Raw genomic sequence first — 40772 nt, 5'->3', positions numbered from 1 at the left:
GAGCGGCTGGCGGCGGCCCGGGAGGCCGGCCGGCCGCGTACCGAGTTGGCCGCCGCCAGCCGCTCCGCGCTGCTGCTCGCGGTGCGTGGCGACCTGCGCGCGGCGGAGCAGGCCGCCCGGGACGCGCTGGGCATGCCGCCGTGCCGGGGCTGGTCCTGCCGGCTCGACTGCGCCTACGCCCACCTCGCCCTGGCGGTGGTGGCGCTGCACCGGGACCAGCCCGAGGAGGCGGGGGCCAACCTCGCCCTCGCCGCCCCGGCGACCGGGTCGGCCGGGGCGGATTCCGGGGACGACTGGTCGACGGAGCTGCCGGCCGAGCCGGTGGCGGCGGCGGTGGCCGCGCTCTGCCGGGCGTACCTGCACCGCGACGCCGGTGACCCGGCCGCCGGCCAGCGGCTGCTCGTCCGGGCCCGGGAATCGTTGACCGACCGGCCGTCCGCCGCCGAGCTGGCGAACCTGCTGCGGGCGGCCGAAGCCGACCTGCGGGCCGAGCGGGGTGACCTGGACGCCGCCCGCGACCTGCTGACCGGTGTCGCCGACGAGACGGCCGACCCCGCGCTCGCGGTGACCCTGGCCCGGTGGGAGCTGCGGTCCGGCGACCTCGGCGCTGCCGGACGGGCGCTGCCGGACTGGCAGGCGTCACCGGCCGCGACCTGGCCCCTGCCGGTCCGCCTGGACGCCGGCCTGCTGGGCGCGGTGCTGGCCGAGCGGGGCGGCGACGGGCGCCGGGCCGGCCGGATCCTGGAGCAGGTGCTCGACCTGGCCGGCCCGCAGGGCTGCCGCCGGGTCTTCACCCGCGCCGAGCCGCCGGTGCGGGACCTGCTGGCGGCGCACCTGGACGCGGGTACCGCGCACTTCTCGCTGGTCAGCGACCTGGTCCGGGGAGCCGAGCAGTCCACGGCCCGACCACCGGCCGACCTGGGCGGCGCCCTCGACGAGCCGCTCACCGAGCGGGAGCTGACCATCCTGCGGTACCTGCAGAGCATCCTGTCCAACGTGGAGATCGCCAGCGAACTGTCGCTCTCGGTCAACACGGTGAAAACCCACGTCCGCAACATCTACCGCAAGCTCGACGCGACCCGCCGGCGTGAGGCGGTCCGGCGGGCGCGCGAGCTGCGGCTGATCTGAGCGGTCGGCCGGTCGCCGGCCGCGAGGGTCAGGTGTTGGCCGCGGCGTCGACGGCGGTCAGCAGGTCCGCCAGGTCGTACCCGCCCTCGTGCCGGACGTCGTTGACGAAGAGGGTCGGGGTGCCGTTCACCCCGCTGCGGATCCCGCCGACGAAGTCCCGGCGCACGCGGTCGGCGTGCACCCCGCCCTCCACCTCCTGGTTCAGCTCGTCCGGCGGCAGCCCGAGCTGCTCGACGCCGAGCGAGAGGTGCACCGGGTCCAGTTGGTCCTGGTGCTCGTAGAGCCAGTCGTGCATCTCCCAGAACCGGCCGCGGGCACCGGCGGCCTCGGCGGTCTCGGCGGCGCGTTCGGCGTACGGGTGGATGTTGGCGATCGGGAAGTGGCGGAAGACCATCCGTACCGTGTCGGCCCGCTGCCGCAGCAGCTCGTGCAGGTTCGGGTACGCGGCGCCGCAGAACTGGCACTGGAAGTCGCCGTACTCGACGATCGTGACCGACGCGTCGGCCGGCCCCCGGATGTGGTCGTCGGTGGTCACCGGGTCCCGGAGGCGGGCGGTGACCTGGAACGGGGTGCTCATCGGGTCATCACCTCCCGGTCGGTGGCGAGCTGGTCCAGCGCGTCGAAGATGCCGTCCGCGCCGGGGTTGACCTCGGGTGGGGAGAGGTAGCTCCAGGCCACCGTCCCGGCCCGGTCGAGCACCACCAGCGCCCGGGCCGCCTCGCCCTGTGGGGTGTACGCACCGTACCGGCGGGACACCTCGCCCTTGGGCTCGAAGTCCGCCAGCAGCGGAAACGTGATGCCCCGGCTCTCGGCGAACGCCCGGTGCGACCAGATGCTGTCCACCGAGATGCCGAGCACCGCCGCGTCGTACTGCTCGAAGACCGGCGCCGCCGCCTGGTAGAGCGACATCTGGTCGCCGCAGACCGGGCTCCAGTCGGCGGGGTAGAAGGCGAGCACGACCGGCCGGCCGCGGAACTGCTCGGGCCCGGTCCGGCGCCCGTCCGGGGTGCTCGCCAGGGTGAAGCCGGGCGCGGGTCGCCCCGGTTGGATCAGCCCGTTCGGATCACTCATGCCCCCAGCCTGGCGCCGGAGCGGGTGAGACCGGCTCACCCGCCCCGGGTGGTTCCGCGCTCAGCTCAGCGCAGCACCGGAGCGACCGCGATGTGGTTCTGCACCTCCCGGATCCCCGGCGCGGACCAGGCCACCTGCTCGACCTCGGCCCGCTCGGGCATCGAGTGCACCAGCCCCGCGAGCACGGCGGTGTCGCCGTGCACCCGGACGCTGATCCGTTCGGCCTCCGTGGCCCCGGCCCGGGCCAGCGCGTCGACGATCCGCTCGGCCAGGTCCCGTCCGTCCGGTACGGCGGAGGGACGCACGGTGATCCCGTTGCTCACCCCGCGTACGCCGGTCAGCCTGCTGACCGCTCTCTCGGCGGCTCGGCGCTGGTACTCCCACTCGACCTCGCCGTGCAACGTCACCCAGCCGGCCGAGACCGTGACCTGGAGTTTCTCCACCGGGACGAACGCGTCCCATTCGAGGGTGTGGCCGGCCGCGGCGGCCAGGTCGGGGTCGGCGCGCTCGGCCTCGCCGGGCAGCCTCACCGTCAGGTCGTTGGCGAGTGCCCGGACCCGTGCGACCCGGTGCGCCGCACGCTCGGCGGCCCACTTCTTCGCGTAGCTGTCCACCCGCCCGGTCAGCGTGACGACGCCCTCGGCGACGGTCACGCCGATCTCGTGCGGCTGCACCCGCGGTTCCCAGGTCAGCTCGTCGAGTACGGCGGACTGGATGTCCTGGTCGGTGCGGCTGATCGTCGCGATGGCCATCTGTCCCTCCTCCGGTGCGTGGGCGGCGAACCGGGTGACGGCCGCGGCCGGAGTCCGCCGGGGTCCGATCCTGCCGCCAACGGGGGTGAGCCGTCCTCGCCCCGCTCGGGTGAGGTCCGGTCCGGCGGTAACCCCGTGCGGTGCCGGCGGGGTGTACGAGGATCGATGATGGGAGCGCTTCCAAACCGCCGTCCGATCGGTTACGGTGAATGCGCTCCTCGGTCGCGGCGGCCGTCGCGTCGGGAGGCGGGAGCCGGTGCGCTCCGACCCGTCCCCCGGGTCGCGGCACCCCACCTGCCTCCTTGGACGGCCACCCCCAGCGGAACCGCTGACCGGTGGTCCGGGCGCGGTCGGCAGTGCCCGGACCGCCCCCGATCACCGGTCCGCCGGGGCTGCCTGAGGGGTCCGGCGCCCCGGCGGACCGGCCCGCAGGAGCCGTGCCTCCCGCGTCGCGATCACCCGCGCGGGTGGGGAAAAGAGGAGGGCCCCGGTCGACCGGCGGGGTCGAGCGGGGCCCGGAAGTGGCGGGTCGTTCAGTCGTTCAGGCCGATCGGGGAGTTGGGGCGGTCGACGTCGACGAACTCGACGTCGTCGACCGCGCGGTCGTCCCGGCTGCCCGCGGCCCGGGCGGCGGAGCCGACGGCCCAGCCGACCGCCGCGCCGACCAGCGCGGCGCCGATCAGCAGCGTCCAGGGCAGTGCCGGCTGACGACCGGCGAGCGCGTCGAAGGCCAGCGAGGCCCGGCGCCGCGCCTCGTCGGCGGCGGAGCCCACCAGGTCGCCCGCGCCGTCAGCGAGGTCGCTGCTGCTGCGTCGGGCGGAGCGGGCGGTGCCCCGGACACTGTCCCCCGCGGAACTGACGGCGGAGACCAGGTGCTCCCACGCCTGGTCCGCGATCCGCTCCGGCTTGCTGCGGCGGTCCAGCATGTTGGTTCCGAACATCGTGGTTACCTCCTCGGGTGCCGAAGCCGGCGGCCACTTCGGACTTCAGCGTCTGTCCAGCGCGTCACGATTCGCCTATCCCGCAGTGCCCCGCGCCGGCCGAGCGCAAACCCGGCCGACCCGGCTCGCTGGACAGTCAGCGCAGCACCACCACGGAGACACCCCGGGCGAAGTCGTCGTCATCGTCGTCGTCATCGCCGCCGCCACCGAAACCGCAGGCGAGTACGAGGGCGAGCAGGGCGCCGACGCCGGCCAGCCCGGCCAGTTTCTTGATCATTGAAGGTCCTCTCCGTCACGGTGGGTTCCCTGGCCGATGCTAGGTGGCATCGGCAACCACCCGGCCGGTCGGAGTCGATCGACGAGGTGCGACACGCCGATGTCACACGGGGCGGGCATCATTGGTGGGCCGGTTGTCGGGCGCGTCGGGCCGGGACCGCTACCCTGGTCCGGCGATGCGTCGGTTCCGACCGGTCGTCGAGTGATCAGATAACGAAAAGCACTGAGTGATCAGATAACGAAAAGTTCGGATATGGGCGACTTGGTGTGCCCGGATCCGCGAATTGCTCATCCCGAGGGGTGGCGACCGAGGCCGTCAAAGGAATACTGTCGGTCGCGGCCCGCGTACTGATGAGGCGCCCGGGGGACGGGCGGGTGGAGGTGCTCGCGTGAGCCTGTCGATCGTGAAGTCGGTTTTGTCCGGTGGTGTCGTGGAGATCGCCCCCCGGGGCGAGATCGACGTCGACACAGCGTACGAGGTGCGCGAGGCGATCGCGGAGGTGCTGGCCAAGGGCCGCCCGCTGCGCATCGAGCTGAACATGAGGCTCGTTACCTTCATCGACTCCGTCGGCATCAGCGCGATGGTGGCCGGCTTCCAGACCGCCGAGGTCAGCGGCGTCAAGCTGGTGGTCACCGAGCCGAGCCGGTTCGTGCACCGGCAGCTCTGGGTGACCGGCCTGCTCGGCCTCTTCGGCGCCCCGGAGCCCTACTTCGCCGGCAACGCCACCCCCGAGGTGCTCCCCGGCGCCTGAGCGCTGAAACGCCCGACCCGAGCCGGTCAGCGCTGTTCGTCCAGGCCGGCCAGGTCCACGTCGGTCATCTCGGTGACCGCACGGATGGCCGTCACGGACGCGTACCCCGCGGCCAGCAACGCCACGTCCGTGCCGGGCTGTGCGGCCTGCCCCGGCTCCTCCAGCGAGGTACGGACGAAGCCGTGCCCCGATTCGGCCACCGTCATCTGCACCTGACCGAAACTGGCCAGCGTGCCGCGGCGCACCCCACGCAGCCGACCGTGCGGCAGGTCCGGTGCGTTGACGTTGAGGACGCTCTCGATCGGCGCGGCGGTCAGCCGGGGGAGCAGGTCCAGGGCGACCCGCGCGGCGGTGCTCCAGTTGCGTTCGGCGTCGCGTACCCGGGCGGCGGCGTCCACCGCGGCGCCACCGCTGGCGGCCGTCGCCTCACCCGCGGACAGCACGTCCAGCGAGACCGCCATCGCCCGGCAGCCGTTCGTGGCGGCGGTGAACGCGGCGCCGACCGTTCCCGAGTGCAGCACGGCGCGGCCGGCGTTGGCGCCCCGGTTGATGCCGGAGAGCACCACCGACGGCGGCGGACCGAACGCGCCGTGCAGCGCGATCAGCGTGATGAAGCCCGGGGAACCACCCACCCCGTACGCCGGCACGCCCGTCAGATCCGTCAGCGGGTGCTCGTGCACCACCACGCGCCCGTCCTGCTCCATGGCGCTCATGGCGGCGCTGGTGCCGCTCGCCTCCTCCAGCGGCGCGGCGACCACCACGTCCAGGCCCCGCTGCGTCGCCGCCCAGGCCAACGCCTGGATGCCCGGCGCGGCGATCCCGTCGTCGTTGGTGACCAGCACGCGCAGCGTCATCGCTCGACCGCCCGGTCGGCCAGTTCGTCGGGGGTGGTCCGCTCCTGCTGTCGGGTGTCCGCCGGGACCAACCGGACCCGCTCCACCAGACCGGTGATCGAGTCCAGCCGCCCGGTGCCCAGGCCGTGCCGGGTCACGTTCAGCGCTCCGGCGGCGGCGCCGGTCCGGATGGCGGTCCGGATGTCACCGCCGCCGGCCACCACGGCGGCCACCCCGGCGGTCATCGAGTCGCCCGCGCCGCGCGGGTCGGCCGCCTGCAACCGGGGCATCTCCACCTCGAACAGCTCCCCGTCGATGAGCGCGAGCGCCGGCTCGTCGGCCCGGCTCACCACCACCGTCTCGGCGCCGGCGGCGTGCAACTCGTACATCGCCCGGGTCAGCTCCGCGGTCTCCTCGTTGCGGGCGCGGCCGTCGCGGATCAGTTCCTCATGGCTGACCTTCAGGAAGAACACCCCGCTGTCCAGCACCGCGCCGAGGTGATCGCCGGAGAGGTCGACCACCACCCGGCCGCCGTTGGCACCGAGATCCGCGGCGAAGCGCCGGTACAGGTCGGCCGGGACGAGCCACGGCTCGTTGGGTCCACTCAGCACGCTCACCGGCGCGCGCAGCCCCTCGCCGAGGGCCAGGTTGTACAACTCGTCCAGCTCGTGTCGGCTCAGTGGCTGCCCGGGCACGTCCGCGATCTCCTGCCGGGACCCGTCCCGGCGGTCGTGCACGTACCCGCCGCTGCCGGAGTCCCGGACCACCACCTTGAGGTCCACGCCCTCGCTGACGAGCAGCGGCTCCAGCACCTGACCGATCTCGCCGCCGAGCGCGGCGCAGAGCACCACGTCGACCCCGAGCGACATCACCATGCGGGCCTGCCAGACACCCTGCCCACCCGGGTGCAGGTGCAGCTCGGGCTGGCCGTTCGGCTGGTCCACGGTCACCGTCAGCTGCGGCGTGGGGGCGAACACCATCACGTGCCCGCTCACCGGTCGTACCCGTTCATGCTCATGCCCTCCCTCGTCCTCACGAATGGTGGTTCCCCGTCCACCGTCCGTAGTGGGAAACGCGGTGTGCATGCCGAGGCAACGGTCCGTGTCCCTCCGGGCGTTGCCACCCCGACCGGGGTACGGGACGATCGTGCGACCAACGACGGCGGGAGACGGTGTGCTCAGGAGCGATACCTTCAGCTACACCGTCCAGGCCCGCTGCACGCCCCAGGAGGCGGCGGCCCTGCTGAGCGACCTGACCCGGCAGGGTGAGCTGCACCCGCTGATCGTCAGGGTCCGCCGGTTGCCACCGCGGCCCGGGGCTCAGGCCAGCTACGTGATCAGCGACCGGCTGGCGGCCGGCCCGCTGCGCTTCCGGACCAGCTACCAGGCGGACGTGCTGATCAGCGAGGACGACGAGATTGTCATGGTGGCCCGCCAGTGGCCGGCCACCACGGTACGCAACCACACCCGGCTGCGCGGCGAGCCGGACGGCCTGGTCCGGATCGACGTCGAGATCACCCTGACCGCGCCGGCGCCGCTGTTCCGGTACGCGTTCCGCCAGGCCCAGGCAGCCCACCTGGCCCTGGCCACCCGGCTGGGCGCGGCCCTGGACGCCCCGGACCGCGCCGACCTGGTGATAGCACCAGCCCGACCATCACCGTGGTGATCACGAGTTTGAACAGCACCCAGCGATAGCGCAGCAGGCCCCACGGGGTGAGCAGCGCGCTGGCCACGCCGATCAGCCAGACCAGCACGCTCAACGGCGCGAACAGCACGGTGCCGATCAGCGCGGCGACCGGGTAGACGACGGCCGGGTCGGCGCCGCGCTGTGCCGCGACACCGAGCGTGAGCAGCGTCAGGTCGGCGCCGAGCCAGCCGAGCGAGGTGACCAGGTGCAGGGTGAGCAGCGCCTTGCGGGCGGTGGGCGGGATCCGACGCATACCAGGATGCTGCCCGCCGGGACCGGCCGAAACGTCCGTCCGCCGACGACATCCGGGGTACGTCCGCGGACGTACCCCGGGCGGGCCGGCGCCCCGCGAGGCGGGGCACCGGCCGGTGGGTCAGTACACGGACAGGTGCACGTGGTTGGTGTGGTCGCTGGACGGGTCGCCGCCCGCCCCGCTGTACGACTTCCACCCGCTGCTGGGCAGCCAGATCTGTCGGTACCAGATCACGTACAGCACGGCGAGCCGGTCGGCGTTGCGGATGAAGTACGCGGCCAGGTTGTTGCCGTACGTCTTGTCGCCGCCGGTGGCGTCCCCGCCGAAGCCGCCCTTCTGCGCGGCGAAGTCGCAGGCCCGGCCCTTCGGGTGTTCGCCGGAGCCGCCGTTGCGGTGGCAGGAGACGTACCGGGTGAAGCCCGCGGCCTTGGCCTGGTTGAGCGCGTGCAGGGTGCGCGGGGTGATGCAGCCGGTGGCCGGGGTGGGGTCGTTGACGCTGCACGACTCCGATGGCCAGGAGCCGTCGGAGTTGCGGGGCGCGGCCGTGGCGTTGGCGGCGGAGGTGCCCCGGTTGGAGCCGCTGTCGGCGGTCGTCCTGGGCTTGGTGGTGGCCACGGTCAGGGCCCGTTCGGCCTGCTCCTTGCGCTTGGCCATGACGGTGACCTGCTTGCGCTGCTCACGGATCTCGCCGTCCAGGGCGACGCGCGTGCGGTTGACCTCGTCCCTGGTGGCGATGAGGTCGCGCAGCGCGCGGTCCTCGTTGGCGGCGACCGCGTCGAGCGTGACGGCCCGGTCCATGAAGCCCTCGGGATTGCTGCTGTTGAGCAGTGCCGACACCGTGCCGAGCCGGCCGGTGCGGTAGGCCAGCCCGGCGATCTCGTCGACCTTGCCGCTGCGTGCCGTCAGTTCGGTCTCGGTGGTCTTGAGCTGGGTGGCGAGTTGCTGCTGCCGCTGTACGGAGGTGGCCAGGGCGCGCTTCGCGTCCAGGTAGCCCTTGCTGGCCGCCTCCAGTTGAGCGCGCAGCGCCGGGGTGCCGCCCTCTTCGTCGCCGTCGGGTGCCGCGGCGGCCCGCTGGCCGGTCGGGGGAGCGGCCGAGGCGGCGCCGGCCGGGATCGCGACGCCGAGGGCGAACATCGCGACGATCAGAGCCGCCAGTCGGGCGGCGGGTGGTCGTGCTGGTACCACTACGCATGTCCTTCCGTCAGCCGCCGACCGGGTTAGCTGACGGGTTCGGGACGGAAGATCCCTACCGCTGACGCGGATGCACCCCAGGAACATGGTTCCCCGGTTCGCCCACTCGGGCGATTAGGCGGCGACCACCACCGGCGCCGGGAGGGCGCCGCCGGGTGGAGGCCGGGACCGAGCCTACCGGTGCCGGTGGGGCGAATGCAGCCGATGTGACGGACGGTGCGTGCGTCGTCACGCGAAATTCCGGCTAAAGCGAGTAGAACTCCTGAAATGCCATTACCATTCGACCGAACCGCAGGCCCCGGGGGCCGCGCCGGGTTCGATCTGCAGCGTCGCGTGCTCGATCCGGAAGTCCTCGTGCAGGGCGGTACGCGCCGCGGTGAGCACCGCACCGACATCGGCGCCGGGGGCCATGGTCAGGTGCGCGGAGGCCACCTCCATGCCCGAGGTGAGCGTCCAGACGTGCAGGTCGTGCACCTCGACCACGCCGGGCACCTCGGCCAGCCGGTCGTGCACGGCGGTCACCTGCAGGTGTTCCGGGGCGGCCTGCACCAGGATGCGGACCGCGGCCCGTCCCAGCCGCCAGGTGCGCGGCAGGATGAACACGCCGATGGCGACCGCGACGAGTGGGTCGGCCCACCACCAGTCGGTGACCTGGATGAGCAGCGCCGCGCCGATCACGCCGAGCGAGCCGAGCAGGTCGCCGAGCACCTCCAGGTAGGCGCCCTGGAGGTTGATGCTCTCCCGTGCCCCCGCGCGCAGCAGCGCGAAGGCGGCCACGTTGGCGAGCAGGCCGAGCACGGCCACCGCGAGCATCGGTCCGGCCAGCACCTCGTGCGGGTCGCCGAACCGGCCGATCGCCTCGATCACCACGTAGACCGCGACCCCGGAGAGCAGGACGGCGTTGGCCAGCGCGGCGAGCACCTCGAGTCGGTAGAGCCCGAAGGTGCGTTGCGGGTCGCCGGTGGCCCGCCGGGTGGCGGTGATCGCGGCGAGCGCCATCCCGATGCCGAGCACGTCGGTGAACATGTGCCCGGCGTCGGAGAGCAGGGCCAGTGAGCCGGTGTGGAACGCGGCCACCGCCTCGACCACCATCAGGGTGGCGAGCAGCCCGAACGCGGTCCAGAGCCGCCCCCGGTGCTGGTGCGCGGCGTTGGCGACCGACCCATGGTGGTGGTCATGACCTGCGCCCACGAGACCACCCTCCGCCGTCGGTCCGGACCCGGTCAAATGTATGCTCACATCGCTATGTATGCAAGTGTACGGCCGTCCTCCCTCCGGCGGGGCTCGCCGCCGCAGGTCAGCCCGTCGGGTCGATGGTGGTGAGGCGCTGGGTGGCCCGGGACAGCGCGACATAGAGGGTGCGCACCCCGGCGCCCGGATCCGCCCGGATCTCGCTCGGTGCGACCAGCACCACGCCGTCGTACTCCATGCCCTTCGCCTCCAGGCTCGTCACCACCTGGAGCCGCGGCGCACCGAGCGCGCCGAGCCAACCGGCGATCTCGTCGCGGCGGGGAACCGGCGTGATCACACCGACCGTGCCCTCCACCTCGGCCAGCAGGCCGGTTGCCGCCTCCACGGTCGCGGTCTCCAGCTCCGTCGGCGGCACCACCAGCTCGACCGGGTCGACCCCGGTGGAGCGGACGGCGCTCGGCAGCGGCAGGTCGGGGTAGAGCCGGCGGATCTCCGCCGCCGCCACCGCGAAGATCTCCGCCGAGTTGCGGTAGTTGGTGGTCAGCGTGAAGTCGTGCCGCTTGCGCCGGCCCAGCGCCTGGTCCCGGGCCCGGGTCAGCTCCTCCGGGTCACCGGTCCACGCGGTCTGCGCCGGGTCGCCCACCACCGTCCAGGAGGCCAGCCGGCCGCGCCGGCCGACCATCCGCCACTGCATCGGCGAGACGTCCTGCGCCTCGTCGACCACCACGTGCGCGTACTCCCGGTAGTCCGCCGGACGCTCCCGGGCCGCCGCCCGCGCGGCCCGCTGCCGCTCGCCGAAGGTGCTCAGCTCGCGGACCCCGCCGGCGAGCTGGAACGGGTCACGCTTGGCCCGGGCCGGCTGCGCCGGCTTGCCGAGCAGCGCGTCCAGCTCGTCCAGCAGCGCCACGTCGGCGATCGTCAACCCGGCCGCGTCCAGGGTCTGGTACGCCGCGCTGAGCAGCCGGATCTCGGCGGTGGAGAGGATCCCGCCGGCGTACCGGCGCAGGCGGTCCGGCCGGGCGAGCCAGCCGAGCACGTGCCGGGGGTGCAGACGCGGCCACCACGCCTTGAGGAACTCCCGGAACTCCGGCCGCTCGGCGATCTCGTCCTCGAACGCCCGCTGCTCCGGCAGCCGGCCGATGCCCGATCGGCGGGCCTGCGCCCACAGCGCGGCGAAGACGCCGTCGAAGCCGGCCCGCCGGACCTCGTTGCGCCGGGCGCCCCGGTGCAGCACGCGGTCCCGGATCCCGTCCAGCTCGGCCCGGTCCAGCCGCAGCAGCGTGCCACGGTAGAGCAGCCGCAGCTCGCCCGGGCCGTCCGGCACCGCGTCCCGGACGGCGCGCTCCAGCACCCGGCGCATCCGCAGTGAGCCCTTCACCGCCGCCACCTCGGGCGGGTCGGTGCGGGTGGCGGTCATGCCCGGGAAGAGGGTGCCCAGCGAGTGCAGCGTGGCGGTGTCCTCGCCGAGCGAGGGCAGCACCGAGGCGATGTACTCGACGAAGACCGAGGACGGGCCGACCACCAGGATGCCGCCGCCGGCGTACCGGCTGCGGTCGGAGTACAGCAGGAAGGCGGCCCGGTGCAGGGCCACCGCGGTCTTGCCGGTGCCCGGCCCGCCGGCGACGATCGTCACCCCGGAGCCGGGCGAGCGGATCGCCTCGTCCTGCTCGCGCTGGATCGTCGCCACGATGTCGCGCATGCCCCGGCCGGTGGCCCGGGACAGGGTCGCCAGCAGCGCGCCGTCGCCGACCACCGTCATCCCCTCGGGGGCGGCGGTCGGATCCAGCAGGTCGTCCTCGATCCGGGTGACCCGCTCGCTGCGGGACTGGATGGTGCGCCGGCGTACCACGCCCTGCGGCTGCGCCGGGGTGGCCTGGTAGAAGGCGGCGGCCGCCGGCGCGCGCCAGTCGACGACCAGCGTGGTCGCGTCCTCGTCGCGGATGCCGAGCCGCCCGACGTGCAGCACCTGCCGGTCCCGCAGGTCCAGCCGGCCGAAGACCAGCCCCTCGTGCTCGGCGTCGAGGGTGTGGCGTCGCTGCGCGGCGTGGAAGACCATCGCGTCGCGCTCGACGAGCGCGCCGAAGGTGCCCACCCGGGCCATCCGGTAGCCGTCCCGCTCGGCGCGGACCGCCGACTGCCGCAGTTCGGCGAGTCGGGCGTACACCCGGTCGAGGTGCCGTTGCTCGACGGCGATCTCCTGCTCCAGGGCGGTCTGGTCGGTCAACGCACGCTCCTCCTGACGTCGCCGGCAAGCGGCGCGAACCGCGCGGGCCAACCGCAGAAGGGTACGGCCCCGGGCCCGGCGTGCCGCGCCCGAGGTGCGGGAACGTGGTCAGGCACCCGTCCCGGCGGGAGTCGCGCCACTCGTCCGGGCGGCAGGCTCGGCGAGCACCCGGCTCAGGACGCCCGTCAGCGCGGCGTTCACCTCGTCCGGGCGTTCCATCATCAGCATGTGCCCGGCGCCCGGGCAGACGGTCAGCTCGGTAGCCGGCAGGACCGCGGCGATCGACTCGGCGCACGGCGGCGGGGTCAGCCGGTCCCGGTCGCCGACCAGGGCGGCGGCCGGCAGGTGGGCCAGCGCGGCGAGGGTGTCCAGCCGGTGCTGGGCGCCGATCGAGGCGCGGAACCCGCCGATCGAGCGCAGCGAGGCGCGGGCCACCGCCGAGGTCACCAGCCGGATGTCGGCCGGGTCGCAGCGGTCGCCGAAGAGCATCCACCGGATGCTCGGTTGCAGCGCGCGCAGCAGCGCCCGGGGTGCCCGCCACGACCCGCACCGGGCCAGCACCCCGGCGCCGGTCGTCTCGGCCAGTCGGATCAGCCGGGCGATCCGGGGGGAGAGCCCGTAGACGGTGTGCGTGTGCCCCTCGGCGGTGGTCGAGACGAAGACCAGGCCGGCGGTACGGGCGGCGAAGTGCCCCGGGTGGCGGTGCGCGTACTCCATGATCGTCATGCCGCCCATCGAGTGCCCGACCAGGACCACCCGCCCGGTCGGCGCGACCGCGTCGAGCACCGCGAGCAGATCGTCGCCGAGCTGGGCCAGGGTGGCCGTGGGCAGCGGCATGCAACTGGACCGGCCGTGCCCCCGCGCGTCGTAGGTCACCACCCGCACCGCTCCGTCGGACGACCCGGTGAGGGCGTCGACCTGCCGGTGCCAGCTGCGCCCGTCCAGCGTCCAGCCGTGCAGCAGGACGGCGGTGACCGGGGCGTCCGCCGGCCCCGTCGCCTCGACGTGCAGCCGTACGCCGTCGGGCAGACCGACCTCGAACCGCTCCGGCATCGCCACCTCCCAGGGCCGCCCGGCACCATCCGCACCGGGATACCCGGCGGTAACACCGGCTACCCGCCATGACACCACGCCAATCGCGCCGGAGGAACATTCCCGACCGCGCCCCTGGCCGCCGACGGCGGGCCAAGCTGAACGGCATGGGGTCGTCGGGGGCAACTCCCGGACCGCCGGAGGGCGGACCGCTGGCGCCGGGACGGCTGGCCGGCGGCACGCCACGAGCCGCCCTGGCCGAGCTGCTCGCCGGTAACCGGCGCTTCGTCAGCGGCCAGCCGCTGCACGGCCACGACGTCACGGCCGCCGCGGCGGCCGCCTCCGGCGACCAGCAGCCGTACGCGGTGCTGCTCGGCTGCATCGACTCGCGGGTGCCGCTGGAGGCGATCTTCGACCAGACGTTCGGCGCGATCTGCGTGATCCGTACCGGTGGGCACGTGCTCGACCGCGCGGTGTGCGGCTCGATCGAGTACGTGGTCGGCCAGCTCGGCGTACCGCTGGTGATGGTGCTCGGCCACGAGCGGTGCGGCGCGGTGGGCGCCGCGGTGGACGCGCTGCGCGCCGGGGCGCGGCCCGGCGGCTCGCTGGCCCACCTGGTGGACGAGATCGCCCCGGCGGTGCTCGAGGCGGGGCTGGACGACCCGGCGGTGCACCCGCTGGCGATCCGCCGGCACGTCCGGCGCACGGTGCACACCCTGCGCCACGACGACCTGCTTGCCGGGCCGGTCGCGGCCGGCCGGGTGGCCGTGGTGGGCGGCCTCTACGACCTGGCCACCGGGGAGGTCGCCCTGCTGGACCCGGCCTGAACCCGCACGGCTCTCGTCCCCGCGCACGGACGCGAAAACGCCCGCCGGGACCTCCCGGCGGGCGTTTTCAGATGATCCGGTGGGGGAGGGCTCAGCCCTCGAAGACGCCGGCCTCGACCAGGCGCTTCTCGGTGGCGTCCCAGCCGTCGCCCGGGTGGGTCGCGTTGAGGTTGTTGATCTCCGCCCGGATCTTGGCGGCGTGGCCGGCCGCGGCCAGCACCCGGATCTCCTCGACGAAGGCCTCGGAGTCGGTGCGCAGGTGCGCGGTCTTGCCGTTGGTCAGGTTGCGCACGTAGGCGTGCTTGCCGCCGTTGAGCGGGATGAGGTACTTGAACTCGCCCAGCACGCTGAGGGCGCCACCCTGGCCAGCCTGGCCGGCCCGGACGGACGCGCGCGCGGTCTTAGAGGTGTTGCTCGCCACGGAGGTACTCCTTGCAAGACGTACGGGAGGACTAGAACGTCCGGGGGCTGTGTGCGGGCGACCACCAGGTCGGCCCACGAAGTTGTGCGCGGCACAAGCCGCCGATGGAACTGTACAGGACCACGACATCAGGCTGGTCGTCGCGGTGTCCTGAGAGGCAACCGAGACCACCCGTCCGGCTATTCCGGCCGGCGATTTTTCCGATTCCCTGGCGCACCATCCGTCACAGGAGTAATCATGTGTTGCAGCAGCCACTCGGGTGGACGAGGTCGTAGGGGAAGACGCACCTCGCTCTCCGGGAGGTCACCGTGCCAACGCGTGGCGTCGTATACGTCCACTCGACCCCGCTCGCCGTGTGCTCGCACGTCGAGTGGGCGATCGCGCGCGTCCTAGCCGCGCCGGTCAACCTGCAGTGGACGGCTCAGCCCGTCGACCCCGGCGCCCGCCGGGCCGAGTGCGGGTGGACCGGTCGTCCGGGGACGGGCGCCGAGCTGGCTGCTGCCCTCCGGCAGTGGCCGATGATCCGTTTCGAGGTGACCGAGGAACCGAGTCCCGGCGCCGACGGCGAGCGTTTCATGTACGTGCCCGCGCGCGGCCTGTTCCGGGCCACCGTCGGCGCGGCCGGTGACATCCAACTCGGCGAGGACCGGCTGCGGGCGCTGATGGCCGGCGCCCGGGCCCCGGAGGCGCTGGCGCACGCGCTGGACAAGGCGCTCGGCACCGCGTGGGACGATGACCTGGAGCCCTACCGGTACGCTGGCGACGGCGCGCCGGTGACCTTGCTCACCCGGGTCGGCTGACGCTGCCGCCGCTGCCCCGGCCACCTGCCCGCACGTCCCGCCCGGCGACAGGTGGTCGGTAAGGTCAAGTTGCCCCGATAAGGGGGAACTGGTGGGATGGGCGGCGTGCCGATTCGCCCGCGCCGCGCCAGCGTCGCCGTCGCCGCCCTGACCGCTCTGCTCGTCTCCGGCTGCTCGGGCACTGCGGACCGTCCCGCGCCGACCCCCGGTCCGACCGGCACCTCCGCCGCCCCGAGCACCCCCGCCACCACGCCGCCCGGCGACCCGGCCGCCCGGGCCGCCGCGCTGGTCGCCACGCTCTCCGACGAGGACCTGGTCGGCCAGGTGCTGATGCCGTACGCCTACGGCGACTCGGCCACGAAGGTCTCACCCGGCTCGGCCGCCGGCAACCAGGCGCTGGCCGGTGTCGACACCCCGGCCGAGATGATCGCCAAGTACCGGCTGGGCGGGCTGATCCTGGTCGGGTTCAGCGCCGACGACCCGACCAAGGGCAACCAGGAGACCACCAACGTCGACAACCCGAAGCAGGTGCACGAGCTGACCGGCGGGCTCCGGGCCGCCGCCGGCCGGCTCGCCGCCGGCCCGGCGCCCTTCCTGATCGGCACCGACCAGGAGTACGGCGTGGTCACCCGGATCACCAACGATGTCACCGTGCTGCCCAGCGCCCTCGCCGCCGGTGCGGCCGGCGACCCGGCGCTGACCGAGGCCGCCTGGCGGGCCGCCGGCGCCGAGCTGGCCGCGATGGGCATCAACATCGACTTCGCCCCGGTGGCCGACGTGCTGGCCACCCGCAGCACGGTGATCGGCTCCCGGTCCTACGGCGCGGACCCGAAGCGGGCCGCGGCGCAGGTCGGCGGCGCGGTCCGGGGCCTCCAGGCGGTCGGCGTCGCCGCCACCCTGAAGCACTTCCCGGGTCACGGCCACAGCGCCGACGACTCGCACCAGGACCTGCCGGTGCTCACCCAGTCCGCGGCCGCGCTGAAGAGCGGCGCCTGGCCGCCGTTCACCGCCGGGATCGGCGCCGGAGCGATGGCCGTGATGTCCGGTCACCTGGACGCGCGGACCATCGACCCCGGCACCCCGGCGACCTTCTCGCACAAGCTGCTCACCGACATCCTGCGCGGCCAGCTCGGCTTCAACGGCGTGGTGATCACCGACGGCATGAACATGCCCCCGGCGAAGCGCTGGGCCCCCGGCGAGGCCGCGGTCCGGGCGCTGAACGCCGGCAACGACCTGATCCTGATGACCCCGAACGTCGGCCAGGCGTACGACGGGCTGCTCGCCGCGCTGCGTGGCGGGTCGCTGGCCCGGGCCCGACTGGTCGAGGCGGTCACCCGGGTGCTGACCATGAAGTTCCGGCTGGCGGCGCTCCCCACGGCCGAGATGTCCACGCTCAACGCCCCGGCGCACCGCGCGGCGGCGGACGCGCTGGCCGCCGGCGCGGTCACCGTGCTGCGGGGCGCCTGCGGTGGCGCGGTGCGCGGGCCGGTCACCGTCACCTCGTCCGGCGGCCGGGACGGCACCCGCGCCCTGCTCACCGAGGCGCTGACCGCGGCCGGCGTCAAGGTGGCGCCCAGCGGCGGCACGGTGGTGCACCTGGTCGGCTATGGCGACGGCGCCGCGGACCTGCGCGCCGACGCGGCGGTCACCGTCGCCATGGACACCCCGTACGTGCTGGGCAAGGCGAAGTCGCCGACGCTGCTGGCCACGTACTCCTCCAGCCGGGCGTCCATGACCGCGCTGGCCGCCGTGCTGGCCGGCAAGGCCCGCCCGGTCGGCCGGTCTCCGGTGACCGTGCCCGGTCTGCCGGCCACCACCTGCGCCACCTGAGCCGAGCTCGCCGACGGGTCGGCACCACCCCCGCAACCGGGGCTGAACGCGCCGAAGGGCCCCTTCCTGTCGCGAGGCGACGAGAAGGGGCCCTTCCTTGCACGGCTACAGCGGGATGGTGCCGCGGACGGCCGGGGCGCCGGCCAGCGCCTCGGCCATCCGCCGACGGGTCTCCGCCGGTGGTCAGGCCCGGGTGAAGACGAGAGCCACGTTGTGGCCGCCGAAGCCGAACGCGTTGTTCAACGCGGCCGGGATCTCCATCTGGCGTGCCTTGTGCGCGGCCACCTCCAGGGTGAGACCGTCGTCGGGGTCGTCGAGGTTGATCGTCGGAGGCACGACACCGTCGCGGATGGCCAGGATGGTGGCGATCGACTCCAGCGCGCCGGCCGCACCGAGCAGGTGACCGGTCATCGACTTGGTCGCGGCCAGCACCGGGTGGTCGCCGAGAGCCTTGTGCAGCGCCCCGATCTCCAGCATGTCGCCGACCGGGGTCGACGTGGCGTGCGCGTTGACGTGCACGATGTCCCGCTTGGCGACGTCCGCGTCCGCTATCGCCCTGGCGATGGCACGGATCGCGCCCTCGCCCTCGGCGTGCGGCTGCACGATGTCGTACGCGTCGGAGGTGATCCCGGCGCCGGCGAGGCGCGCGTACACCCGGGCGCCCCGGGCGGCGGCGTGGTCGGCCCGCTCCAACACCACGATGCCGGCGCCCTCGCCGAGGACGAAGCCGTCACGACCCCGGTCCCACGGGCGGGAGGCGCGCTCCGGCTCGTCGTTGCGGGTCGACATGGCCCGCATCGAGCTGAACCCGGCGATCGGCAGCGCGTGGATGACCGCCTCGGTGCCGCCGGCCACCACCACGTCGGCCCGGCCGGCGCGGATGATGTCCAGGCCGAGCGCGATCGCTTCGGCGCCGGTGGCGCAGGCGCTGGCCACCGAGTGCACGCCGGCCTTGGCGCCCAGCTCCAGCCCGACCCAGGCGGCCGGACCGTTCGGCATCAGCATCGGGATGGTGTGCGGGGAGACCCGCCGCGGTCCGGACGCCTCCAGGATGTCGTCCTGGGCGAGCAGGGTGGTGGCGCCGCCGATGCCGGAGCCGACGCTGACCGCCAACCGTTCACCGTCGAGGCCGGAGTCGGCCAGGCCGGCGTCCGCCCAGGCCTGCTGCGCCGCGATGATCGCGATCGCTTCGGAGCGGTCCAGCCGGCGCAGCCGGATCCGGTCCAGCACCTCGGACGGTTCCACGGCCAACTGGGCGGCGATCCGGACGGGCAGTTGCGCGGCCCACTCCTGGGTGAGGGCACTCACCCCGGAGCGGCCGGCGAGCATGGCGTCCCAGGTCGACGCGACGTCCCCGCCAAGCGGGGTCGTCGCGCCGAGCCCGGTGACGACGACGTCAGGACGACTCATGATCAGGACTGCGCCTCGATGTAGGTGACGGCGTCGCCGACGGTCTTGAGGTTCTGCACCTCGTTGTCCGGGATCTTGACGCCGAACTTCTCCTCGGCCGCCACCACGACCTCCACCATGGAGAGCGAGTCGACATCGAGGTCGTCGGTGAAGGACTTCCCCTCGGCCACGTCGTCCGGGTTCACCCCGGCAACCTCTTCGAGGATCTCGGCGAGGCCGGTGGTGATCTCGTCACGGGTCATTGCGGTTGGTTCCTTTCATCGGGGGTTCTCCGGCGGCCGACGTCGCCAGCCGCCACTCCTGGGGTGCGTGTGCGCCCGAGGGGGTCATCAGGGGCAGCGGACGACCTGGCCGGCGTAGGTCAGGCCGCCACCGAAGCCGAACAGCAGCACCGGGGCGCCCGAGGGCACCTCCCGCCGCTCGACCAGCTTGGACAGGGCCAGCGGCACGCTCGCCGCGGAGGTGTTGCCGGACTCGACGATGTCCTTCGCGATGATCGCGTTGGGGATGTTGAGCCGCTTGGCGATGCCGTCGATGATCCGGGCGTTGGCCTGGTGCGGCACGAACGCGGCCAGCTCCGACGGGTCGACCCCGGCCCGCTCGCACGCCTGTAGGGCCAGCGGCGCCAGCGCGGTGGTGGCCCAGCGGAAGACCGACTGCCCCTCCTGCTGGATGTACGGGCGCCAGCCCTCGATGCGGACCGCGTCGCTCTTCTCCGGCGCCGAACCCCAGACCACCGGACCGATCCCGGCCGGCTCGTCGTCGGCGGTCGCGGTGACCACCGCGGCGCCGGCGCCGTCGCCGAAGATGATGCAGGTGGAGCGGTCGGTCCAGTCGGTGAAGTCGGAGAGCTTCTCCGCGCCGATGACGATCGCGTTGCGCGACGCCCCGGCCCGGATGGCGTGGTCGACGGTGCCCAGCGCGTAGGCGAAGCCCGAGCAGGCGGTGTTGACGTCGTACGCGCCCGGCGCGGCGATGCCCAGCTTGGCGGCGACCCGACAGGCCACGTTGGGGCTGCGGTCGACCGAGGTGCAGGTGGCGACCACGACCAGGTCGATGTCGGCGGCGGTCAGGCCGGAGTTGGCCAGCGCCTTGCCGGCGGCGGCGGCGGCCATGTCGGCCACCGTCTCACTGTCGGCGATCCGCCGGGTGGCGATGCCGACCCGGTCCCGGATCCACTCGTCGTTGGTGTCCACGAGCTGGGCGATGTCGTCGTTGGTCACCACCCGGGAGGGCTGGTAGTGCCCCATCGAGACGATGCGACTGCCAGTCATGAAAGTCCTCCGATGATGGTGGGCCGGTCGCCCGGCGTCGTGCCGTGCCGGGCGATCAGGTCCCGCGCGGCCGGCAGGTCGTCCGGGGTGTTCAGGGTGACGATCTCCGGGGCGCCCTCGCCCTTCAGCTCCCGCTTGACCAGACCCGCGAGGGTGCCGGCCGGCGGCAGCTCGATCACGCCGGTCACACCGAGGTCGGCCAGCGTGCGCATGCACAGGTCCCAGCGGACCGGCGCGGTGACCTGGCGGACCAGGCGCTGCACCATGTCGCGACCGTGGTCGACGGCGGCGCCGTCGAGGTTCGACAGCAGGATCCGGGCCGGGTCGGTCGGGTTGATCCCGGCGGCCACCGCGGCCAGCGCGGTCTCGGCCGGCGCCATGTACGGGGTGTGGAACGCGCCGGCCACCTGGAGCCGGATGATCCGGGCCTTCGCGGGCGGCTCCGCGGCGAGCTTGTCCAGCCCGTCCAGCGAGCCGGCGGCGACGATCTGCCCGGCGCCGTTGCGGTTGGCCGGGTGCAGCCCGTGCCGGGCGATCGCGGCGAGCACCTCGTCCGGGTCGCCGCCGAGCACGGCGGCCATTCCGGTGGGCTCCAGCGCGCACGCGGCGGCCATCTCCCGACCCCGAACGCCGGCGAGGGTGATGGCGGCCTCGGCGGGCAGCACCCCGGCCAGCGCCGCGGCGCCGAGCTCACCGACGCTGTGCCCGACGGTGAGCGTCACGTCGTGCAGCGGCAGGTGCTCGGCGGCGAGCAGCGCGGCGGCGACCAGCAGCGGCTGGGTGCGGGCGGTGTCCTTGATCTCGTCGGCGTCGGCGGCGGTGCCCAGGTGCACCAGGTCGACCCCGGCCAGAGCCGACCACCCGCGCAGTCGCGCCTCGGTGCCGGTCAGGTCGAGCCAAGGGGTCAGGAAGCCGGGTTTCTGGGAACCCTGGCCGGGACTAAGTACGGCGAGCACGACTATGACTCTCCCGGATACGCGTGGGTAACGCTGTGCGGGCCTCGACCAAACCACACTAGAAGCTTTGGAGGGTTCCTACAAAGATCGGCGGTTGTCGTCGCCGGTTTGGGTGGCTTTCCGGACCGCCGGGGTCATTGTCTGGGTCGGCACGGGTGGGGTCACCGGGGTCACCGGGTCCAGCCGGCCGACGGTCAGCGCCACCTGGAGGGCGAACGCGTCCCGCGGCGACAGCGGCGAGAAGCCGGTCACCTCGGCGATGCGGCGCAGACGGTAGCGCACCGTGTTCGGGTGCACGAACAGCGCCCGCGCGGCGCTCTCCAGCGTGCCACCGGCGGCCAGGAACGCGTCCAGCGTCTCCAGCAGCTCGCCACCGGCGCGCACCAGCGTCGCGTACACGTCGTGCCGCAGCCGGCGGCGGGCCTCCGCGTCGCCGGCCAGGGCCCGCTCCGGCAACAGGTCCGCGGCCGGCACCGGCCGCGGCGCCGTCGGCCAGGCCGGCGCCGCCCGGAAGCCGGCCAGCGCGGCCCGCGCCGACTCCGTCGCCTCGTCCAGACTGGGTACGGCCGGACCCACCACCACCGGCCCGTCCCCGAACGCGGTCAGCAGCTTGCCGGTGGCGCCCAACGGGTCCGCCGCGCCGCCCAGCACGATCACCAGCCGGTCGCCGTGCACCCCGCCGATCACCTCGACCCCGATCCGCCGGGCCTGCCGGTAGACCACGTGCAGCACCGCGGAGACCTCGCCACCGGGGGAGCGGCCGACCGCCACCGCGACCGGCGGCGCGTCCGTCCAGCCGAGCGCCGCCGCCCGACTGGCCAGCACGTCCGGCGAGTCACCGCGCAGCAGCGCGTCGACCAGCAGGGCCTGGAGCCGAGCGTCCCACGCGCCGCGGGACTCCGCGGCCCGCGCGTACACCCGGGCGGCGGCGAACGCGATCTCGCGGGAGAAGCGCAGCACCGCCTCGCGCAGCTGCTGCTCCTCGCCCTCGGCGGCCAGGTGCGACACCTGCTCCTCGACCACGTCGATGGTCACCTTGATCAGCGCCACGGTCTGCTGAAGGGTGATCGACCGGGCCAGGGCCTCGGGAGCGGCGGCGAAGACCTCGTCGGAGACCTCCTGGGTGCTGTCCGCCGTGCCGCCGCCGTCGCGCAGCCACTGCACCAGCGACCGGGCGCCGGCCTGGGCCACCAGCATCACCCAGGAGCGCTGGTCGGCCGGGAGGGCGCGGAACCAGGGCAGGGTCTCGTCCATCCGGGCCACGCTGGCGGTGGCCAGCGCCCCCGCCGCGCGCTCGATCTGACGCAGCGTGGCCGTCAGCTCCCCACCGCCCGGCGTACTCACCGCCCTAGCCTGACACGCGCTGACCTGGATCTTCATTCCGGGCCGGCCAGGCCCGTGGTCAGGGCGGCGGGGCGGGGGCGGGCAGGCCCAGCTCCTGGGCCAGGATCGCGGCCTGCACCCGGCTGCGCAGGTCCAGCTTCGCCAGGATCCGGCTCACGTGCGTCTTGGTGGTGCTCTCCGCCATCGCCAGCCGGTCGGCGATCTGCTGATTGGACAGGCCCAGGCCGAGGCAGGCCAGCACGTCACGCTCGCGCGGGGTGAGCGTGTCCAGGGCCGCCCGGGTGGTGGCCGACGCGCCCGGCGCGGTGGCCGCGAACGCCGCGATCAACCGGCGGGTCACCGCGGGGGCGATGAATCCGTCCCCACGTGCCACCGTCCGTACCGCCGCCACCAGCCCCGCGGCGTCGGTGTCCTTGAGCAGGAAACCGGCCGCTCCGGCGCGCAGCGCCCCGAAGACGTACTCGTCGAGGTCGAACGTGGTGAGCACCAACACGTCGGCGAGCCCCTCGGCGACGATCGCCCGGGTCGCGGAGATGCCGTCCCGGCGCGGCATCCGGATGTCGAGCACCGCGACGTCCGGCCGCAGCTCCTGACACAGGCGTACCGCCTCGTCGCCGTCGCCCGCCTCGCCGACCACCTCGACGCCCGGCGCGCCGGCCAGGATCAGCGTCAGCCCGGCTCGTACCGCCGGCTGGTCGTCCGCCACGACCACCCGGACCGCCGTACCCGCGTCCCCCGGTACCCGGGCCGGGCCGGTCACCCGTCCTCCCGGGTGGGCAGCGCGGCCCGGACCCGCCAGCGGCCGTCGTGCGGCCCGGCGTCGAACCGTCCCGCCAGCAGCGTGGCCCGTTCCCGCATCCCGATCAGCCCGGCCCCGGCGCCGGTCAGCCCGGCGCCGCCCCGGCGAACCGGATTCTCCACCGTCAGCACGACCTCCGCCGGCCGGTACGCGATCGTCAGCTCCGCCTCGCCCGCGCCGTGCTTGAGCGCGTTGGTCAGGGACTCCTGCACGATCCGGTACGCCGCGAGGTCCACCCCCACCGGCAGCGGGCCGGGCGTGCCGTCGGTGTGGACCCGCACCGCGAGGCCGGCGGCCCGGATCCGCTCGACCAACCGGTCCGCCTCGGCGAGCCGCGCGCTGGCCGCCTCCGGCAACGCGCCGTCGTCGCCCGCCGGTGCGCGCGCGCCGCCGGCACCGGGCTCGCGCAGCAGCTCGATCATCTGCCGCATCTCCGCCAGACCCTGCACGCTGCTCTCCCGGATCACCCGCAACGCCGAGTCGACCTGGCCGCGGTCCAACCCGGGCACCGACAGCACGGCGGTGGCGTGGATGGCCACCGCGCTGAGATGGTTGGCGACCACGTCGTGCAGCTCCCGGGCCATCCGGGCCCGTTCGGCGCTGACCGCCTGCCAGCGGTCCAGCTCCACCAGCCGGGCGGTCTGCTCGGCGCGGGCCCGTTCGGCGGCGGCCTGGTCGCGGTACTGCCGGACGCTGATCCCGGTGAGCACCGGCAACAGGCCGACGAGCACCACCAGCACCCCGACGGCGACCCCGCGCCACTCGCCGGAGCCGAGCACGCCGACCACCGCGCCGAGCACGCTCAGCCCCACGGTCACCCGCAGCAGCCACCGCCACAGCCGCGCCGGCCCGTACACGCAGGCGTCGTAGAGCACCTGGGTGTAGATCACGATCGTGCCCAGCGAGCCGCCGAGCGCGACGTCCACGACCAGCGCCCCGGTGCCGACCCCCAGGCTGGAACGCGGCGCGACCCGGCGCAGGCCGACGGCCACGCACACGGCCAGCAGCGGCGGCAGGAACAGCGCGGGCGGCACGTCCGGATGTGGACGGATCTGTGGTTGCCAGCCGAGGGCGAACAGCATCAGGCCGCCGGTCAGCGACGCGCCGGCCAGCGCGAGATCCCGGCCGAGCGTGCCGGAGCCGAGCCACGGTGGCGGTCGCATGGTCCCGATCCCATCACAGCCGTCGAGCCACGGACTCCGACCCGGGGAGGACCCCGCCGCACCCGGCATGCGCCGAAAGGGGTACGCCGGCGGGCGGCGACTCGGCACGCGTTGCTGGTCTGCGTACCCGTGGTGGCCCCGTCGGTCCCGGCCAGTACGGTGTCAGGGCACGTCGGGGGGAGCACCCGCGGGTGAGTGTGAGCGTGAGGAGACCGGGATGGCGCACGGGGAGGCCGACCACGGCTGCGCCCAGGGCGAGCCCTGCCGGCCGGGGAACCACGACCCGCAGGCGGCTGCCAAGCACCGCCGGGCGGTCGGCGGCGCGCCGTCGCACCCGCCGGAGCCGACCACCGGGCGACCCGCCGACCGGCCGGACGACGACGCCGTGGTGCCCCGCCAGCGGACCGGCGAACCGGCGCTGCCCGGGGAGCCCGAGCCCGATCCCACCTCAGGCTGCCGCAGCGAGATGCCCGGTTGGGCCGGCGCGCACCGGCACGGCCCGGTGCGGCCGCGCCAGCGCGCCACCCGTCGGGAGCGCCCACCGCGCCGCTGGTGCTGACCGGACGACCGCCCGCCTGACGGGTCAGCGGGCGGGTCGTCGGTGACCGGTCAGCGGGTACGGCGGCGGATCAGCAGCGCGATCCCGGCGAGGCCGACCGTGATGGTCAGCATCACCGCGACGTTGAGCAGCAGCAGTCGTTGCAGCTCGCCGAGGGCCTCGTCGATGTCCTTGGCCGGGTCGAGGGTGTCTTCCGGGAGCACCCGCTCGCCGCCGCCCACGCCGCCGCTGACCGTGTCGAACTGCCGCTCCAGCGGCACCCCCGCGGTACGCAACGTCTCGGACATGCTGAGCCGGCCGAGGAACCACCCGGCGCTGATCTTGCGGGAGTCCGGCTGCTTCGCCGGCCGGTAGATCCGTGGACCACCGACCGCCTTGGGATAGAGGTCGTACGTCTGCTTCGGCGTCTCACCGGCGAGGACCACGACTGTGTACTTCGGACCGAGGTTGGCCGCCTTCGGCCCCTTGGGCTGGCCCACGCGACCGAGGAAGTTGACCTGGTCGATGACCGCGACGACGTGCGCCGGCTGTGTTTCCGCGCGCAACCGCAACGGTGCGGACAGCCCCGGGCCGCTGATGTCCACTCCCGCCGGTGCCGGCTTCGGTGCCGGCTTCGGTGCCGCCTTGGCCGGACCGGCGGTGCCGAGCGACAGCAGCGCCGCCGCCAGCGTGCCAGCCAGCACGGCGACGTACCGCCTCATCTGTCGGACCATCCCGCCTCCTCGCCCCGTTCGATGGATGGCTTCGCCGTGACGTCCGGATCGATTGGTCGGTGGCGGAACCGACCGGGCGGTCGGGGCCACTCTCACAGGGTCGCAGAACGTCGATGATTTGCAGCTTGTGGAGCAGTAATTGGAACTATCTGCGATCTCTGCTCGACTAATGAGGAGCCGTTTGATCAGCGGGCGGATCGTACCCTTACGGAGGGGTTCATGGGGGGCAGGGTTACACGTATGGCACGGATCGTGCCAGTGGTGCTCGGCGTGGCGTGCGGTGTGTCGTTGCTGGCCCCGGCTACGCCGGCCGCGGCGCACAATTCGCTGACCGGCAGCAATCCGCGCGACGGCGCCCGGGTGGCCACCGCGCCCACCCGGATCGAGCTCCGGTTCCTGGCAAAGCCGAACCCGGCTACGACGAAGATCACAATAACCGGACCGGACAATGTGGTCGCCGGCGGGCTGCCGGCCTTCGCCGGCAGCCGCGTGCGGGTGCCGTTCAAGCCCGGCGCCGCGGGGCTCTACATCGTCGGTTACCAGCTCGCCTCCAACGACGGGCACCCGGTGAAGGGGGAGGTGCGGTTCACCCTCACCACCGGCACGGCCGCCGACCCGTCCGCCTCGCCGTCGGCCAGCGGTGGCGCCGCCGCGACGCCGGGTGCCGCAGCCGGCTCGCCGTCGACCGGGCCGACCTCGGCGTCACCCGTCGCGGAGAGCGGCAGCCCGACGGCGGTCGTGCCGCTGGCGCAGGAGGACGCCGACTCCGGTCAGCGCTGGTGGCTCTGGGCACTCGGTGCCCTGGTGCTCGCCGTCCTGGTGAGCGGATTCCTGCTCCGCCGTCGGGCCACCCGCGACTGACCCGGCCCTCATTGCCCGGCCGACCCTCGGGGCAGGCCCGTTGCCCCCTTTGCTCTGCTTGTGCATACGCGACACTCAGCGCCGGTGTCTGTCGCATATGAGTAAGCAGAGCAAAGGCGGCGAGGAGGGTGCATCCGGCTCGCGCCGGTGACACCGCCACTTCGGCACAGATGGCGACGCCGCCCCACCGTCGTTCAGCGGGGCGGCGTGGCGCGACCGAGGCGGTCAGACCAGGCGGAGCCGGGCGGCGCGCATCCGGGTCAGGGTGCGCTCGCGGCCGAGCACCTCCAGCGACTCGAACAGCGGCAGGCCGATGGTGCGACCGGTGACGGCGACCCGGACGGGGGCCTGCGTCTTGCCGAGCTTGAGGCCCCGCTCGGCGCCCACCGCCTCCAGCGTCGACTTCAGCGACTCGGCGTCCCACGACTCCAGAGCCTCGAACGCGGCGACGGCGGCGTCCAGCAGGTCGGCGGAGCCGTCCTTCATGGTCTTGGTCCAGGCGGCCTCGTCGATCGTCGGTGCGGCCAGGAAGAGGAAGTCGACGTTGGGCACGATCTCGCTGAGCACCGCGATCCGGGTCTGCGCCAGCGGCGCCACGGCGGCGAACGCGTCGGCGTCGAACTCCTCGGGCTGCCACGGCGGCGGCGCGATGGTGCCGGTGCCGGTCAACCATGGCTGGCAGGCGTCGATGAACTCGGCCACCGGCAGCGCCCGGATGTACTCGCCGTTGAACGCGCGCAGCTTCTTCTCGTCGAAGAACGCGGGGGAGGGGTTGACCTCCTCCAGCCGGAACTCGTCCTCGATCACCGACCAGGGGACGATCTCGCGGTCCCCGGAGGGCGCCCAGCCGAGCAGCATCAGGTAGTTGCGCATCGCGCCGGCGAGGTAGCCCTCGTCGCGGTACGCCTCCAGGGCGACCTTGTCCCGCCGCTTGGAGAGCTTCTGCCGTTTCTCGTTCACCACCACCGGCACGTGCGCCCAGACCGGCGGCTTGACCCCGAGGGCGTCCCAGAGCAGCTGCTGCTTGGGGGTGTTGGGGAGGTGCTCCTCGGCCCGGATCACGTGGGTGATCCCCATGGTCATGTCGTCGACGACGTTGGCCAGCAGGAAGACCGCCGAGCCGTCGCCCCGGGCGATGACGAAGTCCTCGATCAACCGGTTCTCGAACGTGGGCTCGCCGCGGATCAGGTCGACCACCACCGTCGTGCCCTCGTCGGGCGTACGGAAGCGCAGCGCCCGCCCCTCACCCGGGCCGAGGCCCAGGTCGCGGTGGTAGCCGTCGTAGCCCTGGTGCTGCGAGCCGGTGCGGGCCTGCACGTCCTCACGGGTGCAGTCGCAGTAGTACGCGCGGCCCGACTCGTAGAGCCGGGCGGCGGCGGCCCGGTGCTCGCCGGCGTTCTGGGACTGGAAGTAGGGGCCCTCGTAGCTGCCCCGGGAGATGCCGATCCAGTCCAGCGCGGAGAGGATGCCCTCGGTCCACTCGGGCTTGTTGCGCGCCGCGTCGGTGTCCTCGACGCGCAGCACGAACACCCCGCCCTGCTGCTTGGCGTAGATCCAGTTCTGCAGCGCCGAGCGGGCGCCGCCGACGTGGAACATGCCGGTCGGGGAGGGGGCGAAACGCACACGTACTGTCACGCCCCCCAGCCTACGGCGGCTGGCGACCGGTTTCGGTCACGGCCCCCCGACTCAGGGGACCGAGCGGATCTTGAGGACCAGGGCGCTGCCGACCAGGGTGACCGCGGCGGTGACCGCGTAGAGCGTCGGGTAGCCGCCCAGGGACACCACGAGCGGGGCGGAGAGCGCCGGCCCGAGCACCTGTGGCGCCGAGTTGGCGATGTTGATCACGCCGAGGTCCTTGGCCCGGTCGGTGGCGCGGGGCAGCACCTGGGTGATCAGCGCGGCGTCCACCGAGAGGTAGACGCCGTAGCCGGCGCCGAGCAGCAGGGCGGCGACGATCGCCATCGGCCAGACCGGCGCGACCGCGAGCAGCAGCGCCGCCACCGCCATGATCAGCCCCGAGACGATCACGTAGATCTTGCGTCGCCCGGATCGGTCCGACAGCCGGCCGGCGACCACCGCGGTCAGCATCATGCCGAGCGTGTAGAGCAGGATCAGCACGAGCAGGCCGCCCTCGGGGTCGGGGTGGCGGACCCCGTCGGTGAGGAAGTACAGCAGGTAGAGGGTGCCCAGGGCGTTGCCGAGCTGGACCAGGAACCGGGTGATCCAGGCCCAGGCGAAGTCCGGGTGCCGGCGCGGGCTGATCCACATCGAGGCCAGCAGCGCGCGGGTCCGCAGCGTTGGGCGGTGCGCGCGGGGCAGCGGGTCGTCCGGGGTGAACAGCGCGAACGGCAGGGACAGCAGCACGATCGCCACCGCGATGGCCAGGTAACCGGCCGCGTTGCCGGTGACCAGGGCGGTGACCAGCACCGCGCCGAGCACCAGCCCGAGCGCCTGCGGGATGCCCACCCATCCGGAGACGCCGCCGCGCTGCACGACCGGCACCCGGTCCGGGACGGCCGCGGTGAGGCTGGCCAGCATCGCGTTGAAGCACACCTGTGCGGCGACCCAGCCGAGGGCGACCCCGAGGATGGTCCGCTGCTGGGCCAGCAGCACCAGGGCCGCCGCGCCGAGCAGTGCCCCGCCCGCGGTCCAGACGTGCCGGCGGCCGAACTCCCGGCCGGCCACCCGCAGGCAGGTCCGGTCGGACAGCGCGCCCGCGAGCGGGTTGGCCAGCACCGCGGCCAGCGCGCCCAGACCGGTGACCACGGCCAGCATGGTCTCCTTGTCGCCCGGCGCGATCCGCTCGATCTGCTGCGGCAGCAGCACCTGGATGGGGGTGAAGAACGCCATCCAGACCCCGAGGTTGGCCGCGAAGATCAACCCGATCCAGCCGCGCCGTACCGGCACGGTCGGCTCGGCGAGCGCGGCCGGCAGCGACGCCGGGGTCGGGTCGAGGGTGGTCACCGTGCCGACCCCGGCCGGCTGGCCGCGATCACGTCCCGCAGCCAGGTGTACGAGGACTTCGGCGTACGGGTCTGGGTGGTGTAGTCCACGTGCACCAGACCGAAGCGCTTGGTGAACCCCTCGGCCCACTCCCAGTTGTCCAGCAGCGACCAGACGAAGTACCCGCGCACGTCGACCCCGTCGTCGATGGCGGCCCGCACCGCCCGCAGGTGCCCGTCGAGGTACGCGATCCGCTCCGGGTCCGGCACCCGCCCGTCCGCGTCCGGCGCGTCGTCGTACGCGCAGCCGCTCTCGGTGATCTCGATCGGGGGCAGCGCGTCGCCGTACGTGTCACGCAGCCAGCGGAGCAGGTCGTGCAGCCCGTCGGGGGCCACCGGCCAGTCGAAGGCGGTACGCGGGTAGCCCTCGATCGGCACCAGGTCGAACGGCAGCGGGGACCCCTCCTCGGCGGCCCGTACGCCGGTCGGGCTGTAGTAGTTGACCCCGAGCACGTCGATCGGCGCGGCGATCGTGTCCAGGTCACCGGGGTGGACCACGCCGGCGTCGAAGCCGGGCAGCTCCGGGTAGCCCCGGCCGAGCAGCGGGTCGGTGAAGAGCCGGTTGTGCAGCGCCTCGTACGCGGCCCCGGCGGCGCGGTCGGCGTCGGTGTCGCCGAGCACCCGCACCGGCGAGTAGTTGTTGGCGATCGCCACCGGGCTGGCGGTGCGGCTTCGGAGCGCGGCGACCGCGAGCCCGTGCCCGAGCAGTTGGTGGTGGGCGACCGGAAAGGCGTCGAAGAGCAGCATCCGGCCGGGGGCGTGCACGCCCATGCCGTAGCCGAGGCTCATGTGGATGAACGGCTCGTTCAGCGTGATCCAGAGCCGGACCCGGTCGCCGAGCCGGGCGGCGGTCAGGTCGGCGTACTCGGCGAAGCGGCCGGCGGTGTCACGGCGCAGCCAGCCTCCGGCGTCTTCGAGTGGTTGGGGCAGGTCCCAGTGGTACAGCGTGGCCACCGGGTCGATGCCGGCGGTCAGCAACTCGTCCACCAGCCGGTCGTAGAAGTCCAGGCCGGCGGCGTTGGCCGGGCCGGCGCCGGTGGGCTGCACACGGGGCCAGGCGATGGAGAACCGGTACGCCGAGGCGCCGAGCCCGGCCAGCAGCGCCACGTCCTCGGTGTGCCGGTGGTAGTGGTCGCAGGCCACCTCGCCGCTGCTGCCGTCGCTGATCCGACCGGGGGAGTGCGCGAAGGTGTCCCAGATGGACGGTCCGCGCCCGTCGGCCGTGGTGGCGCCCTCGATCTGGTGGGCCGAGGTGGAGACGCCCCAGCGGAAGCCGTCGGGGAACTCGGGCATCGGTGCGGTCGACATGCGCCCTCCCGGTCAACGTGAAACGTGTTCGGGACTCTAGGGCGCTGCGGATGAATGCGCCATAGGCCGGGATGACGCGATGCGCAATGGTTGATCGGCGTGTCTTTTTCCAAACCCGTCCAGGTACGTCCGATTTTGCGCATAGAGTGCCGATATCGTGGGATGTCCTCACTGGAGGAAGACGGAAATGATCCTCGTGGAACGCAGTGCGCACGTGGCGGCGCCGGTGGAAGTGGTCTGGGACGTCGTACAGCGGGCTGAGCAGTTGCCGGCCTGGCTGGCGGGGGTCCGTGCGGCCGAAGTGCTCTCGGGGGAGGGCTTCGGCCGGCGGCAGCTGGTCCAGGCGGGGCGCGGCTCGGCGCACGAGGCCGAGGTGATCGCCTATCAGGAGCCGACTCTGATCGGCTGGCGGGAACGGGCCAAGGGCGCGGGCGCCCGCGCGGAGGCGTTCGGGGGCAAGCCACCGGAGCTGGTCGGCCCGCTGACCCTCGCGCAGAGCATCAACGCGGCGCTCGCCGACGGGTTGCTCGACCACCCGCAGATGGCGGTCTTCGGCGAGGACGTGGCCGCCAAGGGCGGCGTTTACGGGGTGACCAAGGGGCTGCGCGACCGCTTCGGGCCGGCCCGGGTCTTCGACACCCTGCTCGACGAGACCTCGGTGCTCGGGTTGGGCCTGGGCGCCGGGCTGGCCGGGATGCTGCCGGTGCCGGAGATCCAGTACCTGGCGTACCTGCACAACGCCGAGGACCAGCTGCGCGGCGAGGCGGCCACCATGCAGTTCTTCTCCCAGGGCGCGTTCCGCAACCCGATGGTGGTGCGGGTGGCCGGGCTCGCGTACCAGGAGGGGTTCGGCGGGCACTTCCACAACGACAACTCGGTGGCCGTACTCCGGGATGTGCCCGGCCTGGTGGTCGCGGTGCCGGCGCGGCCGGACGACGCCGCGCCCATGCTGCGGACCTGCCTGGCCAGCGCGGCGGTAGACGGCAGCGTCTGCGTGTTCCTGGAGCCGATCGCGCTCTACCACACCCGTGACCTGTACGCCGAGGGCGACGGGGAGTGGCTGGCCGGGTATCCGGAGCCGGGCGCCTGGGTGGCCGGGCACGTGCCGATCGGCCGGGCCCGGGTCTACCGGGTCGGCTCGGCCGACGACCTGACAATCATCACCTTCGGTAACGGGGTGCGGATGTCGCTGCGGGCCGCGGCCGTCCTCGCCGAGGAGGGGGTTGGCACCCGGGTGGTGGACCTGCGCTGGCTGGCCCCGCTGCCGGTGGCCGACATCATCCGGGAGGCCTCGGCGACCGGCCGGGTGCTGGTGGTGGACGAGACACGCCGGTCCGGCGGGGTCGGCGAAGGGGTGATCGCCGCGCTGGTCGACGCCGGATATGTGGGTGCGGCGCGACGAGTAGCCGGAGTTGACTCGTTTGTACCATTAGGTCCGGCAGCACGTCAGGTTCTGGTCTCCGAGGAAGCCATTACCGACGGTGCCCGTACGCTGCTGGCACGGTAAATTCCGTTCCACCCGGTGCGCCACTTGCGCGCGGACGCACAACTGTGTGGACTTTGCCTGACGGCGTCGGTTCCGGCGCCGCGAGCAGGGACGAGATGAGGAGGCACGCGACAGTGAGCGCGACCGCTGGTCAGGCCGCCGACGGGGTACGCAGCCTGGCGGACCGGTTCGGGATCGAACCGGGGATGGTCGTCATGGAGATGGGGTACGACGACGACGTCGACCAGGATCTCCGGGACGCCCTGACCGACCGCTGTGGAGATCTGGTCGACGAGGACACCGACGAGGTGGTCGACGCGGTGCTGGTCTGGTACCGCGACGGCGACGGTGACCTCTTCGAGCTTCTCGTCGACGCCCTCGGCCCGCTGGCCGACAACGGGGTCGTCTGGCTGCTCACGCCCAAGGCCGGGCGTGACGGGCACGTCGAGCCGAGCGAGGTCGCGGAGTCCGCGCCCACCGCCGGCCTTCAGCAGACCTCCACCGTCAACGCCGGCCGGGACTGGAGCGGCGCCCGCCTGGTGCTGCGCCGAGGGGCCAAGGCCAAGAAGTAGCCCGACACTCGTTCCCCTCGCGCGCCCGGCGGTCCGCGCCGCCGGGTGTGGCAGGCTCGTGCCGTCCCCTGACTCGACCCGAGGAGTTCGCATGCCCGTCGAGGTTGGCGCCGAGGCGCCGGACTTCACGCTGAAGGACCAGAACAACCAGGAGGTCCGGCTCTCGGCCTTCCGTGGTCGGCGCACCGTGCTGCTGGTCTTCTACCCGCTCGCCTTCACCGGCACCTGCCAGGGCGAGCTGGCCGAGGTGCGGGACAACCTCGACGAGTACGTCAACGACGACGTCCAGGTGCTGACGGTCAGCGTCGACTCGGTCTACAGCCACAAGGTCTGGGCCGACCGGGAGGGCTACCAGTTCCCCATGCTGGCCGACTTCTGGCCGCACGGCGCCGTCGCCCAGGCGTACGGGGTCTTCAACGACGTCGCCGGCTTCGCCAACCGGGGCACGTTCGTCATCGACAAGACCGGCGTGGTCCGCTTCGCCGAGCTGAACGGCCCGGGCGAAGCCCGCGACCAGCAGGGCTGGCGCAAGGCCATCGCCGAAGCGACCTCCTGACCGGGGTACGCCGTGCGCCCGGGTCGGCGGCGAGCAGGGTAAGCTTGCCAGCCTCCGGCCCGCCGTACGGGCGTTCCGGGCGCGTAGCTCAGTGGGAGAGCACCCGCCTTACAAGCGGGGGGTCGCAGGTTCGAAACCTGCCGCGCCCACCCCTTCTCGCATCAGCACCAATCCCGGCAGTCAACCAGTGATCGGCGCGGGCAGCGCTTCGCCACGTCGGGCGGTAGCGTCCGTCTCCATGACCAACGCGGACGAGCACGGTCACCCCGAACCGCCGATCGCGGGCGACGAGACCGCCACGCTGCTCGGCTCCCTGGACCGCCAGCGCGCCACGCTCGCGTGGAAGACCGGCGGGCTGGACGCCGCCGGTCTCCGGGCGACGCTCGGCCCGTCGTCGATCACCCTGGGCGGGCTGCTCAAGCACCTGGCCCTGGTCGAGGATCTCTACTTCTCGCTGAAGCTGGCCGGGCGGTCGCCGGGGCCACCGTGGGACACGGTCGACTGGGACGCGAATCCGGCCTGGGACTGGCGTTCGGCCGCCGAGGACAGCCCCGAACAGCTCTACACGCTCTGGCGGGAGGCGGTGGCGCGCTCCCGCGCGACCGTCGCGGAGTTGCTCGCCGACGCCGGGCCGGAGCAGTTGGCCCGGGGCGACTGGCCGGACGGTCAGGTGCCCAGCCTGCGCCGGGTCCTGGTCGACCTGATCGAGGAGTACGCACGGCACGTCGGCCACGCCGACCTGATCCGGGAGTCGGTGGACGGACTCACCGGCGAGGACCCGCCCCGCTGACGGTGGCGGCCAGAGTCTGGGCGCCGCCATGATGGGCGCGTGCAGGACACCGTCGCCGTCGCGTTGATCACCGCCCTGTCCACGTTGGCCGCCGCCGCCCTGACCGGGCTGATCGGCGCGCGCAGCACCCGCCGACAACTGGCCCACCAGCTGACCGTCGCCCGCCAGGAGAACGCCGAACGGCGGGCGACCCGTCGTGACGAGCTGCGGCGGGAGGCGTACGTCGGGTTCCTGAGCGCCTGCGACCAGGCGTACCGGCGGTTGGACCGGCGGTGGGTGGAGGCCGGCGGGGACGGGCCGGAGCCCGGTTACGACGAGACGTACGCGGCGATGCGCGCCGTGGACGAGGCGTACAACCTGGTGTTGCTGGAGGGTCCGGCGGAGGTGGCGGCGGCGGCCCGGTCGGTGCTGGCCAGCCTCACCACCGAGTACGCCGACCAGCGCCGGCTCGGCGGCGAGGCGGGCGAGGCGGGCGAGGCGGGGGTGCCGCTGCGCGACCGGCACCGCGAGCGCTGGCTCGCCGCGATCGAGGTGCGGACGAACCGCCGCGTCTCGTTCGTCGACACGGTACGCCCGGTGTTGGAGGGGGACGGGTGAGCCAGAACCGTCCACCCACGCCGCCGGGTGGGCGCACCGCATCCGGTGCGCCCGGCGTCCTCAGCTGGTGAAGCCGCCGTCCACGTTGACCACCGCACCGGTCACGTAGCCGGCTTCCGGGCTGGCCAGGTGCGCGACGGTGGCCGCGATGTCGGCGGGGCGAGCGTAGCGGCCGACGGCGGTGAAGCCGGCGATCGCCGCCGCGTTCGGCCCGTCCGCCGGGTTGGCGTCGGTGTCCGTCGGCCCGGGGTTGACCAGGTTGACGGTGATGCCCCGGGGACCCAGCTCGCGGGCCAGGCCCCGGGTCAGCCCGGCCAGGGCGGTCTTGCTCATCGAATAGAGGGCCAGCCCGGGGAAGACGGCCCGTTCACCGACGTTGCTCCCGATGCTGATGATCCGCCCACCGTCGCCCAGGTGTCGCAGCGCCGCCTGAGCGGCGACGTACGGCGCCCGGACGTTCACCGCGATGGTCTGCTCCAGCTCGGCCGTGCCGAGGTCCTCCATGGTCCCGACCAGGAACACCGCGGCGTTGTTCACCAGGATGTCCAGCCGGCCCAGCTCGGCGGCCGTCCGGTCGACCGCGTTCCGCACCGCGCTCGCGTCGGCGCCGTCGGCCTGGATGGCCAGCGCCCGCCGGCCCAGCGCCTCGATCTGCTTCACCACGGTCGCGGCCTGCTCAGCGTTCTGCCGGTAGGTCAGCGCCACGTCGGCCCCGTCCTGCGCCAGGCGCAGGGCGATACCGGCTCCGATGCCCCGGGAACCGCCGGTCACCAGGGCTACCGTTCCGTCAAACGTCGTCGTCATGCAAACGATCATGTCGCCGCGCCGGCTCCTCGTCTGGCGGCCATCGGACCCCTCGTTTCCACCCCCAGGTCCGTTTTTCGCCATCGCGCCGGGGGAGCGGGGCGTAGCCCGGAGACGGGTCGGGGCGGGTGAGGCGGACCGCGGTCAGGGCGATCAGCAGCAGGGTCAGGGCGAAGAGCAGCGCGTTGAGGACGACCGTGGGGTACCCGAGTCGGGGCACGTCGAGGAACGGATAGAGGTAGCGGTCCTCGTCCCGGCCGAGGGCGCCGCGGACCAGGATCACCGTCAGCCACACCAGCGGATAGCCGAGCAGGCTGACCGCGTACGCCGGGCGCAGGGCCGCCCGGGGACGGCGGGTGAGCCACTCCGCGGCGGCCAGCGGCGGCGCGACCGCGTGCAGCAGCAGGTTGCCGGCGTCGGAGACCGGCCCCCGGGCGTCGACCGTGGCCACCATCGCGTAGCCGCTCCACGGATTGGCCAGCACCAGCACGAAGACCAGGGCGGTCCCGACCAGGTAGACGGTGAGCGCGGTGCGCAGCCGGTCGCCACCGCCGGCCAGCAGCGCCACCAGGTAGGCCAGGTTGACCTGCACGGTGAAGTAGAACAGCAGCTCGACGGGCTCCTCGCGCGCGGCGATCACGGACAGGGCCAGCCCGACGGCGACCACCGCGCCGGCGCTGACCCGCAGGACCCGGCCCGACACGCGGCGGACGCTACCATCGCCGCATCGACGGACGCCATGACGAGCAACTGCGCCGGGTACGGGCGATCCTGGCCGCCGACGCCGATCGGGAGCCGGACTCCGCGCTCGCGCTCCTCGGCGACAAGCGGTTCCACTTCTCGCCGTCCGGGGCCAGCTTCCTGATGTACGGGGTGTGCGGCCGCTCCTGGATCGCGTTCGGGCCGCCGGTCGGGCCGGCCGCCGAGCGGTACGGGTTGCTGGCCGACTTCTGCGCGACCGCCCGGCGGGCCGGCCGCCGCCCGGCGGTGTACCACGTCGGCGACTCGCTGCTGCCCGAGCTGCGCCGGCTGGGTCTCGCCGTGCATCCGGTGGGGGAGTCGGCGAGCGTGCCGCTGGCCGACTTCGCCCTGACCGGGCCGGCGCGGGGGGCGCTGCGCCGCAACTGGCGGCGGCTGGCCCAGCGCGACGATCTGTCGTTCGCGGTGCTGCCCGGCGCGGGCCTGGTCGACGAGCTGCGCCCCGTCTCGGACGCCTGGCTGGCCGGGCGACCGGACATGTCGTTCTCCCTGGGCGGGTTCGTGCCCGGCTACCTGGCCCGGCTGCCGATCGCGGTGCTGCGACAGCGCGGACGGGCGGTGGCCTTCGCCGCGCTGCTGCCGACGCCGCACCGGTGGGGCGTGGACCTGCTGCGGTACCACCCGGACGCGCCACCCACGGTGATGGACCATCTCCTGGTCGAGGTGCTGCACGCGGCGCGGGACCGGGGCCTGACCAGCGTCGAGCTGGGGCTGGCCCCGCTGTCCGGGCTGACCGGCGCGGACCCGCTGTGCCGGTTGGGCCGGGCGGTGTACGGGCACGGCGAGCGCTGGTACCGATTCCGGGGGCTGCGCCGGTTCAAGGCGAAGTTCGCGCCCGTCTGGTCGCCGCGTCACCTCGCCGCGCCTCGGGGATGGCAGCTCCCGCTGGTGCTGGCCCAGGTGGGTCGGCTGTCGTCGCGTCCGCTGCGCTGACCGGCCACAGCGTCGCGTACAGGGTGGTCAGCTCGGCCAGGTAACGCGGCCCGGACCAGGCCGCCACCGCCGCCCGGCCGTCGCGGACCACCGCCTTGCGAAGCTCCGGCTCGGTCAGCAGGCGGGTCAGCAGCGCCCCGAACGCCGCCGCCGTGGGCTCGGCGACCGGTCGGGTGGTGGCGGCGCCGGGCCGCTCGGCCAGTGCCGCGTCCACCATGGCCACGGGCAGTCCGTACGCCTCGGCCTCGCAGAGCGTCAACCCCTGGGTGTCGGTTGTGGACGCGAACGCGAGCACGTCCGCCGCCCGGTAGTGCGCGCCCACCCGGTCGTGCGGCACCGGGCGCAGCAGGTGCAGCGCGTCAGCCACGCCGAGCCGCCGGGCCGCCCGGCGGACCGCGATCCGGTGTCGCCGCGCCCCGAGAAGCACCAGCCGTGCCGCCGGCAGGTCGCGCCGGACCCGGGCGAACGCGGCCAACAGCAGGTCCGGATTCTTCTCCGGCGTGGTGCGGCCCACCGCGAGCACCACCGGCGCGTCCGCCGCGATGCCCAGCCGGGCCCGCAGCCGCCGCCGGTCGTCGGCGTCGACACCCGGCGCGGCGACCGGGGTCGGCAGCACCACGATCGGGGTCCGCCCGGCCATCGGGGCCATCAGCGCCGCCGTCTTGGCCGACGGGGTGACCAGCACGCTGGTGTGCGCCAGCAGGCACCGCCCGAGCTCCGCCAGCCGCGCCTGCCGGGCCGGGCCGGGGCGGGCCAGCGCCCACAGGTCCCGGACCCCCCAGCGCAGACCCAGCCGCAGGCCGGCGTACGCGGCGCCGATCGGCACCTCGGGGTAGTGCGCCGCGTACGCCACCAGGTCGGTGTGCCAGGTGAGCACCGCGGGCACGCCCTGCTCGGCGGCCCAGCGCAGGCCGGCGACGCCGAGCGGGCCGGTGGTGTGGACGTGCACCACGTCGGCCGGTGCGTCCGGCGGCCGGGGCGGCGCCAGCCGGTACGGCCGGGTCGGCACCGGCAGCGAGGGCACCTCACCCGGCTGGCGGCGCCGGCGGGACAGCGGGCCGGGGCAGTGCAGGACGACCCGGTGGTCGGTGGCGCGCAGCAGTGCCACGGTGGTGCCGATCGAGGTGGCGACCCCCTCCGGGTTGGCGAGGTGGCTGTCGCTGACGTGGGCGATCCGCACCCTGCCATCATTGCCGGGCCGCGCTCGTCGGGTCGCCCCGCCGGGCTCGCGCGGGAGGACACCGGTGAGAGGGGGAGACAGTGGAGTTGACGCTGGCGCCGATGACCGAGCAGGAGCTGGATCGGCTGCGCGGACCGCTGGAGCGGGAGTACGCCGAGGATCTGGTGGCGCACCGGGGCCTGACCCCGGAGGCGGCCCGGGAGCGGTCGGCGAGCCAGATGCGGGAGCTGCTGCCGGCGGGCGCGGCCACCGAGGGCGCGCTGCTGCGGATGGCCCGGGTCGACGACGTCGAGGTCGGCTGGATCTGGGTGACCCTGCCCGGGGCCGGCGCCCCCGACACGCTGCGGGCCTGGATTCACAACATCGAGGTGCACCCGGAGCACCGTGGCCGGGGGCACGCGCGTCGGATGATCCAGCTCATGGAGGCGGAACTGGCCCGTCTCGGCGTACCCGAGCTGGGGTTGAACGTCTTCGGCACGAACACCGTGGCGATCGGGCTCTACCGCAGCCTGGGTTTCGAGGTCACCTCCCAGCAGATGGCCAAGCGGATCGACCCGGCGGGCTGATTACGCGCGCTCGCCTCAGTCTCCTCGCTCGCCTCAGTCTCCTCGGCAGGACTGTTCACCAGCCCAGCGGGAACCCGCCGGCGGACCGCACCCGGGGAGGAGCGACGGATGACGCATGGTGCCGGACTGACCATTGGTGTGCTCGGCTCGTACGGTGGCCGGAACCTCGGCGACGAGGCGATCCTCACCGGCCTCCTCGCGGATCTGCGCAAGCAGGAGCCGAACGCCCGCATCATCGTCTTCTCCCGTCACCCCGAGCACACCCGCGTCGCCCACCCCGACGTGGAGGCGGTGCCCTGGGAGGGCGTCAGCCGCACCGACTCCGCGCTGGTCCTGGCCCAGCTCGACCTGCTCATCCTGGGCGGCGGAGGGATCCTCTACGACCGGGAGGCCCGCCGCTACCTGCGGGTGGTCCGGGTCGCCCAGGAGCGCGGCCTGCCCCTGATCACGTACGCGGTGGGAGTCGGCCCGCTCAGCGACGCGGTGGACACCGGAATGGTCCGGGAGACGCTCGCCAGCGCGGTGCAGGTGACCGTCCGCGACCAGGAGTCCCGGATGGTGCTGGAGGAGGCGGGGCTGCTCAACCCGATCACGGTCACCGCCGACCCGGCGTTCCTGTTGCAGCCGGAGGAGTTCCCGGTCGAGCTGCTGCGCGAGGAGGGCGTGCCGGCCGGCACGCGGCTGGTCGGGATCAGCGTGCGGGAGCCCGGACGGGCCGCCGAGCGGCTCGACGTGGACGGCTACCACCGGCTGCTGGCCCAGATCGGTGACTTCCTGGTGAACCGGATCGACGCGTACGTGCTGTTCGTGCCGATGGAACGCGACGACATCCGGCACGCCCACGGGGTGCTGTCCCACATGATCGCCGCCGAGCGGGGGCGGATCCTGCACGGCACCTACTCGCCGCAGCAGGTCCTCGGGCTGATGCGCCACTTCGACCTGGCCGTGGGCATGCGCCTGCACTTCCTGATCTTCGCGGCGATGGTCGGCACCCCGTTCCTGCCGCTGCCGTACGCCGGCAAGGTCTTCGACCTGGCCCAGCGGCTCGGCGTGCCGGCGCTGCGCGGTGTGGAGCGGGAGGTCGAGGGGCCACTGCTGGCCGAGGTCGACCGGCTCTGGGACGAGCGGGAGCAGCGCGCCGAGGCCACCGCCCGGAGGGTTGCCGAGGTCTGCGAGCAGGCCCGGGGCACCTCCGAGGTCACCCGTGGTGTGCTGGACAGCCTCCGTAGCCAGACCCTCACCCGGGTCTGAGCGCACGTCACACCGCCGGGCCGGTCCACCGGTAGCGCCACTCGCGGGCGTCTTCGCCGGCGGACTCCAGCTCGTAGATCTGCGCCCCGGCCAGCCCACCGGACCCGAGGTGGTGGTGGGTCAGCGGAGGACGGCCGTTGCTGTCCAGCTCGACGGTGACGCTCTGCCCGTCCGCCGCGCCGCCGACGAGGAGGATCTGCACGGATGAAGCCATGCGCCCATCCTGCCCGCCGCGCCCGCCGCCCGCAGCGGATAGCGGGGCAGCGGGCCGGCCGACGCGTCGCCGGGGCCGTACGCCGTCAACTGGCCGGCAGCAGGCCCGGCGGGTACTCCATGCCGTCGTGCGTGCAGGCTGCCGCGGCGACCCGGGCCGCGTACCGGGCCGCCTCCGCCAGCGACTCGCCGCGCAATCGCCCGGCGATGAGCCCGGCCGCGAACGCGTCGCCCGCCCCGTTGCTGTCCACCACCGGCCCCGGCGGGGCGGCGGGCGGCACCGGCACGGCCGTGCCGTCGCCCGGGTACAGCTCGCTGCCGTCCGCGCCCTGGGTCACCACGACGGTCCGGGGCGCCAGCGGCGCACCGGAGCAGCGGCTCACCGTCCCGACGTCGTTCGCCGCCAAGGCGTCCGGCAAGGCGGCGATGGCGACCCCCGCCGCGGTCGGCCCCCCGGCCGCGCCGTGG

42 protein-coding genes, 1 tRNA gene, 3 pseudogenes and 1 riboswitch are annotated in these 40772 nt (G+C 73.9%); of the genes and pseudogenes, 18 read left to right on the top strand and 28 right to left on the bottom strand.

What is annotated here, in order from left to right:
- Window positions 1–1128: helix-turn-helix transcriptional regulator (locus tag EAD98_RS21635; protein WP_233583913.1), on the top strand; the 1128-nt coding region annotated here is incomplete at its 5' end.
- Window positions 1129–1156: 28 nt separating this feature from the next.
- Here the strand turns inward: EAD98_RS21635 and EAD98_RS21630 are convergent.
- The 5 genes from EAD98_RS21630 to EAD98_RS31000 form a co-directional block, all read right to left on the bottom strand.
- The gene (locus EAD98_RS21630; protein WP_121655862.1) at window positions 1157–1705 is read right to left on the bottom strand and encodes a DsbA family protein; all 549 of its coding nucleotides are present in this window, start codon (window positions 1703–1705) and stop codon (window positions 1157–1159) included.
- Window positions 1702–2199 (bottom strand): redoxin domain-containing protein, encoded by a 498-nt coding sequence (locus EAD98_RS21625; RefSeq protein WP_121655861.1) that lies wholly within the window; start codon window positions 2197–2199, stop codon window positions 1702–1704. The genes EAD98_RS21630 and EAD98_RS21625 overlap by 4 nt, the downstream gene beginning before the upstream one ends.
- Window positions 2200–2264: 65 nt before the next feature.
- Window positions 2265–2951: a BON domain-containing protein gene (locus tag EAD98_RS21620; protein ID WP_121655860.1), complete on the bottom strand. Its 687-nt coding sequence runs from the start codon at window positions 2949–2951 to the stop codon at window positions 2265–2267.
- A 533-nt stretch (window positions 2952–3484) separates the two neighbouring features.
- Window positions 3485–3892: a hypothetical protein gene (locus EAD98_RS21615; RefSeq protein WP_121655859.1), complete on the bottom strand. Its 408-nt coding sequence runs from the start codon at window positions 3890–3892 to the stop codon at window positions 3485–3487.
- Between the two features lie 136 nt (window positions 3893–4028).
- Window positions 4029–4169, bottom strand: coding sequence for a hypothetical protein (locus tag EAD98_RS31000; RefSeq protein WP_158609829.1), 141 nt, complete (start codon window positions 4167–4169; stop codon window positions 4029–4031).
- A 388-nt stretch (window positions 4170–4557) separates the two neighbouring features.
- On the opposite strand from EAD98_RS31000, the gene EAD98_RS21610 reads away from it, so the two are divergent.
- The gene (locus tag EAD98_RS21610) at window positions 4558–4920 is read left to right on the top strand and encodes an STAS domain-containing protein (protein ID WP_121655858.1); all 363 of its coding nucleotides are present in this window, start codon (window positions 4558–4560) and stop codon (window positions 4918–4920) included.
- A gap of 26 nt (window positions 4921–4946) precedes the next feature.
- Here the strand turns inward: EAD98_RS21610 and surE are convergent, their stop codons facing one another.
- Both surE and EAD98_RS21600 read right to left on the bottom strand, forming a co-directional pair.
- Complete coding sequence (surE, locus tag EAD98_RS21605) at window positions 4947–5774, bottom strand: 5'/3'-nucleotidase SurE (protein WP_121655857.1); 828 nt, start codon at window positions 5772–5774, stop codon at window positions 4947–4949.
- A complete protein-coding gene (locus EAD98_RS21600; protein WP_233578113.1) occupies window positions 5771–6748 on the bottom strand; it encodes a PfkB family carbohydrate kinase in 978 nt (325 codons plus the stop codon). Before EAD98_RS21600 ends, surE begins: the two co-directional genes overlap by 4 nt.
- A gap of 178 nt (window positions 6749–6926) precedes the next feature.
- Between EAD98_RS21600 and EAD98_RS21595 the strand changes: the two genes are divergently transcribed.
- Window positions 6927–7418 (top strand): SRPBCC family protein, encoded by a 492-nt coding sequence (locus tag EAD98_RS21595; RefSeq protein ID WP_121655856.1) that lies wholly within the window; start codon window positions 6927–6929, stop codon window positions 7416–7418.
- Between the two features lie 394 nt (window positions 7419–7812).
- On the opposite strand, the gene EAD98_RS21590 is transcribed toward EAD98_RS21595, so the two are convergent.
- From EAD98_RS21590 to EAD98_RS21575, 4 genes are all read right to left on the bottom strand, one after another.
- On the bottom strand, window positions 7813–8826 hold the full coding sequence (locus EAD98_RS21590; RefSeq protein ID WP_121655865.1) for a hypothetical protein: 1014 nt from the start codon (window positions 8824–8826) through the stop codon (window positions 7813–7815).
- Window positions 8827–8882: 56 nt separating this feature from the next.
- Window positions 8883–9014, bottom strand: a riboswitch (cyclic di-AMP (ydaO/yuaA leader).
- A gap of 142 nt (window positions 9015–9156) precedes the next feature.
- Complete coding sequence (locus EAD98_RS21585) at window positions 9157–10074, bottom strand: cation diffusion facilitator family transporter (RefSeq protein WP_121655855.1); 918 nt, start codon at window positions 10072–10074, stop codon at window positions 9157–9159.
- A gap of 106 nt (window positions 10075–10180) precedes the next feature.
- Window positions 10181–12298 (bottom strand): AAA family ATPase, encoded by a 2118-nt coding sequence (locus EAD98_RS21580; RefSeq protein ID WP_121655854.1) that lies wholly within the window; start codon window positions 12296–12298, stop codon window positions 10181–10183.
- A 108-nt stretch (window positions 12299–12406) separates the two neighbouring features.
- Window positions 12407–13351 (bottom strand): alpha/beta fold hydrolase, encoded by a 945-nt coding sequence (locus tag EAD98_RS21575; protein ID WP_121655864.1) that lies wholly within the window; start codon window positions 13349–13351, stop codon window positions 12407–12409.
- Window positions 13352–13497: 146 nt separating this feature from the next.
- On the opposite strand from EAD98_RS21575, the gene EAD98_RS21570 reads away from it, so the two are divergent.
- A complete protein-coding gene (locus tag EAD98_RS21570; protein ID WP_233583912.1) occupies window positions 13498–14157 on the top strand; it encodes a carbonic anhydrase in 660 nt (219 codons plus the stop codon).
- 91 nt (window positions 14158–14248) lie between these two features.
- Here EAD98_RS21570 and EAD98_RS21565 read toward each other — a convergent pair whose 3' ends face one another.
- Window positions 14249–14578: a hypothetical protein gene (locus EAD98_RS21565; protein WP_121655853.1), complete on the bottom strand. Its 330-nt coding sequence runs from the start codon at window positions 14576–14578 to the stop codon at window positions 14249–14251.
- Window positions 14579–14886: 308 nt separating this feature from the next.
- On the opposite strand from EAD98_RS21565, the gene EAD98_RS21560 reads away from it, so the two are divergent.
- Both EAD98_RS21560 and EAD98_RS21555 read left to right on the top strand, forming a co-directional pair.
- Window positions 14887–15378 carry a DUF3145 domain-containing protein gene (locus EAD98_RS21560; RefSeq protein WP_121655852.1) on the top strand — a complete coding sequence of 164 codons (492 nt, stop codon included), beginning with the start codon at window positions 14887–14889 and terminating at the stop codon, window positions 15376–15378.
- A gap of 96 nt (window positions 15379–15474) precedes the next feature.
- Window positions 15475–17208, top strand: coding sequence for a glycoside hydrolase family 3 protein (locus EAD98_RS21555; RefSeq protein ID WP_121655851.1), 1734 nt, complete (start codon window positions 15475–15477; stop codon window positions 17206–17208).
- A gap of 183 nt (window positions 17209–17391) precedes the next feature.
- Here the strand turns inward: EAD98_RS21555 and fabF are convergent, their stop codons facing one another.
- The 7 genes and pseudogenes from fabF to EAD98_RS21520 all read right to left on the bottom strand — a co-directional run bounded on the left by fabF (window position 17392) and on the right by EAD98_RS21520 (window position 24154).
- On the bottom strand, window positions 17392–18618 hold the full coding sequence (gene fabF, locus EAD98_RS21550) for a beta-ketoacyl-ACP synthase II (RefSeq protein WP_121655850.1): 1227 nt from the start codon (window positions 18616–18618) through the stop codon (window positions 17392–17394).
- A gap of 2 nt (window positions 18619–18620) precedes the next feature.
- The gene (locus EAD98_RS21545) at window positions 18621–18860 is read right to left on the bottom strand and encodes an acyl carrier protein (RefSeq protein WP_088960922.1); all 240 of its coding nucleotides are present in this window, start codon (window positions 18858–18860) and stop codon (window positions 18621–18623) included.
- Between the two features lie 87 nt (window positions 18861–18947).
- On the bottom strand, window positions 18948–19892 hold the full coding sequence (locus tag EAD98_RS21540) for a beta-ketoacyl-ACP synthase III (protein ID WP_121655849.1): 945 nt from the start codon (window positions 19890–19892) through the stop codon (window positions 18948–18950).
- Window positions 19889–20848: an ACP S-malonyltransferase gene (locus EAD98_RS21535; protein ID WP_121655848.1), complete on the bottom strand. Its 960-nt coding sequence runs from the start codon at window positions 20846–20848 to the stop codon at window positions 19889–19891. Before EAD98_RS21535 ends, EAD98_RS21540 begins: the two co-directional genes overlap by 4 nt.
- Window positions 20849–20926: 78 nt before the next feature.
- Window positions 20927–22219, bottom strand: a pseudogene (locus tag EAD98_RS21530) (PucR family transcriptional regulator); the annotation flags it as partial.
- A gap of 31 nt (window positions 22220–22250) precedes the next feature.
- Window positions 22251–22952 carry a response regulator transcription factor gene (locus EAD98_RS21525; RefSeq protein WP_121655846.1) on the bottom strand — a complete coding sequence of 234 codons (702 nt, stop codon included), beginning with the start codon at window positions 22950–22952 and terminating at the stop codon, window positions 22251–22253.
- Window positions 22949–24154 (bottom strand): sensor histidine kinase, encoded by a 1206-nt coding sequence (locus tag EAD98_RS21520; protein WP_121655845.1) that lies wholly within the window; start codon window positions 24152–24154, stop codon window positions 22949–22951. The genes EAD98_RS21525 and EAD98_RS21520 overlap by 4 nt, the downstream gene beginning before the upstream one ends.
- Before the next feature lie 217 nt (window positions 24155–24371).
- Here EAD98_RS21520 and EAD98_RS21515 point away from each other — a divergent pair, with 217 nt between their 5' ends.
- Window positions 24372–24713 (top strand): hypothetical protein, encoded by a 342-nt coding sequence (locus EAD98_RS21515; protein WP_121655844.1) that lies wholly within the window; start codon window positions 24372–24374, stop codon window positions 24711–24713.
- Window positions 24714–24763: 50 nt separating this feature from the next.
- Here EAD98_RS21515 and EAD98_RS21510 read toward each other — a convergent pair whose 3' ends face one another.
- Window positions 24764–25426, bottom strand: coding sequence for a hypothetical protein (locus EAD98_RS21510; RefSeq protein ID WP_121655843.1), 663 nt, complete (start codon window positions 25424–25426; stop codon window positions 24764–24766).
- 240 nt (window positions 25427–25666) lie between these two features.
- On the opposite strand from EAD98_RS21510, the gene EAD98_RS21505 reads away from it, so the two are divergent.
- Window positions 25667–26287, top strand: coding sequence for a copper resistance CopC family protein (locus EAD98_RS21505; protein WP_233578399.1), 621 nt, complete (start codon window positions 25667–25669; stop codon window positions 26285–26287).
- A gap of 225 nt (window positions 26288–26512) precedes the next feature.
- On the opposite strand, the gene gltX is transcribed toward EAD98_RS21505, so the two are convergent.
- Genes gltX through EAD98_RS21490 form a run of 3 tightly spaced genes read right to left on the bottom strand, consistent with a single transcriptional unit; the run spans window position 26513 to window position 30597 of the window.
- Window positions 26513–27922: a glutamate--tRNA ligase gene (gene gltX / locus EAD98_RS21500; RefSeq protein WP_121655841.1), complete on the bottom strand. Its 1410-nt coding sequence runs from the start codon at window positions 27920–27922 to the stop codon at window positions 26513–26515.
- A gap of 51 nt (window positions 27923–27973) precedes the next feature.
- Window positions 27974–29251, bottom strand: coding sequence for an MFS transporter (locus EAD98_RS21495; protein WP_121655840.1), 1278 nt, complete (start codon window positions 29249–29251; stop codon window positions 27974–27976).
- Window positions 29248–30597, bottom strand: coding sequence for a GH1 family beta-glucosidase (locus EAD98_RS21490; protein ID WP_121655839.1), 1350 nt, complete (start codon window positions 30595–30597; stop codon window positions 29248–29250). Before EAD98_RS21490 ends, EAD98_RS21495 begins: the two co-directional genes overlap by 4 nt.
- Before the next feature lie 187 nt (window positions 30598–30784).
- Between EAD98_RS21490 and EAD98_RS31310 the strand changes: the two are divergent.
- From EAD98_RS31310 to EAD98_RS21460, 7 genes and pseudogenes are all read left to right on the top strand, one after another.
- Window positions 30785–31045: pseudogene (locus EAD98_RS31310) on the top strand (SRPBCC family protein); the annotation flags it as partial.
- Window positions 31022–32104: pseudogene (locus EAD98_RS21485) on the top strand (alpha-ketoacid dehydrogenase subunit beta); the annotation flags it as partial. The pseudogenes EAD98_RS31310 and EAD98_RS21485, both read left to right, overlap by 24 nt.
- 113 nt (window positions 32105–32217) lie before the next feature.
- Window positions 32218–32655 (top strand): DUF3052 domain-containing protein, encoded by a 438-nt coding sequence (locus EAD98_RS21480; RefSeq protein WP_007463483.1) that lies wholly within the window; start codon window positions 32218–32220, stop codon window positions 32653–32655.
- Between the two features lie 91 nt (window positions 32656–32746).
- On the top strand, window positions 32747–33211 hold the full coding sequence (locus EAD98_RS21475) for a peroxiredoxin (protein ID WP_121655837.1): 465 nt from the start codon (window positions 32747–32749) through the stop codon (window positions 33209–33211).
- Between the two features lie 77 nt (window positions 33212–33288).
- Window positions 33289–33360: transfer RNA gene (locus tag EAD98_RS21470), tRNA-Val, on the top strand.
- Between the two features lie 89 nt (window positions 33361–33449).
- Entirely contained in the window at window positions 33450–34001 is a 552-nt protein-coding gene (locus EAD98_RS21465) for a DinB family protein (protein ID WP_121655836.1), read from the top strand.
- Between the two features lie 39 nt (window positions 34002–34040).
- Complete coding sequence (locus EAD98_RS21460; protein WP_121655835.1) at window positions 34041–34598, top strand: hypothetical protein; 558 nt, start codon at window positions 34041–34043, stop codon at window positions 34596–34598.
- A 60-nt stretch (window positions 34599–34658) separates the two neighbouring features.
- Here EAD98_RS21460 and EAD98_RS21455 read toward each other — a convergent pair whose 3' ends face one another.
- Window positions 34659–35402: an SDR family NAD(P)-dependent oxidoreductase gene (locus EAD98_RS21455; RefSeq protein ID WP_199723486.1), complete on the bottom strand. Its 744-nt coding sequence runs from the start codon at window positions 35400–35402 to the stop codon at window positions 34659–34661.
- Window positions 35386–36105 carry a Pr6Pr family membrane protein gene (locus EAD98_RS21450; protein ID WP_121655833.1) on the bottom strand — a complete coding sequence of 240 codons (720 nt, stop codon included), beginning with the start codon at window positions 36103–36105 and terminating at the stop codon, window positions 35386–35388. Before EAD98_RS21450 ends, EAD98_RS21455 begins: the two co-directional genes overlap by 17 nt.
- Before the next feature lie 23 nt (window positions 36106–36128).
- Here EAD98_RS21450 and EAD98_RS21445 point away from each other — a divergent pair, with 23 nt between their 5' ends.
- On the top strand, window positions 36129–37094 hold the full coding sequence (locus EAD98_RS21445) for a GNAT family N-acetyltransferase (protein WP_121655832.1): 966 nt from the start codon (window positions 36129–36131) through the stop codon (window positions 37092–37094).
- Here the strand turns inward: EAD98_RS21445 and EAD98_RS21440 are convergent.
- Entirely contained in the window at window positions 36979–38274 is a 1296-nt protein-coding gene (locus EAD98_RS21440; RefSeq protein ID WP_121655831.1) for a glycosyltransferase, read from the bottom strand. The two genes, EAD98_RS21445 and EAD98_RS21440, sit on opposite strands and share 116 nt — an antisense overlap.
- Before the next feature lie 101 nt (window positions 38275–38375).
- On the opposite strand from EAD98_RS21440, the gene EAD98_RS21435 reads away from it, so the two are divergent.
- Window positions 38376–38840, top strand: a complete 465-nt coding sequence (locus EAD98_RS21435; protein ID WP_147457462.1) for an N-acetyltransferase — start codon at window positions 38376–38378, stop codon at window positions 38838–38840.
- Window positions 38841–38948: 108 nt separating this feature from the next.
- Window positions 38949–40091: a polysaccharide pyruvyl transferase family protein gene (locus EAD98_RS21430; RefSeq protein ID WP_121655829.1), complete on the top strand. Its 1143-nt coding sequence runs from the start codon at window positions 38949–38951 to the stop codon at window positions 40089–40091.
- 7 nt (window positions 40092–40098) lie between these two features.
- On the opposite strand, the gene EAD98_RS21425 is transcribed toward EAD98_RS21430, so the two are convergent.
- Window positions 40099–40305 carry a hypothetical protein gene (locus tag EAD98_RS21425; protein ID WP_121655828.1) on the bottom strand — a complete coding sequence of 69 codons (207 nt, stop codon included), beginning with the start codon at window positions 40303–40305 and terminating at the stop codon, window positions 40099–40101.
- 85 nt (window positions 40306–40390) lie between these two features.
- Window positions 40391–40772: PfkB family carbohydrate kinase (locus EAD98_RS21420; protein WP_147457461.1), on the bottom strand; the 382-nt coding region annotated here is incomplete at its 5' end.

The organism is Micromonospora sp. CV4 (genome assembly GCF_003667455.1).
GTDB lineage: Bacteria > Actinomycetota > Actinomycetes > Mycobacteriales > Micromonosporaceae > Micromonospora.
This window is presented reverse-complemented; position numbering and strand designations above follow the sequence as displayed.

What these genes read in the sequence shown, in the direction of transcription:
- EAD98_RS21630 (WP_121655862.1), bottom strand. Translation starts at nt 1,705, where the DNA reads ATGAGCACCCCGTTCCAGGTCACCGCCCGCCTCCGGGACCCGGTGACC.
- EAD98_RS21625 (WP_121655861.1), bottom strand. Translation starts at nt 2,199, where the DNA reads ATGAGTGATCCGAACGGGCTGATCCAACCGGGGCGACCCGCGCCCGGC.
- EAD98_RS21620 (WP_121655860.1), bottom strand. Translation starts at nt 2,951, where the DNA reads ATGGCCATCGCGACGATCAGCCGCACCGACCAGGACATCCAGTCCGCC.
- EAD98_RS21615 (WP_121655859.1), bottom strand. Translation starts at nt 3,892, where the DNA reads ATGTTCGGAACCAACATGCTGGACCGCCGCAGCAAGCCGGAGCGGATC.
- EAD98_RS31000 (WP_158609829.1), bottom strand. Translation starts at nt 4,169, where the DNA reads ATGATCAAGAAACTGGCCGGGCTGGCCGGCGTCGGCGCCCTGCTCGCC.
- surE (WP_121655857.1), bottom strand. Translation starts at nt 5,774, where the DNA reads ATGACGCTGCGCGTGCTGGTCACCAACGACGACGGGATCGCCGCGCCG.
- EAD98_RS21590 (WP_121655865.1), bottom strand. Translation starts at nt 8,826, where the DNA reads ATGTTCGCCCTCGGCGTCGCGATCCCGGCCGGCGCCGCCTCGGCCGCT.
- EAD98_RS21575 (WP_121655864.1), bottom strand. Translation starts at nt 13,351, where the DNA reads ATGCCGGAGCGGTTCGAGGTCGGTCTGCCCGACGGCGTACGGCTGCAC.
- EAD98_RS21570 (WP_233583912.1), top strand. Translation starts at nt 13,498, where the DNA reads ATGGGGTCGTCGGGGGCAACTCCCGGACCGCCGGAGGGCGGACCGCTG.
- EAD98_RS21555 (WP_121655851.1), top strand. Translation starts at nt 15,475, where the DNA reads ATGGGCGGCGTGCCGATTCGCCCGCGCCGCGCCAGCGTCGCCGTCGCC.
- fabF (WP_121655850.1), bottom strand. Translation starts at nt 18,618, where the DNA reads ATGAGTCGTCCTGACGTCGTCGTCACCGGGCTCGGCGCGACGACCCCG.
- EAD98_RS21545 (WP_088960922.1), bottom strand. Translation starts at nt 18,860, where the DNA reads ATGACCCGTGACGAGATCACCACCGGCCTCGCCGAGATCCTCGAAGAG.
- EAD98_RS21540 (WP_121655849.1), bottom strand. Translation starts at nt 19,892, where the DNA reads ATGACTGGCAGTCGCATCGTCTCGATGGGGCACTACCAGCCCTCCCGG.
- EAD98_RS21520 (WP_121655845.1), bottom strand. Translation starts at nt 24,154, where the DNA reads ATGCGACCGCCACCGTGGCTCGGCTCCGGCACGCTCGGCCGGGATCTC.
- EAD98_RS21515 (WP_121655844.1), top strand. Translation starts at nt 24,372, where the DNA reads ATGGCGCACGGGGAGGCCGACCACGGCTGCGCCCAGGGCGAGCCCTGC.
- EAD98_RS21510 (WP_121655843.1), bottom strand. Translation starts at nt 25,426, where the DNA reads ATGGTCCGACAGATGAGGCGGTACGTCGCCGTGCTGGCTGGCACGCTG.
- EAD98_RS21505 (WP_233578399.1), top strand. Translation starts at nt 25,667, where the DNA reads ATGGCACGGATCGTGCCAGTGGTGCTCGGCGTGGCGTGCGGTGTGTCG.
- EAD98_RS21490 (WP_121655839.1), bottom strand. Translation starts at nt 30,597, where the DNA reads ATGTCGACCGCACCGATGCCCGAGTTCCCCGACGGCTTCCGCTGGGGC.
- EAD98_RS21475 (WP_121655837.1), top strand. Translation starts at nt 32,747, where the DNA reads ATGCCCGTCGAGGTTGGCGCCGAGGCGCCGGACTTCACGCTGAAGGAC.
- EAD98_RS21465 (WP_121655836.1), top strand. Translation starts at nt 33,450, where the DNA reads ATGACCAACGCGGACGAGCACGGTCACCCCGAACCGCCGATCGCGGGC.
- EAD98_RS21455 (WP_199723486.1), bottom strand. Translation starts at nt 35,402, where the DNA reads ATGACGACGACGTTTGACGGAACGGTAGCCCTGGTGACCGGCGGTTCC.
- EAD98_RS21435 (WP_147457462.1), top strand. Translation starts at nt 38,376, where the DNA reads ATGACCGAGCAGGAGCTGGATCGGCTGCGCGGACCGCTGGAGCGGGAG.
- EAD98_RS21430 (WP_121655829.1), top strand. Translation starts at nt 38,949, where the DNA reads ATGACGCATGGTGCCGGACTGACCATTGGTGTGCTCGGCTCGTACGGT.
- EAD98_RS21425 (WP_121655828.1), bottom strand. Translation starts at nt 40,305, where the DNA reads ATGGCTTCATCCGTGCAGATCCTCCTCGTCGGCGGCGCGGCGGACGGG.